We start from the raw sequence: 40,946 nt of genomic DNA, 5'->3' as shown, positions 1-40,946 counted from the left end.
CGCTGGAAGAGGCACGGAATCGAGACAATCGCACATTTGCGCTCTGCAGTGCTTAATAAAAGAACTGGCAATATATTAGAGGCTGCCAAAATTGCAGCGTGATTCCGTAAATCTGACATGCACCCATCGAGCGACCGTCTGTTGACACAGCCATCGGCGTCAGGTAATATCTGGATATATGGATTTTGAGGATGCATAGAGGGCCTTTGGATATGGCAGACTATACAGGCAGTGGAGATGACAGGCCGTTGGCCAAACTGATCGAGGAGCTTGCGACGAAGCAGGGTTTCACGGAATCTTCGCTTAAGGGCGTTAAGTTCGTCCGGTCGAACAAGCCGATTCCCAGGAACCCAGTCGTATATGAACCGAGCATAGTGATAATCGCCCAAGGACACAAAACCGGCTACCTTGGAAACGAGGTCTACAGGTACGACCCATACAACTACCTGGTGCTCTCGGTCCCGCTCCCGTTTGAATGCGAGACAAGCGGAACACCCGAGGAACCCCTCCTCGGGGTGATGATAAGCGTGGACGTGACAACAGACAGTGAGCTGCTGCTGGACATGGATGATAATGCTTCGTTATCAGGTTCGATGCCACGAGGCATCTACTCGACGCCTTTAACAAATGAGATGCTCTGCGCTACAGAACGGCTGCTCGAGTCCATGCAGAATCCTCTTGATGGGCGTATGCTGGGACCGCAGATCGTTAGAGAGATCATCTACAGAGTGCTGTGCGGTGAGCAAGGTGGAGCACTGCGACTACTGGCAGCTCGTCATAGCCGCTTCAGCCAAATCGCGAAGGTGATGAAGCGGATGCACACGGAGTATGGTTCGGAGCTTGATATCAGCACACTAGCCAGCGAAGCGAACATGAGTGTGTCCTCATTCCACAGCAACTTCAAGGCCGTTACTGCCGTCTCGCCGCTGCAATATCTCAAGAGCATCCGCCTGCACAAAGCGAAAGTAATGATGATACAGGACGGCATCAGCGCCAGCAGCGCCGCCAGCAGAGTAGGCTACGAAAGCGCATCCCAGTTCAGCCGGGAGTTCAAGCGGTATTTCGGATGCAACCCCTCGGAAGCAGTCGCCCAAATGCGGGCTGTGGTGGAGTCACCTAGCGGTGGTTGAATGCTACTTGCAAAATGCTCATCTGAGTAGGAGTTCCAACTGAGTCCAGCCAGGAGGCGCAGTTCAGCAGTTGTAGTAAGGCACAAAGCTCCCCTCAATTGCGAGGAAAGAGAGACTGATGAAGCAAACGACAACATAACATAGTCGCTGTCTGCAGGTGTAGAAGAACTTGCCACAAAACGTAGAGCGGTTCGTGATTTTAACTCTTGCCCTATCAAATGCTTGCTCATGAGATTTGGGCCGATGGCACAAATAATGACCTATTTGTGTTCGTTTCTGTTTCATAGAACTGACTTTTGCTCAAATCGACCGAGACGCAAGTTGCGAAACACATCCATGATTTCTGAGACTGCGCATATCCAAGAGCTATATTGAGCTCAATATTGAAGCTTTTCCACAGCCTATCTTGTGGCCGAGGTAGCTGCGAAAACCTGTGGCATGAATGTGAAATCTGTCAGCCAACCGGTCATAGAATAGTTCGTAGACTTAGCTCTTGCCCGACCACCTCCATCAAGAGCTAATTATGAACTCTTGCCCTCACGATGTGCGCACAACTTTCCGGCAGACCTTTCAATGTGTCTAGCCTCTGCGGAATGATATAATATTTGCCGGTAACCTTCGACGATGTCCGACGTCATTAAGTCAAAGACATCGGAGGTAAGCAATGTATACAGACGATTCTTTCCTAGTAAACGCTGTCCTGCTAGGTGACAAGGACGGCTATGGGAAACTCGTAGACAAATACAAGAAGATGGTTTACGGCATCGCATGGAGTAATCTTGGTGATGTCGACCTTTCTGAAGACGCTGCCCAGGAGACATTCGTCAAAGCGTATACTTATCTTGGCACGCTCCGCGAACCCGGCAAATTCGCAGGATGGCTGGCAAGGATTGCTCGAAACGTCTGCGGTTCGCTGGGGCGTGGGATAAAGCGTGAGAATGCCTTCCACAATAGATTGGCTGTTCTTGAATCCGCAGAGGCCGGGCCGCAAGAAGAGGACCGCGAGTCTCTATCACAGCAGCTCTGGGACTCCTTTGCCAAGCTACCGGTCATCCACCGCGAGGCGCTGACTCTATTCTACGTGGAAGGCAAGAGTATAGCTGAGGCCTCTTCGGCATTGGGAATAGCCGAGCAAACCATGCGCACAAGACTGCACCGGGCAAGGACCGCGCTGCGCACTCAGCTTGAGCATATGCTGGAAGAATCCCTTTCCGACATGCAGCCGAGCAGAGGTTTCACACGATCAGTCATTGTCTTGCTTCCTCTTACGCCAAAGGGTGCGACCGGAGTCGGCCTCTTGGCTGTTCTCGGAAAACTGTCCGCAAGCATCTCATTTATGTTGTGGACGGTAGCAGTTTCTGCGCTACCTTTATGGGTGTTCTACTCCCTGTTCAGCAGACTCGAAGAGTCCAGCCTGGAAGATGCTCCTCAGAACCAAACAGCCAGAGCGATGATCAGGAGGGTATATAGGAAGGCCGCCTTTAAAACGTTCGCAACCGTCACTGCATTTTTCGTGCTAAATAGATTTGTCGGCCCGATGACTGCAGTGCGAATCGAAGCGGTGGTTATTGGCTGTATGTTTTTGCTTGTAATCATTGGAGTCAGCCCTCAACTACTCGGTCGGATACGCATCCCCGGCGCAACATCGCGCATTCTGATGTACGGAGTCATCTTTGCTGCTATTGTGGCGGCTGCATTCTTCGATGCGCCCGATGTTACCGGTGCGGTGGCGTTTATTGTGATAGGCATCATTAGCTATTTCACTGATCCACAAATGCCGCCAATGTGGGCAGTGAGTAGCTACAATCCGTTCTCGCGCATAGCTGGGCTGCCAGAGATCGATATGCGACTTTCTCGTAAACTGTCGAAGCTTGATCTGCGTACTTTCGCCAGGCTGCTAGCTGAAATGCGGCAGGTGCGCGACTATCGTTTTGAAGGAGATACCGTCTGCCTCTCGCTCTTCAGCATGTCGCGCAATCCATTGGAAACTATCGGCATTGTGCCAAGCCGAACACAGATGACCATTGGGACGGACGGAGTATGCACAACGACTATCAGCAACGCCGATTTGGCAGAGCAGGCCTGCCACACGATAAGATATGCACTGAGTCTCTTTGCCGAGGGACGCATACAGGATGTGCGCGATATTTTTTTCCTCAGTCCGGACCGATCCTCGCCGAGGGTTGCGATCAGCATTCGGAATCATCGGATCATAGCGCTTATAAACATCTGGTTCGGTATCATGTTTATGGTGGATCAATGGGCGGCGCGGTCGAAAACCCAGCAGGCAATCATCCATATACCTGGTCTCGTAATACCTTTGATCGCGCTGGCGATCACACTATATATCAACAAGCGTCAGATGAGTTCGACGCAGCACTGATCATTGTGCGTATCGACATATAGAAAACGGCTCTGAAAAACATAGAGCCGTTTGTGTGATCTTAACTCTTGGTCGACCAAAATTCAGGCATTCCGAGCGTGAAAATCAGCTTGGATGAGGATAGCTTTAGAAAGTGCACCTAAAAACGGATATATGAGGCTTTTGTGTCTCTATTATCGTTCTCAACGAAACGATCTTTTTGCTCATTCTGGTAGTCTCCTTATAGAGTTGTCTTACAGTAATGACAAGTAATGCAGTCGGAATAGTATATTATATTTTCCTCGGGCATCCACTAAGCATTCTTTGGCCTTCGATAAAACTAAAAAAGCTGCGAGCACTCTTTCAAATGGATACTGCTTATCTGGTATAATTGATACATCATATTATATAAGGAGAGTCGGTAATTGAACGCAATTGTGCGAACGGCCAGCGGCTGGCAAATTTCAGCAGGTAACCTCACACTCGATCTGGATAAGAAAACAGGCTGCTTGTCGAGTCTTGTCGTCATTCAGGGCAAGCAGTTCACATGGTCAGCGCATCCCGGGGATGTGACAGTCCGGGATGATCTTATGCGAAAGACATTCGACCGTAGGGATCTTGGCAGCGTCATTTTTTCTGAAGGCAAAGACAGCCTGACAATAGAAAAGACATTTCACGGAGCACCCTGGCTGCTTCGCGAGACTTATGGGTTCGAAGATGGCGCCATAAGTTGGACAAGCCGGGTTATATTGGATGCTGGTGAGTATCGTTCGTGTGCAGTGAGCTATTGTATACCGTGGCCTCAGCCGATGTATCCGATCTCTTTCTGGGCAGCACGCGACAATATGCCCACAGCCCCGCATATGTTTGCAGAAGTCGCGTTGGAATACGGTGAGGCTACAAGCGGAATCACAATGCCTGCGCTGTGTTCTTATCTCGAAGATGAGAACGTTGGCCTGCTCCTGACAAAACCGTTCGATTTCATTACTCCGCGCTTCAGGTTCATTAGCGCCTACCGAGAGCCTAATTTGCAGATACAGTTCGATTGGATGGCTTTGAGCCCGTCGCGATCCGCTGAAACTAGTTTGCTTTTGCGAGGCACCACAGGCGACTGGCGCAGCTCACTCGGCTGGCTCTATGAGAGGTTCAATGAGTATTTCGAGCCTCGCTCAAACATAATCGACAACCTTTGGGGCGGTCATATATCCGGTAGGTGGAATGTCTCACTTGAAGAAGCCAAGGCGATGGCAGGGTTGGGGCTCAAGTGGCACGAGATACATCGTCACTTCCCTGCCTACGGCAATTATCATCCTGAAGGAGTTGAGAGCTGGCGCAGCGGTCATGATAGGGACGACGACGCTATTATCACGATTGATGCGATCCGCCGCACAATCCAGAACCTCCATGCAGTCGGCTCAGCGGCCATGCCTTATATTCAAGTCACTGGTGACGGTGACGAAAAACTGCTCGATCCGGCGTTCATCGGATCGAGGGTGCAGGATTATTATGGCAGCAACACCAGCGCCTGGCCCGGCACGCTTCTTATGAACTCAGACCCTTCGCTTCCCTTCGGCAAAGATATGACCCGGCAGATAAAAGGTTTGGTGTCGCGATATCCTGAGATGGACGGAGTCTTTCTGGACCAGCCGTGCTATAACCATCAGGACACCGCTCACGATGACGGCATAACGGCAGTGGATAACCGTCCTGCTTACATGACCGGCCTCAACTATTATCCTCACCTGGAGCTTCTTTCGTCTCTGCTTCATCCGAACAAAGCGATTATGGCGAATGCTCCATATGGCGTGGGCATATTTAAGTATATAGACGGTTTTATGGCTGAAGGCGAGGGATGGCTGTGTGATCGATTGCAGTATTATGGGTTGGCTAAACCTATGTTCTTCCTGGTGTATCAATCAGGCGATGCGGACATCGAGCTGATGTTCCAGAGCTGTCTGGTGCACGGCGCGGGCTATACCAGCTACAGCGAAGCTGCGCCGTCAGCCGATCTTTACGATATGTATGTCCCGCTGGTTGAGAAACTTTTCCGCAGAAAGTGGGTCTTTGATCCTAAGCCCATAAGCTTCCCGAAGATGTACAAGGGAGGAATATTCCGCAGCAGATCGGGTTCTCTGCTGGCCAGTATAGTCGGTAAAAATACTCGTCTGCCGGGCAGAGCCATACAGGACAAGACTGTCAGCGTAAGTACCTCAGATGTGGAGCAGGTCAGCAGTGTGACTTTGTATCAACCCGGCGGAAAGTCGATTGAGCTGCCGTTCCACAAGGAAGATGGCGCGCTGCAGTTTGACGTGCCCAGCGATACTGTTGCGGCGGTTGCTGAGCTGAAGATCGAGGGATAGTTCGTTATCGGCGATAAATCAATGCAAAAGCCATGTGAACATATGAGTCACATGGCTTTTGTCATTTGGACAAAATTAATCCTGGGACCGGTTACAAAAAAACAACCTGGGTCAGGATTTCCGAATACTGACCCTACGGTCTGTGCTCTTAGAGCTTGATTCTTGCAAATTTGAGCTTGCCTGCGCGCAGCACCTGGTCGTCCTTGACCTCTACATTAGCCGATGGACCGGCGACTTTTTCACCATCTATCGTAACCCCGCCCTGCTGGACTAGCCTGCGCGCCTCGCTGTTGGATGGAGCCATATTAGCCGCTGTAAGAAGTTTGACTATCCACACCTTGCCGTCTTCCATCAGACTTGTAACATAGACCTCCGGCATATCGGTTGGAACCTCATGCTGGCTGAATACGCGCTCAAACTCTGCCTGAGCCCGTGCAGCCGCTTCGGGTGAGTGATAAATCGACACAATCTCGCGTGCGAGTCGCTTCTTGGCATCCATCGGGTGCATCGAGCCGTCCGTCAGGTTCTTCTTGATCCGCTCGATCTCGTCGAGGGGGACATCAGTGCACAGCTCATAAAAGCTCGGCATAACATCATCGGGTATCGACATCAGCTTGCCGAACATATCCTTTGGCTCCTCGGTGATTCCCACATAGTTGCCCAGCGACTTGGACATCTTGAGTACGCCGTCCAGACCCGGCAGAATCGGCATAAAGAGTCCGACTTGTTCTTCCTGACCAAACTGTGTCTGCAGATCGCGTCCCATCAGGATATTGAACTTCTGATCTGTCCCACCTATCTCAACATCCGATTGCAAAAACACGGAATCATATGCCTGGCATACAGGATACAGAAGCTCGTGCATGCTGATCGGACGGCCTTCGGCAAGTCGCGTCTCGAAATCATCTCTTTCGAGAATCCTCGCCACAGTCACCTTTGACATGATCTTTATAACGTCCGTAAAACTGAGCTTGCCGAGCCACTCGCTGTTGAAAACAACCCTGGTCTTGGCTGGGTCAAGAATCATGCAGTACTGATCGTAGTATGTCTTGGCGTTTTCAGCGATCTCTTCAGCGGTGAGCTGCGGTCGCGTAATTGATTTTCCACTCGGGTCGCCGATAGATGCAGTGAAGTCGCCTATTATAATGATGACTTCATGTCCGAAGTCCTGAAACTGCCTCATTTTGCGCAGCACAACACCATGTCCCAGATGAATATAGGGTGCAGTCGGGTCAAGCCCCAGCTTAATTTTTAGTTGCTTGCCGGTTCCTTGAGCTTTCTTGAGCTTTGCCTTAAGACCCTCTTCCGGTACAATCTCAATTGTCCCGCGCTTAATCACATCAAACTGTTCATCAATCGTCAGCATACTATCCCCGCAATCATATTGTAAGTCATTGCTATCTATCCAGGCATCTTACCTGGAGGGCGAATATATCACGCTTTCTTGCTTATCGTAACACGCGCGCGCTTAGAGCGTCAATTACGGCGTGTCGAGAGCCGGCGCAATCATGCTTGCTCAATCGGCTCGCCATAACAGCCCACTTTACGTCTGGGTGTTTGTAACGATACGTATCGAGCGCGGTCGGCATCAGTATCACCGCCCCGATCCATATCTCATTCCATCCAAGCGAATCCGCTTTGCCCTTACCCTTTGGCCGTAAACCATCTTTTGTAACTGTGTATAGGTAAGTGCAAGATTTGCAGATTAATCCTGTTCTTGGTCAGCTAAAATTCATATAATCGGGTGGGGCGCAACAGGCATTCTTGGGATAATTCGGCTTCGGCTCGGCATGGCAGCACTTATCGATAAAAATGCAGCGATTACTGACTTCATTTGATTGCCCGTTGCCCCGCTCTGTGCTACAATGGCCTAGACATCCGAATGGAGAAAAGTATCGTGCATGATAACATGGGCGGCACAAACTGGTTTTATGTTTTCAGGGTTATCTCGGTGTTTTTGCTGACCGTCGTTATGGGCGTACACTCGTATTATCGGTACGTGCAGGAATCGTTGAAAGTGGTATCGGCAAGAAAGCTGATGTATTGGCTCTACTCGGTTGTCTTCATCGTAGCAAGTATAACCAACTTCGTTCTGCTCGTTTTAGCGCTCGCGGTAGGAAACTACGGGAGCACGCCTTTACATATAGGGGTATTTACGCTGCTTCTCGTATCTTCATATATTGCGCTGCTTGTCGGGGCACACAAAAACCCATACAAATAGACGCCGGAGTCAAAAACTCGAAAGATGGATTATTTTACGCGTCTTGCGCAGCGAAATCTGCTGGAGTAGTATCCCGAGTTAAGTGAATCGACTCTGACACCTCTGCCGTATGTGGCTGCATGCACGAATTGCCCGCCGCCGACATAAATGCCCACATGAGATATTCCACGCCTGTATGTCTGGAAAAATACCAAATCACCCGACTTTAGACTGTTGCGTGAGACCGCCGTGCCTAATCCGGCCTGCGCGGCTGATGAGTGGGGAAGAGAAATGCCATACTTAGCAAATACGTATCGCGTAAAGCCTGAGCAGTCAAAACCGCCACGGCTTGTTCCGCCTCGTATGTATCTGGAGCCACGGCAAGCCAATGCGGTTTGTATCAGATTATCACTTGCCTGGCTTGCGCATGCCATTCTAACATTGCTGTTGTTAGCGGTTGATGCAGAACCTTGGCCTTTTGTTATAAGTGATCTATGCACATACCCGCATGTTCCATTCGAAAGAGCAACCTTAGCCCATGCTCCCCTGGTTGCAAGCAATTTGGCTGTGGTTCCGACTGAGAGTGTGGATATCTTATTGCTGCCGGTCCCCGGTCCTTTTCTCAGGCAGACGTTGTCTTTCTTTGTGTGGATCGCGTAACCGTATGCCGGTTTCACTGCCGCTTTTTGTTTGACTTGAGGAACATTGGCTTTTGAAGGAATTTTAATGTTCTTGCCGAGTGAGAGTGTTGCATTCTCACCGACACCATTAGCTGCGGCTATTTTACTTGGGCTGGTGTGATATCTTTTTGCGATAGCCCATAGAGTATCGCCATTCTTGACTTTATATGAGATCGAGCCTGCAAAAGCTGCGGTCGATGTAAATACAAATATAATTGCGAGTAAGACGCTGCTTAGCCTTTTTTCCGTCAATACATCACGTCCCTTCGATGTTGATTGCCGGTGCACTACTTTCGTCTGCTCCGACTGCACGCGTTCGAAGGCGCTCGCATAACTAGAACGCCCAATTCCATCCGCGTAATTTTAACGAAGTTACAAGTAGCCTGTCAAGTATTTTAAACCCAAAGTGATAACTTTTTTCGACACAGTATCGACCTGACTCAGACTTGTAACGCGCGGCATACCTTAGTATAATGATGGTGTATTGGGCAATGCGAGGTTAGGGTTAGCGCGAAATTCATCTGAAAAACAGGTAATTTGACCGGGTATAACCGGGAACTCGTGCTCGCTGCCTAGCGTATTTTAGTAAAGGAAGAAAGGTGGAGGCCGCTTTGGTTGAACTTGCTGATACCGTTTCCGACGTGGCTCGGAGCGATGACAGGAGAGAGTTTGACGCGCTTGTCGAACGTTATCATAAGCAGGCGTACAACATAGCATACAGAATGGCCGGCAATCATGCGGACGCGGAGGACCTGGTTCAGGATGCGTTTATTAGGGCATTCAGGTTTTTTGGGCAATATCGACGGGAACTTCCTTTTGATAGCTGGCTATATAAGATAATGTCCAACGTGTTTATAGACAAGCTTCGCCGGAAGCCCAAGGCGATGATCCGGTCACTGGACCAGCCGGTGGCGACTGCCGAGGGCGAGGTGGCGATGGATATCGCGGACAAGGCATGCGGACCTGAGGAGACTGTTCTATCGAGAGAGATGGACAGCCGTATTCAGGAGGCGCTGGACACTTTGCCTGAGGTATTTCGCCTGACGGTGATTTATGCCGATATCGAGGGTTTGTCCTATGAAGAGATCGCGGAGGTTACCGATACTAATATCGGCACTGTCAGGTCGCGATTGCACAGGGGCAGACGGTTATTGAGAAACAAGTTAAAAGTGTATGCTGGTCAGTTTGTGTAAGGTAGGTGGCAGGCTATGAATTGCAGACGAGTAGTGAGTTTAATGTCCGCTTATGTAGATGGTGAGCTTACAGGTGTGGAAATGCTCGAGATCAGAAGACATCTGGGCGATTGCGCGGATTGCGCCGAAGAATATGAATCGATAAGACTGGTGAAACAGATGCTCTTCAGGCTCGATGCCGTTAAGCCCAGAGCGGATTTTGCCGCTTCAATAATGACAAATCTGGATGCCGTCGAAGTGCCGCGATATCAGAAAATACTCAACTGTGCGGTTCATCTCCTGCACCGGAAACTAAGTCCGGTTGCGGCCGCTCTGGCTGTGTCGGGTTTTGCCCTTGTGATAATGTCTGCCGGTGGGGTTGATGGCGTGCGCACTCAGCCCGGTCAGCAAATGGCTATGTCGCAATACGGCTCGTATTCGTCCGATATCAAATATTCCCCGAATATATCCGCAGACTCATACATCCTGACTGACCAGCCTCAGCCGCTTAAGGTCAGGGATAACGTCGGTGAGCTTACGCATTCAAATCTCCAATTGGCAAGCATCAACGTAAGATAAGCTGATTCAGTGGAAAGCTGAAAGTGGAAAGCCCTATGAGGACTCTACTTTCAGCTTTCTACTTTCTACTATTAAACTAAAACGGAACCACTAAGGCCAGTCTCACGTCAAATCGGTCGTAAGATAAATTACTACTCGAACAGGAGGATCGACAAGATATGCGAACGGCGTTTAGTAAAGCGCTGAAACAACCTAACATTTTGGTTGTGTGCGTTCTGAGCGTTGCGCTCGGTTTTTCACTTGCAGCAAATTATTATCATCACTCATCCGCACCGGCTATTGCCGCGACAAAAGATGCGGCTATGTCGGACTGGCGCACTGCTTTCGAAGATGTTGCCGATAAAGTCGGCCCAAGTGTCGTTTATATCACAAGAGAAAAGACTGTCGAAGTGCGTGATCCATTTGCGGGCTTTGATAATTTATTCAACTTAAGCCCGTTCAGTATACCACGGCAGTCCCAGGAGACTCAGAAACAGACTCAGATAGCCAGCGGTTCGGGAATAATTGTTCGTTCTGACGGCTATATTCTAACCAACAGCCATGTTGTGGCTGATGCGGACAGAGTCACCGTCAAACTCCTGGATGGGCGTGAGTTCAAGGGCAAAGTGTTTCTCGACCCCCGAACTGACCTGGCTCTTGTTAAGATTGACGCAAAAGACCTTCCCGCTGCACAGTTTGCAGATTCGGATAAGGTAAAAGTGGGCCAGTGGGCGGTTGCTATGGGTGCCCCGTTCAAACTAAGAAACACTATGACTGTGGGTGTTGTGAGCGCTATCCGCAAAGAAGTTGAGGGAGCCAATTCACAGGAGGATCTGCCGTATCCTGAGATAATCCAGACTGATGCCTCAATCAATCCGGGCAACTCCGGCGGTCCATTGGTCGATCTCGACGGCAAGGTGATGGGAATCAATGGCGCTATTTATTCCACATCGGGCGGCAATGTCGGTATTGGTTTCGCGATTCCGGCCAATACCGCGAAGTTTGTTATGGCTCAACTTATCGAAAAGGGCAAAGTGGTCAGAGGATACCTGGGAGTCAGTATGAAAGACCTTACTTCCACACTATCCGAAAAGCTTGGGGCAAAAGACGGCGTGCTTGTTGAGGATATCCAGAGTGATTCTCCCGCAGCCAAGGGCGGCATCAAGGTAAAAGATGTAATAACAAGCGTGAACGGCAAGCGGACCAATAATGCGGCAGAGCTAAGGCATGCAGTCGAGACTATAGCGCCCAATACAAGTGTTAAGGTGACTGTGATCCGCGAAAAAGCCGAGAAGACACTGACCGTGAAGGTCGGTGAAGTCCCAGACAAATTGGATGGCGCATCGACCTCCGATGAAGATTCGGTCAAGACAGGCCTTACTGTCCAGCCGCTGACCCCCGAGATTGCGTCTTCAATCGGTGTTGACAAGGATATTCAGGGAGTTGTGGTTCGTAAAGTGGAGCCGGGCACACCCGCCGAGCGCGCAGGCTTTGCTGTCAAGGATGTTATCACGGAGATCGATGATACTCCCATCACCAGCGTTGCGTCATTCGCAAAAGCAGTAAGCAAGCTCAAGAATGGTGACACGTCGATAGTCGTAGTGCAGCGCGGAGAACGCAGTGTCATAATTGAAATGACGATGGATTAAGCGCATAGCCGCAGGTAAACAGAGTAAAGCCCCGCAGTCAATCGGCTGCGGGGCTTGTGGTCAGGCAGGGCGAGCCCTTTCTCGGGTCAGCTCTATGTTGCACCGGCTCTGAATATATCTTCCTCTTCGCTCTCCCTGTGTAATGATAAATACGTGTCTGCGCACTCTTGGCTGCAAAACGATATCGCTTCTGATCCTTCTTCTGGAACAGCTAATACCAATTCATCTTCGAGAATCGGTTTGCCGCAGTATGTACACCTATGCATATAGCCTTCCGGCGATGGTTCCCTATCTACCATTGTAACTCGCCTCACTTAAATCTGCACATAATATGTATACCCTGTCACCGATGTATGAAACCTGTGAGTGATGTGCGAGGAACCGCGAATAACATGAATTGTGCATATGTATCATTGACAATCATACACAACTGGGTCATAATACAATAGATGAGTGCAATCTAGTCAGTGTAGTAGGCATTCAGCAAGCTGATGAGTGGTTTCTGCGGTATTTTTGCAAGGAGTTGATTGTTATGAGAGAAAAAGGGTTCACGCTGATTGAGCTGCTGGTCGTTATTGCCATCATCGCAATACTGGCTGCGATATTGTTTCCTGTCATTTCAAATGCTAAGGAGAAAGCAAGACAGACTCAGTGTTGCAGTAATATGAAGCAGTTAGTCATGAGTGTGCGGTCTTACTGTGATGACAATAATGGTATTATGCCGTTTTGCTATCCTGATGGTTTACAGAATACACACGATTGGGCAGGGGTGAGAGTATGTGGACAACCAAACACATGGGATCCTGCGGCAGGGTCTATCTATCGCTATGTAAGAAACACTGCCATATATAGATGCCCATCAGATAGTAGGTCATGCAGTATCGGCAAATATCCCGTGTCCTATTCAATGAACGCTTCGCTCGCCAGTTATTATAATGGCAGCGCGTCAACACTTAGAAAGCTTGATCCTGAGTCAGCAGGCCGTACCTCAAAACTCGTAATGCTTGTCCAAGAGACAAACAATAATGACAGTTATTGTGTGTGGGCTGACCCTGCCGGGTCTGATAATTTCAGCACGGTACATACTGGTGGAGCAAACATTGGCTGGGTGGATGGTCATGTATCGTTTGAAAATGAGAAATACGTGCAGTCGGAAATTGACAAAGGCAAAGCTGGTGCGGCAAACTGCATTTGGAAACCCAACCCTGGCTTCTAGATTAAACTATTGCAATGCACTCCCTCCGAAATGTATGTTCGGAGGGATTTTTTGTGAGCAGTATCTGCAATCAATTCCTCTTTTACTATTGATATTTTTGGCAGTTTTAGTTATTGGCAAAGTGAGTCGATGATAAATATAGAGGTTCTGACTGAAAGCTCATCATTAATATTCGCAAAGTCCAATGTTCGCAAAATAGTGCTTTAGTCTTATTGACAATCAGCTAACCCTGCGCAATAATTCTATATAGGATATCCTGTCAAACGATGTATTATTAATATCTGTAGACCAAATACGCTGCAGCATGATTTATAATGCCGTTGATCGATTTATGAAATATAAATTTTATCCATTGGAATGCTGCCGATCATAGCCTATAATTACAAGTAGAGAATTTTACTTGTTTTCAAAGACAGATACAAATAATCCGGTATGCTGTGCAGGCATAGTTAATAGTAACAAAAGTGGCGGGCGCATCATTTATGCAGGGGGTTGATTTCAATGAAGAGAAGAGGGTTCACACTAATTGAGTTGCTGGTGGTTATTGCCATCATCGCTATCTTGGCGGCAATACTCTTTCCCGTTCTTTCAAGCGCAAAAGAGAAGGGAAGACAGACTCAATGTCTGAACAACTTGAAGCAGATGGCACTGGGCATCCAGCAGTATGTGCAAGATAACAATGGGGGGTCACCTATTCATTATCCATTCCTATATCCTACCCTATATGATTTTCAAGGTGTTAATCTCGCGGCGTCTAATGCCGGAAGGCTTGATGTAGATGTAACAAAGGGTGGACTTTTCCAATATGTCCGCAATACAAAAGTATATAAGTGCCCTTCCGACAAAAGGAAAAGTGTTGAGCCTGGAACAGCGGCAAATGGCACCCGCGGTAGTATTTCAAACATATCTTACTCTATGAATAAAGATATCGGCACACTTCCCGGTGCGGTTCCGCCTGAATTGGGTGGAGATGATCCAAGAGGTACTATGAAGCTTGAGCCCGCTACAGCAGGTCGTTCATCAAAAATTATGCTTCTTATGCAAGAAGATGCTGGTTCAATGAATGATAGCTACTGCGAGTATAATGGAGATATTCCAGGTGATGTTCACAACAAAGGGACAAATGTTGCATATGCTGATGGCCATGTGAAGTACGGCGATAAGAAACAGTTGATGAGTGAGAGAGCCAACTGGGCGCCCAATCCGGCCTATCAGAAGCACACCATACCTAAGCCAAAATAATTAACATTCTATCCGTTGGCCGGGATATCAAAAAATCCCGGCCATTATTTTTTCTGCTTCTTGCCTATAGCATTTCTAACTTCTTGAGCCAGTTCATACACAAACGAGGTGAGGTCGCGTTCCTGCTCTTTGAGGTTCCGCACCTCCAGGAGCAAAATGTCCTTCATCTGCTGCAGTACTTTGCCCTGTGTGTTTCGTAGTTCATCGATCTCAGCGGTCAGTTCCTGCACAGATTCCACCAGCGTAGCGTCAGCCATAGCCTTTGCCGCGCGCGTGAGCGCCTGCGGGTCTATTGCCGAGTCCTTCTCAAAACGTTTTACGGAAGACTCGCTGAGCATGCGTTTTGGCTTGCCGTCTTGCCCCTGAACCAGGATCGAGTCGATCTCCCCGCTTGAGATGAGCCTGTCCATAGCCTCATGCGACAGCGCGAGGCGGTTCATAATCACATCACATTCAAGCGTATAGTCTCCTACGCCGGCTCCTCCGTCCACTTCAGAAAAAATGATCGGCTCCGGCTCCTCGTCTGGGCTGGCTGCGGGTTTCTCTGTCAGGCCATGGGCGCGCCACTCGTCTCTGATACGCGCAATTCCGACCGGGACAGCTTCGGATTCGATATTGGTTTGCTGCTCCGTTTCGGGAGCGTTGTTGTTATTCATGTCATTCATTGTAGTATATACCACTTTACTAATCTAGGCCCGTATTCCTTCCAATCTCAGGCATAAATACGAAATGTCCCCCAAAACAGTGTTTACTGAAAGAGAACTAACAAATAAACCATCAGTCTCGGGCCGATAATTTGCTTTTTGCATTGCTTGAATGTCGATTATGATTGCTGTATCCACCATGTCACATTTCAAATAATAGCTCACGCTCAGTATTATTTTATCAACTGTTAAATATGTAACAAAAGGTACCGAATCGACGCCAGCGGAATCAGCAGTGAAATAAAACACCATAATGCGAAGAATTGGTTGACATTGCTGAGCGCGTTGCATATAATTGGAATGAGGCCTTGTTTTGCTTTAGAGGTCCATTGTGAAAAATATCACGAGGTGTTGCCTCGTCGTAAACGTGGTGCGGGCATTCAATGGAGCACAGCAGTAACATATTTTCACTGATGCAGATTAGCGAGATGCTTGATGGGACGATTATTTGCGGTATGGACAGAGCGCAGGAGACGGTTTCCAGCGCTTGTGGATGTGATCTGATGAGTGATGTGCTTGCATTCACTCGCTCGGGTTCGGTGCTCTTGACAGGACTCACCAATCCCCAGGTGATCAGGACCGCGGAAATGCTCGATCTTAAAGGCATAGTTTTTGTCAGAGACAAGAGGCCCGACGAGCATACTGTTCGTATGGCCCAATCTCTAGGACTTGTGCTTATTCTCTCACCGCACCCATTATATGAAAGCTGCGGCAAATTGTATAAGGCCGGGCTTGAAGGCTGCCGGGAGCGTGAAGAGTCGGACAGTATGAGAGTTTGATAGTCTAATCATCCAACCAAATGGCTATGGACCATAACGCTATTAATAATACAACCTCCCTGCACTTTGTTTTTGAAGTACAGGGAGGCGATTTCAATAAGGCGGGGGATGCTTCCAGCAAGGTCAAGAAGATCCTCCAGCAGATTGGCTCGGATTCCGCTGTTGTCCGCAGAGTCGCGGTTGCCTGCTACGAAGCTGAGATGAACGTCGTGATCCACGCTCACCACGCGTTTGTTACCCTGGATGCGGATATCAATCAAGTCATGATCGTTGTGGAGGATGAAGGTCCCGGAATCGAAGACATCGAAATGGCGATGACTCCCGGTTTTTCGACGGCTCCCGATTATGTCAGGGAGATGGGTTTCGGAGCGGGTATGGGGCTACCTAATATGAAAAACTGCTCGTCGCAGATGGAGATCACATCGCGCAGAGGCGTAGGCACAACGGTGCGCATGGTATTTGACAATGCTTAAGGTCGATAATCAGCAGTATTTTCACTCCGTCCATCTGATGGAGGACAAGTGCAAAGGGTGTGTGAACTGCATCAAGCGGTGCCCGACCGAGGCTATCCGTGTGCGTGACGGCAAGGCTCACATCATAGAGGCCCGCTGCATAGACTGCGGCGAATGTGTGCGAATCTGCCCGAACCAGGCGAAGATAGTCGTAGCCGATACGCTCAATGAGCTAAATGGCTACAAATATAACGTGGCGCTGCCGGCTCCCGCGATCTATGGGCAGCTTCGCGAAGGAATTGATCCGCGGCTCGTTATGGCCGCTCTGCTATCGATCGGCTTTGATCATGTTGTAGATGTGGCTTTTGCTGCTGACCTTGTAGGCAAAAAAATTCGCGAGGCGATCAGTGCGCCGAGCGAGATCAGACCGTTCATATCATCGGCATGCCCGGCAGTTGTTCGGCTGGTCCAGGTGAGGTTTCCGAACCTGATCGAGCATATTTTGCCGGTGTTGTCACCCATGCGGGCTGCAGCCAATATTGCGCGAAACCAGGTTGCCGAAAAGACGAGTCTTGATCTTAAAGACGTAGGTGTCTGGTTCATCAGTCCATGCCCGGGCAAGGTCAGCGCCATCAACGAACCCGCGGGTACCGGGGAGAACACCATATCCGGCGCTATTCCAATTGCCGAAGTTTACCCGCTCATTCGGGAGAAGATCAATCATTGCCCCGAGGAACTGGACCGGATAGTCGCTGATTCTAAACCTGGTAGCGGGCTTGGACTGGGATGGGCGCGCTCCGGCGGGGAGAACCAATCTATCGGAGGCTCACGCCAGATTGCTGTGGACGGCATCCACAGCGTGATCCAGATTCTTGAGGATGTCGAACGCGGCAAGCTCTCCGATATCGACTATATCGAAGCTCAAGCTTGTGTAGGCGGATGCGTCGGAGGTGTGCTAACGGTCGAGAACTCGTTTATCACTCGGCGGCGGGTAAGAATTCTTGCAACCGAAAGCGCGGACAGACTCGACGGAGTCCTTCGCGACAAAATTGCTTGCGAGGCTCTCGAAAACGAGGACTGGTTCCGTCACGATAAGCCTATAGAGCCGAGGCCGACACTTAAGCTCGATGATGACATGGCTACGGCTATCCGCAAGATGGAGCAGATGGAGAAAATAGTCGAAGACCTGCCGGGCCTGGACTGCGGAAGCTGCGGCGCTCCGAACTGCCGCGCTCTTGCCGAGGACGTAGTCCGGGGGCTTGCAAATGAAATGGACTGCATTTTCAAGCTTAGGGAGAAAGTCCGACAGTTGGCTGTAGAGATGATGGAACTGGCCGAAAAAGCCCCGCCCGCGATGGGGCATGTAGAAAAGAAGGCGGAAATAGAGAATGCTATTGGCGAACATAGCGCAAAAGCTGAACCTGACACCAATAAATGAAATCGATGCGGATATTGAGGTGACCTCAGGTTACGCGTCGGATCTGCTCAGTGACGTGCTTGCAAAGGCAAGAAACGGCGCCATCTGGGTGACCAATCAGAAGCATATCAACATAATTGGGGTTGCCGTAATGCTTAACCTGGCGGGAGTTGTGATCGCAGGTGGCATCGACCCCGAGCCAAACACAGTGACAAAAGCAAAAGTGGAAAACGTTGCTTTATATACAACGGATATGTCGCTCTACGAACTGGTGGGCAAGCTCAACGAGATGGGTATACGGAGTTGCTGATGTGCGCAGTGCCCAACACACAACTCATAACTCAAAACACATAACGGCATATCAGGCCGATCTGCATATACACACTCTGCTCTCGCCGTGCGGTGAGCTGGAGATGATACCGCCGCTTATTATAGAGGCGGCCAAGACGGCCAGACTGGACATAATCGGCATTGCAGATCACAACTCTTGTGAAAACACCAAGGCAGTGATTGATGCAGCCGCAGGAAGTGGAATACGGGTCCTGCCTGGTCTGGAAGTGCAGTCTGTTGAGGGTGTTCACTTGCTCTGTCTGTTTGACCAAGTGTCGCAGGCAGAGGCGATGCAGGAGTCGGTATACGGGAGCCTGGTGAGCATGACCGGCACATACAAGCATACGCAGGAGCAGTTTGTGGTCGATTCGGAGGGCGAGTTTATCAGGTATTGCGACAGGCATATCGCTCTGCCGACCACGATGGACATAGACGAGGTTTATGAGCGTGTGAGAGATATTGGCGGGATAATGATCCCATCGCACATTGACAGGCAATCAACCGGTATGATCGATGTCCTTGCGATGATCCCTGATTCGCCGGATTTCGATGCGTTTGAGATCAGCGTAAACATGGCACCGGATCAGGCGCGATGCGCTTTTCCCAGTGTAGGTGACAAGCCGATCATTCAAAACTCTGATTCGCACTGGCTCGCCGCGATAGGCCAGCGTCGGACGATTTTTCATTTGGAGCATCGGAACGTGGGCGAGATAAAGATGGCGTGCAGGAGTGAGTTCGGCAGGAGAGTGGAGAATGCGTGAGCTTTCCATGCACATACTCGACCTGGCTCAAAACTCGATTGCAGCGGGCGCGACCAGGCTCTATATAGAAGTTTTGGCTGACACAAAGGCTGATAAACTCACTATCTCGCTCAAGGACAACGGCAGGGGGATGGACGCAGATTTTGTCGCGAGGGTGCGCGACCCGTTCACTACTACCCGCACAACGCGCAGGGTGGGGCTGGGTATCCCGATGTTTGAGGAAGCGGCGACCGCTTGCGACGGCAGTCTATCGATAGACTCTGTTCCGGGCGTAGGCACCAAGATAGAGGCGACATTTAAGCTCAGTCACATAGACCGCGCGCCATTAGGAGATATCGCATCGACTATAGTGAGCATAGTCGCAGTTAATCCTGATCTTCATCTGAAATACGCACAGAGTATGAATGACAAAGTTTTTGTTCTCGATACGCAGGAGATCAAATCTCGACTGGACGGTGTGCCGATAAACGAAGGCCCGGTGCTCAGATGGATATCGCAGTATGTGAAAGAGAATGTTGCGGGTTATGAGTTATGAGTTGTGAGTTCTGGGTTATGAGTTGCGGGTTATGAGTCAGGCAATACGTATCGCTCTGTCATTCCGAGCGAAGTCGAGGAATCTGCTTTGAACAAGCGTATAGGCAAACGAATAATCCTGATCTTGGTTATGCTGATTGTGGGCTGTGGTGTCTATGCTTATCGGGACTTGCTTTGTTTCCTTGGAGTGATGGTAACCGCTCCGCGTGACACATGGCAATGCACAACTCGCAAACAGATACAAATGAAGCTGTGGCTATACACGGAAGAGCAGTTAAAGCCGGGAAAAAAGCCGTTGTGGACATTTTATCGCCCGAATGGGGTTGTTCCACGCAGCGGTAAGTTGGACTGTCAATATCACATGTTGGGCATTAGGACAAAACCGGCAACCGTATGTGTTGCATATGATAAGAAGTCAGGTCGCGTGGCCGGTTTCTATGAGTATGACTGATAAATAATCAATACAAAATTTCTAATACTAAATCTCTACGGGCAATAATGCCCGAGAAGAGAGGTCGGGGGCAAGAATACCCCCGCCCATCATGTTCCGTGGAATAATCAATACCAAATCTAAAATACTAAATCGAAATCGGGGGTGCTAGACAGACAATGAAAACACTCGAAGATCTCAAGAAAGTGCGTGAGAAGGCTCTTGAGCAGATGAAACTGCGCGAGGGCAAGTTTTCGGCAAAGGTAGTTGTTGCAATGGGCACATGCGGAATAGCCGCCGGTGCGCGCGAAGTGATGACCGCCATTCTCGATGAGCTCGATAAACGCGGTATATCCGATGTCTCGGTCACCCAGACCGGCTGTAAGGGCCTTTGTGAGCAGGAGCCGACTGTTGATGTGATCAAAGACGGCAAATCCGTGACCTACGGCTACATCGATTCCGAAAAGGCCAAGCAGATTGTAGCCCAGCATCTGGTCAACGGCAGCATCATCGGTGACTGGGTCGTGACCAGCAGTTAAATGCATGACGCGGGGACGCTAAGACGCATAACGCACATAGACGGATTTGGGTGTATGAACGCTCTGAGGGGGCTTCAGAAGCCCGATAGGAGGTAAAGTGAAGTTGTCTACTCATACTTGTGAATGTGAAGCCAAGGCCAAAGCCGCCCAAGAGGAAGAGGCCAGGCTTTACGAAGAACTGGATAAGATCATAGCCAAACACAAAGAGGTGAAGGGTCCGCTGATCCAGACCCTGCACGCTGCCCAGGAGCTCTTTGGATGGCTGCCGGAGAAGGCCCAGGCAAAGATCGCGAAGGGCCTGGATGTGCCTTTGAGCGAGGTGCACGGTGTGCTCAGTTTCTATTCATTCTTTACGACAGTTCCGCGCGGCAAGCACACAATCCGTGTGTGCCTGGGCACGGCATGCTATGTCCGCGGCGGAAAGCAAGTCCTCGAGAAGTTTGAGCACGAACTCGGCATAGGGGTCAACAATACCACCGAGGACAGGGAGTTCTCCCTCGAAGTGAACCGATGCGTAGGGGCTTGCGGCCTCGCGCCGGTTGTTACCGTAGGCCCGGATATCTACCGCCGCGTCAAGGTGGACAAGATTCCGGAGATCATTAAGAAGTACAGGGGGAGCTAGCAGATGGCTGATAAGCTTTTTAGGACTCATGTGCTGGTCTGTGCGGGCGCGGGATGTGTTTCCTGCGGTTGCCAAGAGGTAGCCGAGGCTATGCGCCGCGAGATCGAGAGCCACGGCCTTGCAGATGAAGTCAAGCTCGTTATGACCGGCTGTATGGGATCATGCAACCTTGGTCCGGTCGCAGCAATTTTACCCGACGGCACTTTTTATGAAAAACTTACTCCCGAGGGCGCCAAACGAATAGTTGAAGAGCATCTGCTCAAAGGCCGTCCTGTCGAAGATTTTATGCACAAAGAGGGCGATGGCGAAGCCGTTTCGCCAATGATGAAGGATGTGCCCTTCTTTAAGAGACAGCTCAAGATCGTTCTGCGCAACTGTGGCATTATCGACCCAGGTAACATCGAGGAATACATCGCCCGCAACGGCTATTCGGCTCTCGCGAAGGTCCTCGGTGAGATGACTCCCGAGCAGGTTGTCGCCGAAGTAAAAAAGTCCGGTCTGCGCGGACGCGGCGGCGGCGGCTTCCCGACCGGCCTCAAGTGGGAGTTTACCGCCAAGGCAACCGGCGATCAGAAATATGTGCTGTGTAATGCCGATGAGGGCGACCCAGGCGCATTTATGGACCGCAGCGTCCTGGAGGGTGACCCGCACTCGGTCATTGAGGCGATGACCATTGCCGGTTATGCGGTCGGCTCAAACCAGGGTTATGTTTACGTTCGAGCCGAGTATCCTCTGGCTATCGAGAGGCTTCAGACAGCAATCAATCAGGCTCGTGAGTGGGGGTTCCTTTCAAAGAATATCATGGGTACCGGTTTCGGATTCGACCTGGATATCAGAATCGGCGCGGGGGCGTTCGTCTGCGGTGAGGAGACAGCCCTTATGGCCAGTATCGAGGGCAAGCGCGGTGAACCAAGACCCCGGCCACCATTCCCTGCGATATCCGGTCTCTGGGAGTGCCCGACGCTCCTTAATAACGTAGAGAGCTACGCCAACATCACCTGGATTATCCAGAATGGAGCTGACGCCTTCTCCGCAATTGGCACAGAGGGCAGCAAGGGAACTAAAGTATTCGCGCTGGCAGGCGCTATTAATAACTCAGGCCTTGTCGAGGTTCCGATGGGGACCACCTTAGGCGATATCATCTTTGATATCGGCGGCGGCGTGCGCAACGGCAAGAAGTTCAAAGCCGCGCAGGCGGGCGGACCTTCGGGCGGGTGTATTCCTAAAGAGCATCTTAATGTTTCGATGGATTACGATTCGCTCAAAGAACTCGGCGCGATGATGGGGTCGGGCGGCCTTATCATCATGGACGAGAACACCTGCATGGTAGACCTCGCCCGCTATTTTCTCGATTTTATCAAGGACGAGAGCTGCGGCAAATGCACGCCATGCCGAATCGGGACCAAGCGAATGCTTGAAATCTTGAACCGCATCTGCCATGGTCTCGGCCAGGAGGGCGACATCGAACTGCTGATAGACCTTGGCACACAGATCAGAGACTCCGCTCTCTGCGGCCTTGGTCAGACAGCTCCGAACCCGGTCCTCTCGACCATTCGTTATTTCCGCCACGAGTATGAGGCCCACATCAAAGACAAGCGCTGCCCAGCGTGTGTATGCAACTCGCTCTTTGATGCGCCGTGCTCGCATACATGCCCGGCAGGCACACATGTCCCGCAGTATGTCGCATTAGTTGGCGCTCGCAGGTTCACAGATGCTTTACGTCTGATTCGAGACAAGAACCCATTTACGTCAGTCTGTGGGCGTGTATGCAACGCGCCGTGTGAGGACAAGTGCAGGCGCGCTCAGATAGACGAGCCTCTCTCGATTCGAGCGCTCAAGCGGTTTGCAGCCGACTCTGCTGAAAACGGCAATCTGCCTCTTCCATCGAAGAGATTATCCAGGGTTGCCGGTAAGAAAATCGCTGTCATCGGCGGCGGACCGGCGGGTCTGACGGCAGCTTACCACCTCGCACGAATGGGTCATCTACCGACAGTTTTTGAGGCTGACCCGGTTGCAGGCGGCATGCTTGCAAGCTGCATCCCGCCATATCGGCTTCCGCGTGAAGTCCTTGCGGGCGAAATCGATATGATCAAGCAACTTGGCGTGGAGATTAAGCTCAACACTCGAGTAGGCAAGGACATACCGTTCGAGAAGATCAAGAAGGATTACGCTGCCGTCTTTATAGCAGTCGGAGCCGACAAGGGTTGGACACTCGGCATTCCCGGTGAGGACCTGAGCGGCATCTATGACTCGATTACATTCCTCAATGATGTTAACCTGGGCAGGGACACCATAAAGGTCGGCGAGAGGGTCGCGGTGGTCGGCGGTGGAAACGCCGCTATTGATGCTGCGCGCACTGCCCACCGTCTTGGAGCAAAGAAGGTGACGATTGTCTACCGCAGGCTCCGTGACGACATGCCTGCTGCAGAGGAAGAGATTCACGAAGCTGAGGTGGAGGGTATCGAGATCAAGTATCTATCGCTGCCTGTAGAGGCTGTCGGAGAGGGCGGCAAGGTCAAGACTCTCAAGTGCCAGATGCTGGAGCTTGCGGATTTCGATAAGTCCGGTCGCCGCGCTCCCAAGCCTATCGATGGAGCAATATTCGATCTTCCGGTCGATACGGTCATCACCGCAATCAGCCAGGAGCCTGACGTCAAATTCGCAGGCGAAGACCTCAAGACACGTAGGGGCGGCACTGTCCAGATCGAAGAGTCCACAATGAAGACAAACCTCGACGGCGTGTTTGCCGGCGGTGATGTTGTGAAGGGTCCATGGACGGTTATCGGCGCTATCGGTGATGGCATCAAAGCCGCAATCTCCATCGACCGCTATCTCGGCGGTTACGGCGAGCTTGCGTCGGATGCCGAGGATATCGAGATTCCGAAAGCTCCCGAGGACGTGGACGATATAGTCGAGACCCCGCGCGTGTGCTGCAACATGCTCGCAGTCGAAAAGCGTGTGGGCATGACCGAGGTCGATCTCGGATTTACTAGAGAACAGGCGCTTCGCGAAGCCGCCAGATGTTTGAGGTGCGACGCAGGAACGTAGAGCATACGATGGTCCGGGATTTGAATCCCTAGGGTTGTTACGTTAAAAGTGAAGCAGATAGCAGGTTCAGGGACTAAAGTCCCGGGAACGTGCGTCGGGGATTCAAATCCCCGACGATCTGAACTGACGAGGTAAAACTATGGATATGATCAAAGTAACCGTTGATAACATAAAAGTAGAAGTCCCCAAGGGCAGCACGGCGCTCGACGCCGCGCGCGCAGCAGGGATATATATTCCGACACTCTGCCATATGGATGGCCATAAGGCTCTTGGCGCGTGCCGGGTGTGCCTGGTCGAGATCGAGGGTGGACGCGCTTTGCAGGCAAGCTGTGCATTTCCCGTGGCAGACGGCATGGTCGTGCATACCAATACAAAGCGCGTGCATGACGCCCGCAGGACAGTGGTCGAACTGATGCTTTCGGCGCACAGACAGGAGTGCCTGACTTGTGTCCGCAGCCTCAACTGCGAGCTTCAGGCTCTTGCCAAGCGCCTCGGGATACAGGAAAACCGCTTTGCAGGGGAGATGCCGCCTGTGCTGGTAGATACCAGTTCGCCGAGCATTGTCCGCGATTCAAGCAAGTGCATTCTCTGCCGCAGGTGTGTGACTGTGTGCAATGAAGTGCAGAGTGTCGGCCAGCTCTTCCCGGTCGACCGGGGTTTTGAGACCATAATCGCTCCCGCAGCCAAGAAGAACCTGGGCGATGTGGCGTGCGTGGCCTGTGGGCAGTGTATCAGCATATGTCCGGTCGGCGCACTTCGCGAGAAGAGTCACAAGGAACAAGTCTGGGATGCAATTAACGATCCCGATAAGTATGTGGTTGTGCAGACCGCACCCGCCGTTCGTGCCGCGATAGGCGAGGAGTTCGGAATGCCCGCCGGAAGCCTGGTGACCAAGAAGATGGTCGCGGGACTGCGACGGCTCGGCTTCGACAAGGTCTTCGATACTGACTTCACCGCAGACCTTACGATACTCGAAGAGGGCAACGAACTGCTCCAGCGCCTCAAAACAGGCGGCACGCTCCCGATGATCACATCCTGCTCACCGGGCTGGATCAACTTCATTGAGCACTTCTATCCTGAGCTTTTGCCGCATCTGAGCAGTTGCAAGAGCCCGCAGCAGATGTTCGGCGCTTTGGCCAAGACATATTATGCCGACAAGATCGGCGTCAAACCCGAGAACATGTATTGCGTCTCGATTATGCCCTGCACTGCCAAAAAGCTGGAGGCGGGGCGTGAGGAGATGTGCAGCGTGGAGGGTATTCCCGATGTGGATGCGGTCCTCACGACCCGAGAAGCCGCCCAGATGATGCGCGAGATGGGTGTGGACTTCCCTAACCTGCCTGACGAAGCATTCGATGAGCCTCTTGGTATCTCCACGGGCGCGGCAGTCATCTTTGGAGCGACAGGCGGCGTTATGGAAGCTGCTCTGCGCACGGTCTACGAAGTGGTCACAGGCGAAACCCTTAAGGACGTAAACCTTACGGCTGTTCGAGGACTCGAAGGAGTAAAGGAAGCCACGGTCCCGCTTGTATGTGCAGAGGGTAAAGGCACACTCGATGTAAAGGTTGCTGTAGCCAGCGGACTATCCAATGCCCGCAAACTGATGGACCTGATCATGGAGGGCAAAGCGGACTATCACTTCATAGAGATCATGTGCTGCCCCGGCGGGTGTATCGGTGGAGGCGGCCAGCCTATCCCGACAACCGATGAGATCAGGCAGAAGCGAATCGAGGCTATATATCGCGAGGACGAGGGCCTGCCCGTGCGCAAGAGTCACGAGAACCCAGCCGTCATGGCGCTATACAAAGAGTTCCTGGGTGAACCTTTAGGTCATAAGTCACACCAACTGCTTCATACGAAGTACACGCCACGCTCTATCTGGCCGACGGATGTGCTTGTGGATGACGTTGAAAAGGTCAAGGCATAGAAGTAGTTGTGGTTTAATCGCGGATTGTCTGATCGTATGATCGTGTATCGTCTGATCGTTGATGAGAATCTGGGTGGCGATTTCAGAATCGCCGCCCCTTAGCTCTTCCGTGACTGGATGGTCCGGGATTTGAGACAGCCTCTTTAGTCCAGAAATCAGAGGCGCAGGTAGGTGCCGAGGCTGAAGTCTTGATATACCAAGAGTAGACTTAATAATTCATAATTCAAAATTATCCTTCTGCTCCCCCAACGTTGAGGACCGAAGGCGAGCAGCAAAATAATAAATCAAAGATAATCAATACTAAATATTTCGGAGGAAAACTGTGGGTTGTGATTCGTGTGGATGCAATTCGCTGATCGTAGAGATTATCGAAAAATACGACAGCGACAAACGTAATTTGATCCCACTGCTCCATGAGCTTCAGGACGAGCTGGGCTACCTCTCGCCTGAGGTGATGGAGACAGTGGCCGAGAGGCTGGATGTGACCGTCGGTGATGTCCACGGCGTCGCCACTTTCTACAGCCTGTTCTACACCAAGCCGCACGGCAAGCACATCGTGCGCCTGTGCGACTCGCCGCCATGCCATATCGAAGGCAGTAAGCAGATTCGAGATGCCGTCACCGCAGAACTCGGTATAAAGCCGGGAGAGACCACGGATGACGGCATTTTTACTTTCGAGACTGTGAGTTGCATGGGCTTATGTGGTGTCGCGCCCGCTATGATGGTCAATGACGACGTCTACGGCAACCTTACACCCGAGATGGTGCCGGGGATTTTGGCCAGGTATGCACCGATTGCGGCAAAGGAGGGCAGGTAAATGTCATTCTACAGAGCACATGTTTTAGTGGATACGGGCACGCCTGCAGTCCTTAAGGGCGCTATGGGCATAAAGTCCGCGCTGGTCGACGAGATCAAGAAAAAGGGTCTGGATAAAGAGATTAAAGTAGTCGAGACGGGCGATCTGGGTCTGACCGGAGCCGGTCCGGCGCTGGTGATATATCCAGAGGGCGTGACTTATGCGAATGTCACTGCTGGGGATATCCCCGAACTCGTCGAAGAGCATCTGCTGAAGGGCAGGCAGGTGAAGCGCCTGGTATATACGGGTCCGTCGGCTGCCGTGGTAGACGGCAAGGCCAAACCGCGCGCAGGTGAGGTGAGGGTGATCCTCAAGAATGTGGGTGTGATCGACCCGACCAGCATCGACGAATATATCGCGCACGGCGGCTATGACGGCATGGCCAAAGCTTTAACGCAGATGAAACCGGCAGATGTGATCGCCCATGTCAAGGCTTCCCAGCTTAAGGGTCGCGGTGGAGCAGGCTTCCCGACGGGACTCAAGTGGGAGTTCACTGCAAAGGCCGGTGGAAAGCACAAGGCCGTTGTATGTAATGCGGACGAGGGCGAGCCGGGCAACTTCAAGGATCGGCTTATCCTTGAGGGCGACCCGCATCAGGTGATCGAGGGTATGATCATCTCGGGCTATGCAGTCGGCGCAAGTGAGGGTTACATATATATCAGGGGCGAGTATCAACAGTCTGTATCTCATACCGAAAAGGCCATTGCCGATGCGCGCGTTATGGGAATCCTTGGCAAGAACATATTCGGCTCAGGGTTCGATTTCGATATTAAAATTTTCAAGGGTGCTGGAGCCTATATTTGCGGCGAGGAGACAGCTCTGCTGGAGTCCCTGGAAGGCAAGCGCGGCGAGTCTCGTATGAAGCCGCCCTTCCCACCGACATACGGCCTTATGGGCAGTCCGACTGTCATTAACAACGTCGAGACCCTGGCAGCCGTCCCGCATATAATTGCGAGCGGAGCCAACTGGTATTGCGGCCTCGGGACAGATAAGACCAAAGGCACAAAGATATTCTCACCCTGCGGTGATGTGCTTTATCCGGGCGTGTATGAAGTTCCATTCGGGGTCACTCTGCGCGAGGTCATTTACAATATGGCAGGCGGAATCAAGAGCGGCAAACGCTTTAAGGCGTGCCTGATGGGTGGGCCGAGCGGCGTGGTGGTCGGTGAGGATGCCCTGGATAGGCGTCTGTGCACGGAGGACCTTGCGCCGGGCGCGGGAGCGCTGATAGTGCTCGATGAGAGCAGATGTATTGTAGACCTTATGCAAAATGTCGCCGAGTTTTTCTATCACGAGAGCTGCGGGCAGTGCGTGCCGTGTCGCGAGGGGACAAAACGTATCCTGGAAATCCTGAACTGGTGGACATCCGGCGCGGGCAGCGAGGACGATCTAAGACTGCTCGAATCGCTGGGCGATACCATGGCTGCGTCGTCAAAGTGCGGCCTTGGGCAGTTTGCGGCAGTTGCGTTCAAGAGCAGCCTGCCTCTTTTCGTAGATGAATACCTGTCTCACGTTAAAGACAAAGAATGTCCGACAGGTACTTGTGCGATGGACAGAGTTCTTGAGGAGGTAAAGTAACCAGTGCCCAAACTCCCTCTCCTGGGGGAGAGGGCCGGGGTGAGGGGGCAGCCTCTCAACGCTGGAAAAGGTGATAAACTATGGCGATTAACCTTACAATAAACGGACAAAAACTCACTGCCGAACAGGGTGATACTATCCTTGCTGCAGCCCGCAAGGCAGGAATCTACATACCGACTCTCTGTTACCACTCCGACCTCATGCCCGACGGCGTATGCCGTGTGTGCTCGGTCGAGGTCAAGGGCCAGAGGACACTTTGCGCCGCTTGCTGCTATCCCGTCTCCGATGGGATGGAGGTCTTGACCCATACTCCCAGAGTGCGTGAGGCGCGCAAGATGATAGTCGAGCTTATGCTGGCGAACCATCCACAGGAGTGTCTGACGTGCGCCAAGAGCGGCAAGTGCGAGCTTCAAGCCCTCGCGAAAGAGTTCGGCATACAGGATATACGCTTCAAGGGTGAGCGCAAGATTTGGGACAAGGATCAATCGAGCTTGTCTGTGATCCGTGATCCAGAAAAGTGCATCCTCTGCAACAGATGCGTGCGCACCTGTGACGATATCCAGAGCGTGGCGGCTCTGCATGCTGCAAATCGAGGCTGGAACGCAGTGATCGTGCCGGGTATGGGTGATGAGCTTGCTGATGTGGTCTGCGTGAACTGCGGCCAGTGCATCAATCGGTGCCCCACAGGAGCACTCAAGGGCAATGACCCAGCCGCCAAGATTTGGGAGGCGATATATGACCCGGCCAAGCATGTGCTTGTGCAGACTGCCCCGGCAGTGCGCGCGGCCATAGGTGAGGAGTTCGGCATGCCCGCCGGAAGCCGCGTGACCGGTAAGATGGTTACAGCCCTTAAGATGATGGGGTTCGACCGGGTGATGGATACAGACTTCACCGCCGACCTCACGATCATGGAAGAGGGCAGCGAGCTTATCGAGCGTATAAAGACGGGTGGGGTGCTCCCGCAGCTTACATCGTGCTCACCGGGATGGATCAAGTTTATCGAATATTACTACCCGGAACTGTTGCCGCATGTGTCGAGTTGCAAGAGCCCGCAGCAGATGTTCGGCGCGCTTGCCAAGACGTATTATGCCCAGAAGATGGGAATCGACCCGGCAAATATAGTTTCGGTTTCTATCATGCCGTGTGTCGCTAAGAAGTTTGAGTGCGTCAGACCCGAGATGAACGATTCGGGATATCAGGACGTGGACTATGTCCTGACGACACGTGAGGCTGCAGGTATGATGAAAGAGGCCGGTATTGACCTGCCCAGCCTTGCCGACAGCGATTACGATGATCCGCTTGGCATGTCGACCGGTGCGGCTGTTATATTCGGTAACACAGGCGGCGTTATGGAAGCGGCTCTTAGGACCGCTTATGAGATCATCACAGGCCAGAGTGTCCCGGATATCAACATCAAAGCTGTGCGAGGCATGGATGGTGTGCGGTCGGCGACTGTTATGGTCGGCGATCTGCCCGTTAAGGCTGCCGTCGCTCATGGCTTGGCCAATGCGAGACAGGTGCTCGAAGGAATTAAAAATGGCGAGTTCAAGGACTATCACTTCATTGAGATCATGTGCTGCCCCGGCGGATGCATCGGCGGCGGCGGCCAGCCCCAGCCTACCTCTGAAGAAATCCGCAAGGCTCGCGTTAAGGCGATCTATGATGAAGACGAAGCCATGGCTATTCGCAAGAGCCATGAGAACCCGGCTGTTGTTAAGCTATACGAGGAGTTCCTAGACAAACCTCTATCACACAAGAGCCATGAGCTTTTGCACACTCACTACACCGCCCGGTCTCGTCGCACAAGTAAGCAAGAGGCGCAACAGCCGGTAAAAGTGAAAGTGGAGTAGACAAGATATAAAATACAAGTTGCAAGCAGGGAGGAGTCTGTGAGGCTCCTCCCTTTTGTTAGTGCATTTTAATGCGTAGACAAAAGCAGGATGATTGCTTGCGGTCACGAATTATCTATTATCAACTCATAACGTGAGAATGCTAAAGGATATCTAAGAAGATGAAAATCCTGGGTATTTGCTTGACTGTTGCAGCAACTCTGGCAGTCTGTGCTGGAGCGCTTGCGGCAGATGAAATTAAGACGGGAGTCAGCAATAATAGTGCTGAGTCTGCGGTCAAGTCTGATGAAGCAAAAATTTCTATTGATGCAAAAGACATGAATGCCGCCGATGTATTTAAGGCACTCGCGGATAAATCGAAGCAAAAGATAGTCGTTGAATCCAGTGTAAAGAAGAAAGTAAGAATCTCGCTGAATGAATTGCCTTTGCAGACGATTTTGGAAACGATATGCAAAACAGAAAAATTGGACTGGCGCAAGATTTATATTGATCCCAACTCAAAGTTGCTCGAACAGCCCGATAGATTGGCTGCTACAATTCGGCTCGCTTCAGGTCTTGGCTTTCCTGATATTATCATTGCGGGTTCATCGGGAAAGAAATGTGTGCTTCACAGCGAAACCGATGAGGTGTCCAGGCCGCTCTGGACCCAGTTGTCAAGAAAGAGGGCCTTAAGCTGGTCTATGTTATAACCGATGACGCTGCTGTTGCTGCGAAAAAAGCTGAGGATAATAAGGCGGTAAACAAATTCAAGGAAACCACGAAAGAACAGATGGACCTTTTTATGAATATGAGCCCTGAGGAGAGGGAGCAGGCGATTATTGCCAATCTGGATATGATGAACAACATTGGGCCGGAGTATATGAGCGCTGTGATGCAGACCATGTTAAATGCAAATCCGGATTCTCTCAAGCTGATGGTTTCAAGGCAGACCGATATGCTCTTTAATATGCCTCAGGAACAGAGGCGCGCCATGTTAAAGATGAATATGCAGACGATGTCGATGATTACCCCTGAGCAAAGGCAAATACTCCAGGAGGACGCAATAGCTATCCAAGAAGAAATGCAAGAAAAAGCCCAAGATCAGTAATAACCTGTTTTGTACGCATCGAAAACTGGTATGTGTGAGCGGAACCTGTTTATAATACAGGTTCCATTTTCTTATGTAAGGAAGACCACCATGTGAACACTACGAAATGTCCTGTACCAGGAAACGCATAATACTATACATTTGCTTGACAACCCTGTGCCTGCATGCTATTACTATTGTTGGGAGGGTGACTTATTGGGCTGGCTGCGCGGAATATTGCGTTTAACTATAATCACTGTGCTGTTTCTTGTGGCATCTGTTGTTATGGCGGATACGGTATGTGTGGTTTTGAACACAAACAGCAGAGATGAATGTATCAGCGCTATCAAGAGTGTTGAGTGTGCCGGTGCGGCCGTAAGGCATGTCTTTGTCCCGCAAGTGCTGATATGTGATGCTAACTCCACCTCTCAAAATGCTCTCGAATCTCTTCCGCAAGTCCGCGCGGTCCTTACCCAAGCATTGAGCCCCGACAATTTCCCCGATCTGGATCCCAATTCAGTATGCGGCCTGAAAGTGTGGAATTCATTGTGCTCACGCCATGTTGCGCTTCTTTCTGCCGACCAGGCTTCTTCGACGCTGGTTAATGATGCTGTTTCTCTCACATCTGAGGGCGCCGATCTCCAGTATTCGCCCCTGGCGCCCGGATATTACCAGACCAGTTCATATATGATTGGCTCCATAGCAGTCGGAGTGATACTTCCCGAGAGCATCAACGGTTCGGAAAACTGGTCCGGCTACCGCATCGAATCCGTGCTCGGCAAGATTGTGCAGGGAATGGATTGGTGGATCGACAAATCGGAGGCAAAGGCGCGCCTGACGGTCTATTACGATGCGCCGGCGCAAAATCTAGGTGCAGCATGTGAATGTGAACCCATTTCATTCAGTTCAATGTTTTCCGATGCTTGGATAGTAAGCACATTGGGCACATTGGGATATTATGACACATACGCAAACGGGACCAGCCTGACTCTGGCATATATAAATGACATAAGGACAAAGTATAACACGGACTGGAGCTTTTGTGTCTACGTAGCCGACAGCTATAATGATACCGACGGGTGTTTTCCGGATGGGACTTACAGCTTCGCCTACAGGAACGGCCCGATGGTAGTGATGACATATGACTGTGGTCTGTGGGGGCACAGCCGCATGGACCAGGTGTTCAGACACGAAGTTGGGCATATATTCGGCGCAGCGGATGAATACTGTGGGAGCTACTCATCCTGCGATTTTGGCTCATACGGCTATCTGGGCATTGCAAACACGAACTGTGCGTACAACAATGCCGACAGCCTGCCATGTGTTATGAAAGACAACTCCGATAACTTGTGCGCTTCGACTCTCGGGCAGATAGGCTGGCTGGATTCGGACGGCGACGGCATATTCGATCCTATAGACACGTCAGTGAATTGCAGCGCCGAATGTCAGGATGCAAGCCCGACTACAAACAGCACGCTTCACTTTACAGGAACGGCATACGATGTGCCCTGTGATTCACCATCTTTCACGCCTGTCACGATAAATAAAATTACCCAGGTTGAGTATAATGTCGATGGCGGCTCGTGGACAACTGCTGCCGCTTCGGACGGCGCGTTCGATTCGGTGCTTGAGTATTTCAACTTTGAAATCGCCGGTGTCGCTCCCGGCGAGCATTTGATCAATGTGCGCGCTCAAAACACCGTCGGCAATCTGTCATCGGTGTGCACTGTGTCTGTAGCCGTCCTTCCTGATCAAACCGCTCCGGTGATCGAAGCTGTCCAGGACGATGGTCAGTATACCAACAACACAAGCTCGCTGCATGCATCCTGGAGCGCTACCGATCCTGAGACGCAGGTGAGTGAATATAAATACGCCGTCGGCACATCACCGACCGACACAGGCTCGGGTTACGTCAAGGGCTGGACCTCAGCCGGCAAGCAGACCAACATTGATATTTCCCTTTCTATGCAGGATGAATGTACTTACTACGTTTATGTCGAGGCCGCAAATACAAGCGGTGTCTGGAGCGGGCCTGCCGAATCCGATGGCATCACTGTTGAGACCTCGAAACCTATCGGTAATGTAAAGAGTATGAGTGATGGGCTGTCGGTAAGCCTTGTAAGCAAAATAGTCACTGCCGCTCTGAGTGATTCTTTCTATATTGAGGATGACAATCGTGCATGCAGCTTGAAAGTATTATCAGGTGCGTCAGTGAAGTCAGGCGACAGAGTAAGTATAACAGGCCTTATGCGCACAACTTCAGTCGGTGAGCGTTATATTCAGCCGACCTCCGTCGATACTATCTGTCATGGCGAATCACTTCCGGAGCCTATAGGAGTCAATATGGCGACAGCAATGTCGAATAAACTCTGTTTTGGGCTGCTCGTGAGGTTGTGGGGTTACCCCGAGGCAGCAGACAATGGGTTATGGAAGTTCAAATCTGGCATGGGCGCCAGCGGAAAGAACCAGTATGTCTACGTCAGACCGACCCAGAGCGCTTCATTGACGGCGGGCTCATTTACAATTCTAGACGGTGTTCTTGCGCCTGAAAAGACGGATACCGGAAAGATTATCGTATTGAATGTAGTCGACTGATTACTTTATTCCGGCTCTTGCTTTGCGCTCCTGCCTTGCCTGAGAGAGAAACCTGGGAATGTCTGATGCAGGCCCGCCGCTTAGTATACGCTCAATCTGCATTTGAGGCACGGGGTTTTCGGGGTCGACCGCGCTCCTGAGCGCCCATACGCCCAGAGCCGACTCGGCGTAGCCTGCACTCTCATATGCATGAGCGAGTGTGTGCCAAACCGGCATCGGTGCATCAAAAGTCGAAGCTGCAATGAGATAGTCTACCGCTTCATTGAACCTCTCATGCGTGTAATAATAATATCCGACCTCGAAATACAGATCGTATATATCACCGTTATCAGCAAGGCCTTCCAGCAGAAAGACCTCTGCCTCATCGTCTCTGAGCTGGTTTTGCATAAGCCACGCGCCGTCGCTGTAGGCCTGCGTGTCATGCGGGTCTATCTGAGTTATCAGGCGCATTGTTGCTATGCATCGCTCGAACTCGCCTGCGTGCCAGAAATCATCATTGATCTGCCAGAGTTTGTCTCGTGTTATCGAAAATGTAATCTGCAGCCCATTCATCGAATCAGCAGGCACGCTGCTCTGAGCATATGCCGGGATCGATATAACTACGATAATCAGAGATATCCAGACCGCATTACAGCGCATTGTTGCCTCCAATATCTACTCTATAATTCAGCCTATGCTTGACTGCATCCTGCTTCCTGATAAAATCTAATCTATGCAATAGGCATTGCCCGTAGGCTATGAGTAATGTCATTCCGAACGCAGTGAGGAATCTGCGCTCTTGGCTCTTATTAGGAGTGAACTGATGAGGATACAAGATATCATTGCCGCCAAAAGAGACTGCCGTGAGCTTACCAATGGTGAAATATCCAGAATTGTAATGGATTATGCAGCAGGTGAGGTTCCAGATTATCAAATGTCGGCATTTCTTATGGCTGCGTATATCAACGGTATGAGCTTTGCCGAGACCTCCGCCATGACCCAGGCTATGATCGACAGCGGCGAAGTATTAGACTTATCGTCAATATCCAAAACAAAGGTGGACAAGCACAGCACGGGTGGAGTGGGGGACAAGACCACACTCGTCGTAATCCCGGTCATGGCGTCATGCGGTCTGGCTGTGCCTAAAATGTCCGGCAGAGGTCTGGGATTTACTGGCGGCACTCTCGACAAACTCGAGTCCATCCCGGGCTTCAATATGGCGCTTAGTCCAGACCAGTTTGTAAAACAGGTGAACGATATAGGCGCGGCGATAGCAGGCCAGACGCATGATATAGTGCCCGCCGATAAGAAGATTTATGCTCTGCGCGATGTCACGGCCACTGTCGAAAGCATTCCGCTGATCGCCGCGAGCATTATGAGCAAGAAGATAGCCTGTTCGAGCGATATTATCCTGCTGGACGTTAAAGTCGGCTCGGGAGCATTCATGCATGATCTTCCGCGAGCCAGGGAGCTTGCCCGGACTATGATCGCAATCGGCACAAACCTGGGGCGTAAAGTCGGCACTGCAATCACGGACATGAATCAGCCACTGGGCAGGGCTGTAGGCAATGCTCTGGAGGTTGCCGAGGCGATTGACACTCTCAAAGGTGATGGCCCGGCAGATTTCAGACATCTATGCGTAGAGCTATCGGCTATAATATTATACATGGCTGCACAATGCAAGTCCCTGGACGAAGGTCGCGCCATAGCGTCCGGATCACTCGATAATGGAAGCGCACTGAAGAAGTTTGCAGAGATCATATCTTCTCAGGATGGCAATCCCGCCGTGATTGATGATTATACTCTGCTACCCCAAGCGAAATACAAGTATGATGTCGTAAGTGAGAGATCAGGGTTTGTCTCTGAGGTCGACTGCGCTCTTATCGGACGGGCCGCATGCATGCTGGGCGCGGGCCGCGAGCGTAAAGAAGACTCTATAGACCCAGCGGTCGGCATAATTACAAATAAGAAGCTTGGCGATAGAGTCGAGAATGGCGAGGCATTGGCCGAGCTTTACTCAAACGACGAATCGAAGACATCCGAAGTCGCGTCGGCTGTTTGTAAAGCATATACCATAGGTGATGTCTCGATAGTCCCGCCACTTATACATGAGCTGACATATTAGTACAAAAAAGAGCCCCGATCTAGTTGACCGGGGTCGAAGGAAAGGAGGAGAAAGGAGAAAAGATAACCAGTATCTTTGTCAGTTTATTCTACGCATATCACATTTTGTACGTTCCCGGTATATGAAAATCTTAAAATTAAGAGTCAGGTGTACAAAAACAACCCTGACCGGATGGTCAGGGTCAAAGAAAGGAGGTAGAATGAAAAGAAGGTCGTTTGTTGCTTCTTTTATCATTACGCTGAGTTAGGAAAAATAGGTTCCCGAAAAAAACAAAACTTCTGTCTTGATAATCTGTGGTTCCAGGTTCTCAGCTATTCAAAGCTTGAAAACGCCGTACGACACTCCGTCCATCTTCAGCTTTATCTTACCTGACGACTCTGCAATATGTGCTCCTTTACCCATCATCAGCTCGTTCTTAAATCCTGAACCGGTGATCTGGAACTCAACCTCTGCAGGCTTGCCAGACGGATTAAACGCCACCAGCATTCTCTCACCGTTCAGAGTTCGAAGAAAAACAAACGGATACCCGTTCGGCTCCCAGTAGACCGGGCTGAACTCTCCGTCGGCGCACAGCGCTGGGTTATCCTTGCGCAGCTTTATGAGCGCGCGGACAGTCTCCAGAAGTGAATCCGGCTTGCCCTGCTGGTCGGCTACATTCGGCGCATCCGGTGACGGATCTACCGGCAGATAGAGCTTCGACGGGTCTGCAGTCGAAAAGCCCGCATTGGCTTCGGCTGACCACTGCATCGGCGTGCGTGCGCCCGTGCGGTGGAACCCGCCTTCCTTGGACGGCAGACCGCTCAGATAGCGCATTCCAATCTCATCGCCGTAATATATGAACGGCACGCCCGGCATAGTCAGCAGGAACGCGAATATCAATTTGAGGTCTTCGCTGTCACATCCCTGTGAGCACCGCCCTATATCATGGTTGCCGCTTATCAGCGATACATATCCTTTATCTTTTGTCTTGCGGTAGTAGTTCATATACTGGTCGAGGAATAGAGTGATATCACCCTTGCCTTCTTTTCGGAAAAAGCTGTGGTTTTCGGGTGTGGGGTTACAGAACTGGTCCCGCTCATATCTGAAGAGCGAGTTGTAACCAACATGAAGTTGGAACAAAAAGTCGATATGAAAACCTGCGGGAATTGCAATGACAGGGTCTCCCCATTCCGAGATAAGAACAGCCTCCGGGTAATCGGCATCTAGCCATTCGCGCACTTCATTCCACAGCTTTGCGACAACTGCCGAATCGGGGTCATTTTTGATAAGTGATTTGGCCATGTCCACGCGAAAACCCGTTGCGCCCATATCCAGCCAGAACTTGATTATGTTTTTGAGTTCCTGCCGCACTGCAAGGCAGTCTGGGTGATCCATTGGCAACTGCCAGGGTTTGTTCGGGTCAGGGTTGGCGAACCCATAGTTTAAGGCCGGCTGGCAATAAAAGAAGTTGTTCAAATACTGGCCATCGCGCTGAGCGTATCCGCCAACAAACCTGCCGGTCCAGTCTCCGGCGTCCCAGATGCTGTTGGTCCAGACATACCAGTTTGAATATTTGTTATGCTCAGGCTTGCACGATTGCTTGAACCACTCATGCTCAATGGATGTATGGCCCGCCACAAGGTCCAGGCAGACCTTTATGCCGCGCTTTGCGGCTTCTGCAAAGAGCTTCTTTGCGTCATCATTAGTGCCGTAGCGAGGCGCTATGCGATAGAAGTCTGCGACATCATAACCTGCATCCTGGAACGGCGACAAAAAGCATGGGTTCATCCAGATGGCGTTGCATCCGAGGTCTTTTATATAATCGAGTTTCTCAATAATCCCCTGCAGATCGCCGATCCCGTCACCATTGGAATCACAGAAACTCTGCGGGTATATTTCATAAAACACTGCGTTTTCAAGCCACTTCGGGCATGGTCTATTCATCCTGATTGTCATCTCCTGACTTTATATCTATGCTCTCTCGATAACAACTCTTTGCCCGCTGTGGACTTTTTTGAACTCCTTCGGGTCGCCGTCAAGCCTGCCGAATACCTCAACGGCGCTCGCGGGCCTGATCTCGTTGCCCTGGCTCATAGGAGTTGGCCCGAAGAATATACAAAAGCAGCTTCCAGCCAGCCAGTAGGCCAGGTCGCCCAGTTCCACTGTCTCCTGTGGGTTCTCACTGTTGCAGTCTACAGGGATTTCAAAGTATATCTCGTCTTCCCAGGTGCTACCGTTTGTCTCTATCGGCAGTGCATCAAAGATTCTCTTTGCGCATGCGCTGTCATTGAGGGTCGCGGTCTGTGTTACAGACCCGGCTAAAATTTTGATCTTGTTCGGCATATATAACCTCCAATAGTTCGCTTGATTGTTAACCAGACTATTATTGCAGGGTTTTAGATGGTAGTAAAGAGGGATTGGGATCATACTCGTCGTATAGTTAAGTTTCTCGATCTCACAAGGAGAGTGAAATGGCCGATATACAAAACTACCTCAGCGCATCAGTTTATGTGTTTTTTCCTCATGATGACCCTGAAAGTGACTGCATGCCGGTTGCCGACTGTGCGAAAGAGATTGTGGACTTCGGGATTGGAGTAGAGGTTTTTCTCTCGGAGTATAATTACACTCCATATACTCAGCAGGCGATCGAGCAGGTTCGCGAGATAGGCAAAGAGGCTAAGTTTCTGACTTGTCATACAAACCAGTTCGAGTGGAACTATGACAAGCTCATGGCCGAAATTCCTATGGTCGCAAGTTTTAGTGGGAGTGTGCTGGTGGTGCATCCGGCCACGTTCGGACTGGAGCGCTGCAATAATCCGCCGTCACCACAAATCCTTCGTGATATATGCAAGTTCGCTCAGGACTCTGGAATCAGGCTTGCATTTGAAAACAGCGGGCGCACAGGTATCGCGATGATGAGGCGCGCTCTCGATATTATCGGCTCAGACCCACTGTCCATAGGGCTGGGAATCTGCATAGACACCGGTCATGCCAATCGCAGCATGGCTCTTGATGGAGTGCCTACCGAGGACTATCTGCGTGAGTTCCGTGAACTTATAATAGAGCTTCACATCAACGACAACCTGGGCAAGGAGGACCTGCATCTGCCGCCGGGAGCAGGCAATATCGACTGGAGCGCTGTGCTGCCGGAGTTGCATGCTTTGCCCCAGGAGGCGATTATGTGTATTGAGCTTGCCAACCATGGTGACGATGCAATGAGCCTGATCCAGCGGTCTCGCGATTTTCTGATAGGGGCTAATTAGGCGAAGTGTATTCGTCATCGGCGTCAAAGAATTTGACCTCGCCGCCCTGAAGCCGTCTTTGGATCACGCGGCGAACGCGTTCCTCTTCCTCAGCTTGCTCAATTGTATCTCTGTCCTGCTTTTCGACCGCTGTCGCCTCGACCATCACCCTGGCCTGAGCGCATACCTCGCAGTCGGGCCTTTCGCATAAAAGGCCTTCAGGGTCCATCTTGAGGACTTCAAGCGCGGCGTCGACAACCGATCTTGCGGCCATAATCTGCGCACGGCACTCGCCTATTGTTGTCTCACGGACGGCGTCGTGCTCATCCAGGATTTCTTCAATTGCATCAAAACCGTGGCTGCAGCCTGGCCTGCGAACCCATTTTTGGACGGTCTTGCCCTGTGCGTTCTTGACATCTATTTGCCTCGACCGTTCCAGATACGGCAGGTTTGCGATCTCTTCGGCAACGTGGATCATGGAGTCCGATTTATGCGAAACGCCGAGCAGGAGAATCTTGCCTCGAGCCTGGAGGACATTGAACAGCGCCGATCCGCGGGCAAATGCGTGGACTTTTTCATGACCGCCGGTAATTACATCTGCCAGTGCTCCGATTGCTGCGACCGAGTGAGTGGGGTGCAGGCTGCGTAGAGCATTTGGACGTTTGCGAACAGCCTCCGTAATGGCTCCGCAGAGTGATGATGATCTCTGAGGATCATACACATCCAAACCATATGTGTATGTGGGCACTACAAGTGTTCCCTGCTCGCCGATAGTCTCCAGCAGCGCATCGACAACAGCCTCGGCTCCGCCGTCGACTCTACCAAAGCTCGACAGCGAGCTGTGAACTACGACAACATCACCGCTGCCGAGCCCGATCTTATTGAGTCCCATCTCAATGTGCTTTTTGGTGACCATCAGCCCATAACTCACAACTCATAACCCAAAACGCATAACGTACATAGAGAAAGAGAGGCGGCAAAGCTCACCTCTCAGTCTAAAAAATCTATTAATTGACGTCGGCTATGCCTGCGCATTTGCCTTGAAAGCGGCGCGCTTCATAAGCCTGGACTTGCGTCTGGCAGCAGCGTTCGGATGAATAATACCGCGCTTTGCCGCCTTGTCTACTATGCTCACAGTCTCATTGAGGAACGCTGTGGCTGTATCGGCCGTGGCATCCTGTGCGGCCTTGGTCTTCTTAACAAAGGTCTTGATCTTGGACCTTGTGTCCAGATTTCGCTGCCTCAGCTCGCGAGACTTCTTGACGTCTTTAACAACTGACTTAATATTCGGCAACTAGGTTTCACCCCCTGTCCTTGCCATAAGAGTGCTCGTATCGACAACCTTACTAATATAACACTTACTCAAAGAAAGTGCAATAGCAAAACAATCGCAACAATGAGTTCAGTTCTCTGCGCACGAATATGCTTCGGATACGATGAAGCTGTCTCAAAAAGAATAAGCGAAGAGACATGAATTTGCGGTATAGTTGTCGAACTCCTATATGGGAGGATTGATGTAATGCCGCGATTCAAGGAAATGCCACAGGACCCGAAGCAGATATGG

Annotated in this window: 37 protein-coding genes; 28 read left to right on the top strand and 9 right to left on the bottom strand. The window is 51.1% G+C overall.

Annotation, left to right across the window (positions count from 1 at the left end):
• Positions 1 to 212: 212 nt before the first annotated feature.
• The 3 genes from ABFD83_08635 (at position 213) to ABFD83_08625 (ending at position 5,852) form a co-directional block, all read left to right on the top strand.
• Positions 213 to 1,130: an AraC family transcriptional regulator gene (locus tag ABFD83_08635; protein ID MEN6357134.1), complete on the top strand. Its 918-nt coding sequence runs from the start codon at positions 213 to 215 to the stop codon at positions 1,128 to 1,130.
• A 664-nt stretch (positions 1,131 to 1,794) separates the two neighbouring features.
• The gene (locus tag ABFD83_08630) at positions 1,795 to 3,513 is read left to right on the top strand and encodes a sigma-70 family RNA polymerase sigma factor (GenBank protein MEN6357133.1); all 1,719 of its coding nucleotides are present in this window, start codon (positions 1,795 to 1,797) and stop codon (positions 3,511 to 3,513) included.
• A 404-nt stretch (positions 3,514 to 3,917) separates the two neighbouring features.
• Positions 3,918 to 5,852, top strand: a complete 1,935-nt coding sequence (locus ABFD83_08625; GenBank protein MEN6357132.1) for a hypothetical protein — start codon at positions 3,918 to 3,920, stop codon at positions 5,850 to 5,852.
• A gap of 148 nt (positions 5,853 to 6,000) precedes the next feature.
• Here ABFD83_08625 and tyrS read toward each other — a convergent pair whose 3' ends face one another.
• Complete coding sequence (gene tyrS, locus ABFD83_08620) at positions 6,001 to 7,218, bottom strand: tyrosine--tRNA ligase (GenBank protein MEN6357131.1); 1,218 nt, start codon at positions 7,216 to 7,218, stop codon at positions 6,001 to 6,003.
• Between the two features lie 531 nt (positions 7,219 to 7,749).
• Here tyrS and ABFD83_08615 point away from each other — a divergent pair.
• A complete protein-coding gene (locus ABFD83_08615) occupies positions 7,750 to 8,073 on the top strand; it encodes a hypothetical protein (protein ID MEN6357130.1) in 324 nt (107 codons plus the stop codon).
• Positions 8,074 to 8,102: 29 nt separating this feature from the next.
• Here ABFD83_08615 and ABFD83_08610 read toward each other — a convergent pair whose 3' ends face one another.
• A complete protein-coding gene (locus ABFD83_08610) occupies positions 8,103 to 8,984 on the bottom strand; it encodes an NlpC/P60 family protein (protein MEN6357129.1) in 882 nt (293 codons plus the stop codon).
• Between the two features lie 359 nt (positions 8,985 to 9,343).
• Here ABFD83_08610 and ABFD83_08605 point away from each other — a divergent pair, with 359 nt between their 5' ends.
• The 3 genes from ABFD83_08605 (at position 9,344) to ABFD83_08595 (ending at position 12,111) form a co-directional block, all read left to right on the top strand.
• Positions 9,344 to 9,925 (top strand): sigma-70 family RNA polymerase sigma factor, encoded by a 582-nt coding sequence (locus ABFD83_08605; GenBank protein MEN6357128.1) that lies wholly within the window; start codon positions 9,344 to 9,346, stop codon positions 9,923 to 9,925.
• A 15-nt stretch (positions 9,926 to 9,940) separates the two neighbouring features.
• Entirely contained in the window at positions 9,941 to 10,483 is a 543-nt protein-coding gene (locus tag ABFD83_08600; protein MEN6357127.1) for a zf-HC2 domain-containing protein, read from the top strand.
• Between the two features lie 158 nt (positions 10,484 to 10,641).
• A complete protein-coding gene (locus ABFD83_08595; GenBank protein ID MEN6357126.1) occupies positions 10,642 to 12,111 on the top strand; it encodes a Do family serine endopeptidase in 1,470 nt (489 codons plus the stop codon).
• Positions 12,112 to 12,203: 92 nt separating this feature from the next.
• Here ABFD83_08595 and ABFD83_08590 read toward each other — a convergent pair whose 3' ends face one another.
• Positions 12,204 to 12,410 (bottom strand): hypothetical protein, encoded by a 207-nt coding sequence (locus tag ABFD83_08590; GenBank protein MEN6357125.1) that lies wholly within the window; start codon positions 12,408 to 12,410, stop codon positions 12,204 to 12,206.
• Positions 12,411 to 12,643: 233 nt separating this feature from the next.
• Here ABFD83_08590 and ABFD83_08585 point away from each other — a divergent pair, with 233 nt between their 5' ends.
• Entirely contained in the window at positions 12,644 to 13,327 is a 684-nt protein-coding gene (locus ABFD83_08585; protein MEN6357124.1) for a prepilin-type N-terminal cleavage/methylation domain-containing protein, read from the top strand.
• A gap of 501 nt (positions 13,328 to 13,828) precedes the next feature.
• Positions 13,829 to 14,569, top strand: a complete 741-nt coding sequence (locus ABFD83_08580) for a DUF1559 domain-containing protein (protein MEN6357123.1) — start codon at positions 13,829 to 13,831, stop codon at positions 14,567 to 14,569.
• 44 nt (positions 14,570 to 14,613) lie between these two features.
• Here ABFD83_08580 and ABFD83_08575 read toward each other — a convergent pair whose 3' ends face one another.
• Positions 14,614 to 15,234 (bottom strand): hypothetical protein, encoded by a 621-nt coding sequence (locus tag ABFD83_08575; GenBank protein MEN6357122.1) that lies wholly within the window; start codon positions 15,232 to 15,234, stop codon positions 14,614 to 14,616.
• 467 nt (positions 15,235 to 15,701) lie between these two features.
• On the opposite strand from ABFD83_08575, the gene ABFD83_08570 reads away from it, so the two are divergent.
• The 17 genes from ABFD83_08570 to ABFD83_08490 all read left to right on the top strand — a co-directional run bounded on the left by ABFD83_08570 (position 15,702) and on the right by ABFD83_08490 (position 34,057).
• Positions 15,702 to 16,052 carry a hypothetical protein gene (locus ABFD83_08570; GenBank protein ID MEN6357121.1) on the top strand — a complete coding sequence of 117 codons (351 nt, stop codon included), beginning with the start codon at positions 15,702 to 15,704 and terminating at the stop codon, positions 16,050 to 16,052.
• Between the two features lie 59 nt (positions 16,053 to 16,111).
• Positions 16,112 to 16,525, top strand: a complete 414-nt coding sequence (locus ABFD83_08565; protein ID MEN6357120.1) for an ATP-binding protein — start codon at positions 16,112 to 16,114, stop codon at positions 16,523 to 16,525.
• Complete coding sequence (locus ABFD83_08560; protein ID MEN6357119.1) at positions 16,518 to 17,942, top strand: [Fe-Fe] hydrogenase large subunit C-terminal domain-containing protein; 1,425 nt, start codon at positions 16,518 to 16,520, stop codon at positions 17,940 to 17,942. Before ABFD83_08565 ends, ABFD83_08560 begins: the two co-directional genes overlap by 8 nt.
• A complete protein-coding gene (locus tag ABFD83_08555) occupies positions 17,893 to 18,231 on the top strand; it encodes a serine kinase (protein MEN6357118.1) in 339 nt (112 codons plus the stop codon). Before ABFD83_08560 ends, ABFD83_08555 begins: the two co-directional genes overlap by 50 nt.
• Before the next feature lies 1 nt (position 18,232).
• Positions 18,233 to 19,012 (top strand): PHP domain-containing protein, encoded by a 780-nt coding sequence (locus ABFD83_08550; protein ID MEN6357117.1) that lies wholly within the window; start codon positions 18,233 to 18,235, stop codon positions 19,010 to 19,012.
• Positions 19,005 to 19,547, top strand: coding sequence for an ATP-binding protein (locus ABFD83_08545; protein ID MEN6357116.1), 543 nt, complete (start codon positions 19,005 to 19,007; stop codon positions 19,545 to 19,547). The genes ABFD83_08550 and ABFD83_08545 overlap by 8 nt, the downstream gene beginning before the upstream one ends.
• 87 nt (positions 19,548 to 19,634) lie before the next feature.
• Entirely contained in the window at positions 19,635 to 19,997 is a 363-nt protein-coding gene (locus tag ABFD83_08540; protein MEN6357115.1) for a hypothetical protein, read from the top strand.
• 158 nt (positions 19,998 to 20,155) lie between these two features.
• A complete protein-coding gene (locus ABFD83_08535; protein ID MEN6357114.1) occupies positions 20,156 to 20,515 on the top strand; it encodes a (2Fe-2S) ferredoxin domain-containing protein in 360 nt (119 codons plus the stop codon).
• A 97-nt stretch (positions 20,516 to 20,612) separates the two neighbouring features.
• On the top strand, positions 20,613 to 21,137 hold the full coding sequence (locus ABFD83_08530; GenBank protein MEN6357113.1) for an NAD(P)H-dependent oxidoreductase subunit E: 525 nt from the start codon (positions 20,613 to 20,615) through the stop codon (positions 21,135 to 21,137).
• Positions 21,138 to 21,140: 3 nt separating this feature from the next.
• Positions 21,141 to 24,185 carry an NADH-quinone oxidoreductase subunit NuoF gene (gene nuoF / locus ABFD83_08525; protein MEN6357112.1) on the top strand — a complete coding sequence of 1,015 codons (3,045 nt, stop codon included), beginning with the start codon at positions 21,141 to 21,143 and terminating at the stop codon, positions 24,183 to 24,185.
• 139 nt (positions 24,186 to 24,324) lie between these two features.
• Entirely contained in the window at positions 24,325 to 26,112 is a 1,788-nt protein-coding gene (locus tag ABFD83_08520) for an NADH-dependent [FeFe] hydrogenase, group A6 (GenBank protein MEN6357111.1), read from the top strand.
• Between the two features lie 322 nt (positions 26,113 to 26,434).
• Positions 26,435 to 26,929, top strand: coding sequence for an NADH-quinone oxidoreductase subunit NuoE (gene nuoE, locus ABFD83_08515; protein ID MEN6357110.1), 495 nt, complete (start codon positions 26,435 to 26,437; stop codon positions 26,927 to 26,929).
• A complete protein-coding gene (locus tag ABFD83_08510) occupies positions 26,930 to 28,546 on the top strand; it encodes an NADH-ubiquinone oxidoreductase-F iron-sulfur binding region domain-containing protein (protein ID MEN6357109.1) in 1,617 nt (538 codons plus the stop codon).
• 80 nt (positions 28,547 to 28,626) lie between these two features.
• The gene (locus tag ABFD83_08505; GenBank protein ID MEN6357108.1) at positions 28,627 to 30,396 is read left to right on the top strand and encodes an NADH-dependent [FeFe] hydrogenase, group A6; all 1,770 of its coding nucleotides are present in this window, start codon (positions 28,627 to 28,629) and stop codon (positions 30,394 to 30,396) included.
• Positions 30,397 to 30,557: 161 nt separating this feature from the next.
• The gene (locus ABFD83_08500) at positions 30,558 to 31,085 is read left to right on the top strand and encodes a hypothetical protein (GenBank protein MEN6357107.1); all 528 of its coding nucleotides are present in this window, start codon (positions 30,558 to 30,560) and stop codon (positions 31,083 to 31,085) included.
• A gap of 80 nt (positions 31,086 to 31,165) precedes the next feature.
• The gene (locus tag ABFD83_08495; GenBank protein MEN6357106.1) at positions 31,166 to 31,483 is read left to right on the top strand and encodes a hypothetical protein; all 318 of its coding nucleotides are present in this window, start codon (positions 31,166 to 31,168) and stop codon (positions 31,481 to 31,483) included.
• Positions 31,484 to 31,678: 195 nt separating this feature from the next.
• Positions 31,679 to 34,057, top strand: coding sequence for a hypothetical protein (locus tag ABFD83_08490; GenBank protein ID MEN6357105.1), 2,379 nt, complete (start codon positions 31,679 to 31,681; stop codon positions 34,055 to 34,057).
• Here the strand turns inward: ABFD83_08490 and ABFD83_08485 are convergent, their stop codons facing one another.
• On the bottom strand, positions 34,058 to 34,696 hold the full coding sequence (locus tag ABFD83_08485) for a hypothetical protein (protein ID MEN6357104.1): 639 nt from the start codon (positions 34,694 to 34,696) through the stop codon (positions 34,058 to 34,060).
• A 163-nt stretch (positions 34,697 to 34,859) separates the two neighbouring features.
• Between ABFD83_08485 and ABFD83_08480 the strand changes: the two genes are divergently transcribed.
• Entirely contained in the window at positions 34,860 to 36,161 is a 1,302-nt protein-coding gene (locus tag ABFD83_08480) for a thymidine phosphorylase (protein ID MEN6357103.1), read from the top strand.
• Positions 36,162 to 36,476: 315 nt separating this feature from the next.
• Here the strand turns inward: ABFD83_08480 and ABFD83_08475 are convergent, their stop codons facing one another.
• The gene (locus tag ABFD83_08475) at positions 36,477 to 38,084 is read right to left on the bottom strand and encodes an alpha-amylase family glycosyl hydrolase (GenBank protein ID MEN6357102.1); all 1,608 of its coding nucleotides are present in this window, start codon (positions 38,082 to 38,084) and stop codon (positions 36,477 to 36,479) included.
• A gap of 27 nt (positions 38,085 to 38,111) precedes the next feature.
• On the bottom strand, positions 38,112 to 38,483 hold the full coding sequence (locus tag ABFD83_08470; GenBank protein MEN6357101.1) for a cyclophilin-like fold protein: 372 nt from the start codon (positions 38,481 to 38,483) through the stop codon (positions 38,112 to 38,114).
• 128 nt (positions 38,484 to 38,611) lie between these two features.
• Here ABFD83_08470 and ABFD83_08465 point away from each other — a divergent pair, with 128 nt between their 5' ends.
• Entirely contained in the window at positions 38,612 to 39,403 is a 792-nt protein-coding gene (locus tag ABFD83_08465; GenBank protein ID MEN6357100.1) for a TIM barrel protein, read from the top strand.
• On the opposite strand, the gene ABFD83_08460 is transcribed toward ABFD83_08465, so the two are convergent.
• Positions 39,396 to 40,298, bottom strand: a complete 903-nt coding sequence (locus ABFD83_08460) for an AAC(3) family N-acetyltransferase (protein MEN6357099.1) — start codon at positions 40,296 to 40,298, stop codon at positions 39,396 to 39,398. The genes ABFD83_08465 and ABFD83_08460 overlap by 8 nt on opposite strands.
• A 105-nt stretch (positions 40,299 to 40,403) precedes the next feature.
• A complete protein-coding gene (gene rpsT, locus ABFD83_08455) occupies positions 40,404 to 40,676 on the bottom strand; it encodes a 30S ribosomal protein S20 (protein ID MEN6357098.1) in 273 nt (90 codons plus the stop codon).
• Positions 40,677 to 40,946: the final 270 nt, after the last annotated feature.

The sequence above is a fragment of the Armatimonadota bacterium genome, assembly GCA_039679645.1.
In the GTDB taxonomy this organism is placed as follows: Bacteria; Armatimonadota; UBA5829; order UBA5829; family UBA5829; genus UBA5829.
This window is presented reverse-complemented; position numbering and strand designations above follow the sequence as displayed.

What these genes read in the sequence shown, in the direction of transcription:
- ABFD83_08465 (MEN6357100.1), top strand. Translation starts at nt 38,612, where the DNA reads ATGGCCGATATACAAAACTACCTCAGCGCATCAGTTTATGTGTTTTTT.
- ABFD83_08630 (MEN6357133.1), top strand. Translation starts at nt 1,795, where the DNA reads ATGTATACAGACGATTCTTTCCTAGTAAACGCTGTCCTGCTAGGTGAC.
- ABFD83_08585 (MEN6357124.1), top strand. Translation starts at nt 12,644, where the DNA reads ATGAGAGAAAAAGGGTTCACGCTGATTGAGCTGCTGGTCGTTATTGCC.
- ABFD83_08595 (MEN6357126.1), top strand. Translation starts at nt 10,642, where the DNA reads ATGCGAACGGCGTTTAGTAAAGCGCTGAAACAACCTAACATTTTGGTT.
- ABFD83_08600 (MEN6357127.1), top strand. Translation starts at nt 9,941, where the DNA reads ATGAATTGCAGACGAGTAGTGAGTTTAATGTCCGCTTATGTAGATGGT.
- nuoF (MEN6357112.1), top strand. Translation starts at nt 21,141, where the DNA reads ATGGCTGATAAGCTTTTTAGGACTCATGTGCTGGTCTGTGCGGGCGCG.
- ABFD83_08495 (MEN6357106.1), top strand. Translation starts at nt 31,166, where the DNA reads ATGGACCTTTTTATGAATATGAGCCCTGAGGAGAGGGAGCAGGCGATT.
- ABFD83_08545 (MEN6357116.1), top strand. Translation starts at nt 19,005, where the DNA reads ATGCGTGAGCTTTCCATGCACATACTCGACCTGGCTCAAAACTCGATT.
- tyrS (MEN6357131.1), bottom strand. Translation starts at nt 7,218, where the DNA reads ATGCTGACGATTGATGAACAGTTTGATGTGATTAAGCGCGGGACAATT.
- ABFD83_08570 (MEN6357121.1), top strand. Translation starts at nt 15,702, where the DNA reads ATGCTTGATGGGACGATTATTTGCGGTATGGACAGAGCGCAGGAGACG.
- ABFD83_08470 (MEN6357101.1), bottom strand. Translation starts at nt 38,483, where the DNA reads ATGCCGAACAAGATCAAAATTTTAGCCGGGTCTGTAACACAGACCGCG.
- ABFD83_08635 (MEN6357134.1), top strand. Translation starts at nt 213, where the DNA reads ATGGCAGACTATACAGGCAGTGGAGATGACAGGCCGTTGGCCAAACTG.
- ABFD83_08535 (MEN6357114.1), top strand. Translation starts at nt 20,156, where the DNA reads ATGAAAACACTCGAAGATCTCAAGAAAGTGCGTGAGAAGGCTCTTGAG.
- ABFD83_08480 (MEN6357103.1), top strand. Translation starts at nt 34,860, where the DNA reads ATGAGGATACAAGATATCATTGCCGCCAAAAGAGACTGCCGTGAGCTT.
- ABFD83_08580 (MEN6357123.1), top strand. Translation starts at nt 13,829, where the DNA reads ATGAAGAGAAGAGGGTTCACACTAATTGAGTTGCTGGTGGTTATTGCC.
- ABFD83_08560 (MEN6357119.1), top strand. Translation starts at nt 16,518, where the DNA reads ATGCTTAAGGTCGATAATCAGCAGTATTTTCACTCCGTCCATCTGATG.
- ABFD83_08505 (MEN6357108.1), top strand. Translation starts at nt 28,627, where the DNA reads ATGGCGATTAACCTTACAATAAACGGACAAAAACTCACTGCCGAACAG.
- ABFD83_08555 (MEN6357118.1), top strand. Translation starts at nt 17,893, where the DNA reads ATGCTATTGGCGAACATAGCGCAAAAGCTGAACCTGACACCAATAAAT.
- ABFD83_08485 (MEN6357104.1), bottom strand. Translation starts at nt 34,696, where the DNA reads ATGCGCTGTAATGCGGTCTGGATATCTCTGATTATCGTAGTTATATCG.
- ABFD83_08520 (MEN6357111.1), top strand. Translation starts at nt 24,325, where the DNA reads ATGGATATGATCAAAGTAACCGTTGATAACATAAAAGTAGAAGTCCCC.
- ABFD83_08575 (MEN6357122.1), bottom strand. Translation starts at nt 15,234, where the DNA reads ATGAATGACATGAATAACAACAACGCTCCCGAAACGGAGCAGCAAACC.
- ABFD83_08475 (MEN6357102.1), bottom strand. Translation starts at nt 38,084, where the DNA reads ATGAATAGACCATGCCCGAAGTGGCTTGAAAACGCAGTGTTTTATGAA.
- ABFD83_08500 (MEN6357107.1), top strand. Translation starts at nt 30,558, where the DNA reads ATGAAAATCCTGGGTATTTGCTTGACTGTTGCAGCAACTCTGGCAGTC.
- ABFD83_08460 (MEN6357099.1), bottom strand. Translation starts at nt 40,298, where the DNA reads ATGGTCACCAAAAAGCACATTGAGATGGGACTCAATAAGATCGGGCTC.
- ABFD83_08510 (MEN6357109.1), top strand. Translation starts at nt 26,930, where the DNA reads ATGTCATTCTACAGAGCACATGTTTTAGTGGATACGGGCACGCCTGCA.
- ABFD83_08590 (MEN6357125.1), bottom strand. Translation starts at nt 12,410, where the DNA reads ATGGTAGATAGGGAACCATCGCCGGAAGGCTATATGCATAGGTGTACA.